Source organism: Rathayibacter sp. AC182, assembly GCF_979253875.1.
Genome location: NZ_CEEDEK010000003.1, coordinates 341121 through 398791 on the forward strand (window position 1 = coordinate 341121; position 57671 = coordinate 398791).

The window sequence follows — 57671 nt, forward strand, 5'->3', positions numbered from 1 at the left end:
ACGCCCGCCTCGCCGCGTGCGACGAAGTCGGGAATGATGTCGCCGCCCATGTCGTGCGCGGAGGTCGGGAGCTCGCCGTCGCGGATGACCGCGTCGATGAGGGCGTCGGCGTCGAAGACGTAGTTGCCCATCGAGGCCAGGACCTCGTGCGGGGAGTCGGCCAGACCGACCGGATCCTTGGGCTTCTCGAGGAACTCGGCGATCTTCGTGGGGACGATCCCGTCGCCCGCCTCGTCTCCCGCGAGCTGGATGACGCCGAACTGGTCGGCGAGCTCGATCGGCTGGCGGATGGCGGCGACCGTGGCCTTCGCCCCCGACGCGATGTGCGCGGCGATCATCTGCGAGAAGTCCATGCGGTACACGTGATCGGCGCCGACCACGACCACGATGTCGGGCTTCTCGTCGCGGATGAGGTTGAGGCTCTGCAGGATCGCATCGGCCGAGCCGCTGAACCACCGCTTGCCCAGCCGCTGCTGCGCCGGCACGGAGGCGACGTAGGAGTTGAGGAGGCCGGACAGGCGCCAGGTCTGCGAGACGTGGCGGTCGAGCGAGTGCGACTTGTACTGCGTCAGCACGACGATCTGCGTGAGCCCCGAGTTGATCAGGTTCGACAGCGCGAAGTCGATCAGACGGTACTGGCCGCCGAACGGGACCGCGGGCTTCGCCCGGTCGGCCGTCAGGGGCATGAGCCGCTTGCCCTCGCCGCCGGCGAGGACGATGCCGAAGATCTTCTTTGACTGCATGGCTCAACAGTAGGGGGTGGGGCAGTGCGCGGGACCACGGCTGTCGCGAGGGAATCCGCTGTACTACGGTTCGGGTGTGCGAGTCGATCTGCTGACCAAGGAATATCCGCCCGAGGTGTACGGGGGAGCGGGCGTCCATGTCGCCGAGCTCACCAAGGCGCTGCGCAGCGACCTCGAGGTCGTGGTCCGCTGCTTCGGTGCCCCGCGGGACGAGCCGGGTGCGTTCGCCTACCCGGTGCCGGCGGAGCTCGCGCAGGCCAACGGAGCTCTGCAGACCCTGGGCGTCGATCTGCAGATCGCGCAGGACGCGGCGGGCGCCGACCTCGTCCACTCCCACACCTGGTACGCGAACGCGGCCGGCCGCCTGGCGCAGCTGCTCCACGGCATCCCGCATGTCGTCTCGGCCCACAGCCTCGAGCCGTTGCGACCCTGGAAGGCCGAGCAGCTCGGCGGCGGGTACCGCGTCTCGAGCTGGATCGAGCGCGACGCGTACGAGAACGCGGACGCCGTGATCGCGGTCTCCGGCGGCATGCGCGCCGACATCCTCCGCTCCTACCCGGCGCTGGACCCGGCGAAGGTGCACGTGGTCTACAACGGCATCGACCTCGACGCCTGGCACCCCGTCGACGACACGACCGTGCTCGAGGGACTCGGGATCGACCCGTCGCGCCCCTCCGTGGTCTTCGTCGGCCGCATCACGCGGCAGAAGGGGCTGCCCTACCTCTTGCGCGCTGCGGCGACCCTGCCTCCCGAGGTGCAGCTCGTGCTGTGCGCGGGAGCCCCCGACACCCCCGAGATCATGGCGGAGGTCACGGCCCTGGTGCGCGGACTCCAGGAGGAGCGGACCGGCGTCGTCTGGATCGACCGCCACCTGCCCCGCCACGAGCTCTCCGCTGTGCTGACCGCGGCGACGACGTTCGTCTGCCCCTCGATCTACGAGCCGCTGGGCATCGTGAATCCTCGAGGCGATGGCGTGCGGAGCGGCCGTCGTGGGCACCGCGACCGGAGGCATCCCGGAGGTCGTCGTCGACGGCGTCACCGGGCGCCTGGTCCCGATCGAGCAGGTCACCGACGGGACCGGCACGCCGGTGGACCCCGACACGTACGTCGCCGACCTCGCGGCGGTCCTCGCCGAGGTCGTGGCGGACCCGGAAGCGGCCAAGCGGATGGGCGCGGCGGGTCGCGAGCGCGCGCAGAGCGACTTCAGCTGGACGCAGATCGCGCGCGACACCCGGGCGATCTACGAGTCGCTCGTCTGATCCCTCGGCCGGCTCCCTTTAGGATTGGACGCATGCCCAGCGTCGTCTCGTTCTCCGATGTCTCCTTCGTCCGGAACGGCAAGCGGATCCTCGATCACATCGAGTGGGCCGTGGCCGAGGAGGACCGCTGGGTCGTCCTCGGACCCAACGGTGCCGGCAAGACGTCGATCCTCCAGATCGCCGCGGCGCAGAACTACCCCTCCAGCGGCACGGCTCAGATCCTCGACGAGACCCTCGGCCGCGTCGACGTCTTCGAGCTGCGCCCCCGGATCGGCTACGCGTCGACCGCGATGGCGCGTCGCCTGCCGGCCGACGAGTCGGTGCTCGACGTCGTGATGACCGCCGCCTACTCGGTCACCGGACGCTGGAACGAGTCGTACGACGCGGTCGATGAGCGGCGTGCGCGTCGAGTGCTGGCCGAGTGGAAGCTCGATCACCTCGCCGAGCGCACCTTCGGCACTCTCTCGGACGGTGAGCAGAAGCGCGTGCAGATCGCGCGCGCCATCATGACCGATCCCGAGCTCCTCCTGCTCGACGAGCCCGCTGCGAGTCTCGACCTCGGCGCCCGCGAGGAGCTCGTGCAGCTGCTCGGAGGCTTCGCGAAGGACCCGGCCTCCCCGGCGATCGTCATGGTCACGCACCACGTCGAGGAGATCCCCGAGGGCTTCACCCACGCGCTGCTGCTGCGCGACGGCGCGGTCATCGCGTCCGGTCCGCTGGCCGAGGCTCTGACCGAGCAGACCCTGTCGGACACCTTCGGCCTCGACATCGCCCTCACCCGGGAGGACGGCCGCTACTCGGCTCGCGCCCGCAGCTGAGCGACTCGCCGAGAACGGGTCGGGCGCTCCTTCTGGGGACTCCTCGGATCTGCTATTCTCGGTAGCTGGTTCGGGCCCGTTCTCGTGCGCCCACCACCTCTTCCACCCGTTCCCGTCGACGACAGGTGCGGTTCAGGACCAACGAGCGACAGGACACGACCATGAAGACCGACATCCACCCCGAGTACTCCGCGATCGTCTTCCGCGACCTCGCCTCCGGTGAGACCTTCCTCACCCGCTCGACCGCGAAGAGCAGCAAGACCATCGAGCTCGACGGCGTCACCTACCCGGTCATCGACGTCGAGATCTCGTCGGCCTCGCACCCGTTCTACACGGGCAAGCAGCGCATCATGGACTCGGCCGGCCGCGTCGAGAAGTTCAACAGCCGCTACAAGAACTTCGGCAAGTAGCACGTCCTCCGAAGGGCCCTCGACCTCGCGGTCGGGGGCCCTTCGTCGTCCCGTCGGGCGGTGGTAGCGTCCGGGCATGGTGTCCTTCGCCGACAAGCCGATCCTGCCGTTCGTCACAGCAGCCCAGTGGGACGAGTACCTCGCGGACGCGCCCGACCCCGGCGGCGTGCGGCTGAAGCTGCGGAAGAAGGCGGCCGTCGACCCCGGTCTGACCTACGCCGAGGCGCTCGACGTCGCGCTCTGCCACGGCTGGATCGACGGGCAGGCGGGAGCCTTCGACGAGCAGTTCAAGCTCCAGGCGTTCACTCCTCGACGGCGGGCGAGCCCCTGGTCGCAGGTGAACCGCGAGCACGTCGCGCGACTGCTCGAGGAGGGGCGCATCCGGCCCGCCGGTCTCGCCGAGATCGAGCGGGCGAAGACCGACGGGCGCTGGGACGCGGCGTACCGGCAGAAGGGCGCGGAGGTGCCTCCCGACCTGCTCGCGGCGCTCGAGTCGGATCCGACGGCCGGCGCCTTCTTCGACACCGTCGGCGGGCAGAAGCGCTTCGCGTTCCTCTTCCGACTGCAGCAGCTCAAGCGCCCGGAGTCGCGTGAGCGCAGGATCAGGGAGTACGTCGAGCTGCTGCACGACGGCCGCACCCTCACCTGAGCGGGACGCGTCAGTGGCGGACGGGCCACGCTCCGTCGGCGACGAACGCCTCGTCGCGCACGCGGCGCATGTACTCCTGGAACGACTCGGCCTGGTCTCGGCACCAGTCGACCTGCAGGGCGTGCAGGGCGTCGGCACCGACTCCGAGCTCGTCGGCGAACGCGCGACCCAGCGCCTGGGCGACCCGACCGGCGGCGACGGCGTCGGCTCCGGCATCGTGCGCCTCGGTGAGGCTCACTCCGTAGTGCTCGGCGGCGAGGGTGAGGGTGCGCTTGCCCCTGCGGTAGCGGTCGACCGCCTTGTCGATGACGAGCGGGTCGATGACGGGGCTCGGATCGATCAGCACCGGCACGCCCCACCGGCGCGCCTCGTGAGCCAGGAGCGAGAGATCGTAGGGAGCGTTGTAGACGACGACCGGGACGCCCCGCGCGAGCAGGGAGCGCAGGGCCTCCGACACCTCGGCGACGACCTCGCCGGCGGGACGGCCGTGGGCGCGGGCGTGCTCGGTGCTGATGCCGTGGACCGCGCTGGCGCCTGCGGGGATCTCGACGCCGGGATCGGCGAGCCAGGTGGTGCCCTCGATCGGCTCGCCGTCGGCTCCGATCACGCCCACGTGCGCGGTGACGATGCGACTCGTGCGCACGTCGATGCCGGTGGTCTCGAGGTCGAAGACGGCCAGCAGATCGAACCAGGGCGCATCCTCCGCGGGAGCGAGCTCCGCGCCGCCGCGGAGGGGCACCCCGTCATGCCCGACGACGCGGTCGGCGAACGGGGCGTCATCGAACGCGTCGTCATCGAACAGGGTCGGCTCGGTCGCTGCGGTGATGCTCACGCGGACAGCCTAGGCGGGGCCTCCGACATCGGCCGGAAGCCCCGCGGGCGTGCGTCAGCGCTCGTGACCCGCCTTGGCGACGTGCAGCCAGAAGAAGCCCTGCGTGCCCAGCGTCATGGTCAGAGTGCCGTCCTCGGAGAAGCCGGGGAAGCGGCCGCCGCCGAAGAGGTCGCTGAGCGTCGATCCCGGGTTCTCGGGGTCCGTGATGGTGACCGAGACCGGGTTGTGGTTGAAGCTGAAGACGCAGAGCACCTCCTCCGGCTGGTCGCCCATTGCGGAGCCGGAGCCGGCGTAGTCGCGGACGAAGGCGAGCACCGACTCGTGGTCGGTCTCGAGCACGCGCATGGAGCCCAGGCCGAAGGCCGGGTGCCCGCGGCGCACGTGCAGCACGTTCCGCATCCAGTGCAGGAGCGAGCGGGACTGCGCGAGCTGCGCCTCCACGTTCACCTGGTTGTAGTGGTACACGAGCGACTGCACGATCGGCTGCACGAGCTTGCCGGGGTCGGCGGCCGAGAAGCCGGCGTTGCGGTCGGGCGTCCACTGCATCGGCGTGCGGGAGGCGTCGCGGTCGTTGAGCCAGATGTTGTCGCCCATCCCGATCTCGTCGCCGTAGTAGAGGAACGGGCTGCCCGCGAGCGAGAACAGGAGCGCGTTGATCAGCTCGAGTTCGGCGCGGGAGTTGTCGAGCAGCGGCGCGAGGCGGCGCCGGATGCCGATGTTGGAGCGCATCCGCGGGTCGTAGGCGTACCAGCCGTACATCGCCTGGCGGTACTCCTCGGAGACCATCTCGAGCGTGAGCTCGTCGTGGTTGCGCAGGAACACGCCCCACGCTGCTCCGGTGGGGATGTCGAAGGTCTCGGACAGGACCTTCTTCAACTCGTTGGCCGTCTGCGCGCGGAGCGAGTAAAAGATGCGGGGCATGACCGGGAAATCGAAGGCCATGTGGCACTCCGGCTCCTCCTCGGTGCCGAAGAACGCGGCGACCTCGCGAGGCCACTGGTTCGCCTCGGCGATCAGGATGCGGCCCGGGTAGTCGCGGTCGACCATCTGGCGGAGGTTCTTGATGAAGTCGTGCGTCGGCGGCTCGCCCTCGCCGTTGCCCTCGTCGGACTCGTAGAGATAGGGGATCGCGTCCAGGCGGATGCCGTCGACACCGAGGTCGAGCCAGAACTTGACCACGTCGTGGATCGCCTCGTGGACCGCCGGGTTCTCGAAGTTGAGGTCCGGCTGGTGCGAGAAGAAGCGGTGGAAGTAGAACTGGCGGCGCTCGGAGTCGAACGCCCAGTTCGAGTCCTCGGTGTCGACGAAAATGATGCGGATGTCGGGGTAGCGGTCGTCGGTGTCGTTCCAGACGTAGAAGTCGCCGTAGGGCCCCTCGGGGTCGGATCGCGACTGCTGGAACCACTCGTGCTGGTCGCTGGTGTGGTTCAGCGGGAAGTCCATGACGATGCGCATGTTGCGCTCGTGCGCCTTGCGCACCAGATCGCGGAAGTCCTCCATCGTGCCGAACTCGGGGAGGATCGCCTTGAAGTCCGAGACGTCGTAGCCGCCGTCGCGCAGCGGCGACATGTAGAAGGGCGGGAGCCAGAGCGCATCGATGCCGAGCCACTGCAGGTAGTCGAGCTTGGACGCCAGTCCGTTGATGTCGCCGGCGCCGTCCCCGTTCGAGTCGTAGTACGACCGGATCATGACCTCGTAGAACACCGCACGGCGGTACCACTGGGGATCGAGGGCGAGTCCGGGGAGTTGGATCGGCGACGTGAAGCTCACGGTGCTCCTTCTGCTGCTGCCTGAGCGGATGACCGTCACGAGGACGGGGCGGTGCGTCGCGATGCGAGCGCGTGTTCATGCTCCCGGCTCGGATCGCGGCCACGCAAGGCGTTGCGGCGAGAAGTTCGGGGAGCTTTGCCTACGATGGGGTACCGAGATGACCGTCGCTTCGCCCTACGCCTCCGACCTCGGACGACTCCCGATCCGGGAGGCCTCCGCGGCCGTCTCCGGGGCGTCCACCGCCTACTGGACCTACGGTTCCGACGACGCTGCGACGGTGATCGTCCTGGTGCACGGCTTCCGCGGCGAGCACCACGGCCTCGAGCCCGTGATCGCGCGGCTGCTGGCCGGCGGAGCGGACGTCCGGGTGATCGCCCCGGACCTGCCCGGCTTCGGCGCCTCGCCGCCGATGACGGCCCACGCGCACGACGTCGACGGCTACGCGGCCTGGCTCGGGGAGTTCCTCGACGCGCTGGGGCTGCGCGGCGAGGCGGTCGTGCTCGGTCACTCCTTCGGCTCGATCGTCGCGGCCGCCGCCGTCGCGGGCGGGCTGCCGACCCCCTGCTCGTGCTGGTGAACCCGATCTCCGCCCCCGCGCTCGCGGGGCCCCGCGGGGTGCTCACGCGGCTCGCCGTCCTCTACTACCGACTCGGCGCCGTGCTCCCGCGGGCGCTGGGCTACCGGCTCCTGCGCGATCCGCTCGTCGTGCGGATCATGAGCCTCTCGATGGTGAAGACGAAGGAGCCGGCTCTGCGGCGCTTCGTGCACGATCAGCACGACCGCTACTTCAGCGCGTTCGCGTCGCGCGACACGGTGCTCGAGGCGTTCCGCGCCTCCGTCTCGCACGATGTGAGCGAGTACGCCGCCCGGATCACGGTGCCGACGCAGCTCATCGCCGCCGCGCAGGACGACATCACGCCGATCGCCGCGCAGCACCGGCTCCTCGAGGCGCTGCCCCATGCGCGGCTGCACGTGATCGACGGCGTCGGCCACCTCATCCACTACGAGACCCCCGACGAGGCCGCCGCCGTCGTCCGCCGTGCCCTCGAGGAGGGGATCGACCGATGAGGATCGTCGTCGACTGCCGGTACACCCGCCTCGAGCGCCACGACGGCATCAGTCGCTACACGGCCGAGCTCGTGCGCGAGCTGTCGGCCCTGCACGACGTGACGATGCTGATCAGCGATCGCCGGCAGCTCGCGATGCTGCCCGATCTGCCGTGGGAGAGGGTGACCTCCCCGACGGGCCCGTTCGAGCCGTTCGTCGCGCTGCTCGTGAACCGGCTGAAGCCCGACGTGGTCTTCTCGCCGATGCAGACGATGGGATCGCTCGGTCGCCGCTACCGGCTCGTGCTCACCGTCCACGACCTCATCTACTACCGCCACCGCACGCCTCCGCGCGATCTGCCGCTGCCCGTGCGGGGACTGTGGCGGCTGTACCACCTCGCCTGGTGGCCGCAGCGCCGGCTCCTGCAGCGCGCGGACGCCGTCGTGACGGTGTCGGAGACGACCCGCACCCTGATCCGGGAGCACCGCCTGACCACGCGACCCGTCGTCGTCGTTCCCAACGCCGCGTCGGCCCCGGACGAGGCCAGCGCGGCCCTCGCCGCCTCGCTGCCCGACCGCTCCGGAGCGCGCTCGCTCGTCTACATGGGCTCGTACATGCCCTACAAGAACGTCGAGACGCTGGCCCGCGCCATGCGGCTCCTGCCCGACTACGAACTGCACCTGATGAGCCGGGCGAGCGAGGAGACCGTCGAGACGCTTCGCTCGCTCGCTCCGACCGCGAAGCTGGTGTTCCACCAGGGGGCGGACGACGTCACCTACCGGTCGGTGCTCGCCCGCGCGAGCGCCCTCGTGAGCGCGAGCCGGGACGAGGGCTTCGGGATCCCTCTGGTCGAGGCCATGGCGCTCGGCACACCGGTCGTGGTGAGCGACATCCCGATCTTCCGCGAGATCGCCGGAGACGCCGCGGTGCTCGTCGATCCCACGAGCGCCGAGGACGTCGCGCGGGGCGTGCGGACGCTCGAGGACCCGGTGCTCTGGCGGGAGCGATCCGCCCGCTCGCGCGAGCGCGCCGCGGCGTACTCGTGGCGGGGGTCCGCCCGCACGCTCTTCGAGCTGCTGAGGGACCTCGGCCGCCGCTGAGAGCCGGGGTCCTCAGCCCGCGGTCGGGCTGAGCACGTCGTCGAGATCGGCGTCCACCACGACCACGTCGCCGGAGTCGTCGAACGCGACGATCCGCAGCGCGCCGTCGACGATCGCGAAGTCGTGCCGCGAGCCGTTGCCGACGGTGATGCCCTGGGGCGGCAGAGCGTCCTCGCTGAGCGAGCGGAGGAGGCTGCCGATCACGGCTCCGTGCGTCGCGACGATCACCCGTTGGTCGGGGAAGCGCTCGGCGACCTCGAGCAGAGCCTCCGTGGCCCGGGCGACCACCTCGGACCGCGTCTCGCAGCCGGGGATCCGCGCTCCCTCGATGCCGCCAGGGAAGAGCGCCCGGAGGTCGTCGCCGGTCATCCCCTCCGCCTCGCCGTAGGCGCGCTCGGCGAGGCCGGGTACCACGACCGGCTCGGGCAGTCCGAGTCCGCGGGCGATGATCGCGCCGGTCTCGTGGGCGCGCTGCAGCGGGCTCGAGACGACCGCGTCCCAGGAGCGCTCGCCCAGGATCCGCGCGGCGGCGCGGGCCTGGGACCGGCCGGTGTCGTTCAAGGGGATGTCGCTGGCGCCCTGGATGCGGCGGGCGGCGTTCCAGTCGGTCTGACCGTGGCGGACGAGGGTGAGCTGGGTCACGGGGAGCCTCTCGAGGAGCGGGGAGGGCGACGCCCTCGTCAGCGGGCGGGCAGGCGGTCGGCGAGGGCGCGGAGGACCTCGCTCGTGCCGCCGTCGATCTTGATCGCGGCGCGGGAATCGCCCTTGGTGGTGCCGCGGTTGACGATGACGATCGGCATCTTGCCGCGACGGGCGATCTCGAGGAAGCGGATGCCGGAGTTGACGACCAGGGACGAGCCGGCCACGAGGAGGGCGTCGGCGCCGGCGACAATGGCGCGCGCCTCCTGGAACCGCTCCGTCGGGATGAACTCGCCGAAGAAGACGATGTCCGGCTTGAGGATCCCGCCGCAGACGGTGCACGCGGGCACGGTCATGGCCGAGACGTCGTGGACCTCGGCGTCGCCGTCGGGGTTGAGGGAGGACACTCCGGGGTCGTCGAGCCAGGGGTTCGCCTCGGCGATGCGGTCGGCCACGGCGTCTCGGGCGAAGTACTGCCCGCAGGTCATGCAGCGCACCCGGTCGGCGGAGCCGTGGAGATCGACCACGCGACGCGACCCGGCGCGCACGTGCAGACCGTCGACGTTCTGCGTGACGACCCCGGTGAGCACGCCGTTCTCCTCCAGGCGCGCGAGCGCGCGGTGCCCGTCGTTGGGCAGGGTGCTCGTGAAGCGCCGCCAGCCGATCTGGCTGCCCGCCCAGTAGCGCTTGCGGTACTCCGGGTCGGCGACGAACTGCGAGTAGGTCATCGGAGTGCGCACGGGCGCTCCCGCCCCGCGGTAGTCCGGGATGCCGGAGTCGGTGCTGACGCCCGCCCCCGTGACGGCGGCGATGCGGCGTCCGCTGAGGAGTTCGACGGCCTGCTCGATCGCCTCGGCACGCGTGCCGTCGGCGTCCGGTGTCGGACTCGACTCCATCCGCGCCTCCCGTCAGCGGGCCCCGCGAGTGCGACGGGCCCGTCTCGAAGTCTAGAGCGCCCCGGTGCCCTAGGGTGCCGGGATGCCGATCGTGCACATCGCGGACCTCGACCACGCCCTCCTCGCCGACTACCACCGGCTGACCGATGTCGCCCTGCGGCGGGTGCTGGAGCCGGAGGGCGGCCTCTACATCGCGGAGTCGTCGAAGGTGATCGGACGCGCGCTCGACGCAGGGCACCGTCCGCGGTCGGTCCTGGTCCAGGAGAAGCGGCTGCCGGACGCTGCGGAGGTGCTCGAGCGCTTCCCCGAGGTCCCCGTCTTCGTCGCACCGGACGCGATGATCGAGGAGCTCACGGGCTTCCACCTGCACCGCGGGGCGCTGGCCTCGATGCACCGGCCGGTGCTCCCCTCCGTGACCGAGCTGCTCGCGGACGCGCGGCTCGTCGTGATCCTGGAGGACCTCGTCGACCACACGAACGTCGGCGCCGTGTTCCGCGCCGCCGCGGGGATGGGGGCCGACGCGGTCCTCGTGACGCCGCGCTGCGCCGATCCGCTCTACCGCCGGAGCGTCCGGGTCAGCATGGGGACCGTGCTGCAGGTGCCGTGGACCAGGACGCCCGAGTGGGGACCGGCGCGCGAGGAGCTGCTGGCGGCGGGGTTCTCGATCGCGGCGCTCGCGCTCGCCCCCGACGCGGTGCCGTTGGACGTGTACGCGGCCGGGCGGCCCGAGCGGGTGGCCGTCGTGCTCGGAGCCGAGGGCGACGGGCTGAGCCGCGCGGCGCTCGACGCGGCGGACACCGTCGTCACGATCCCGATGCTGCACGGGGTCGACTCGCTCAACGTGGCCTCCGCGGGCGCGGTGGCGCTCTGGGCGCTGACGCGACCGGGCGGACGCTGAGTCGCGACCGCCCCGGCGGGGTCCCCGGCAGCGCAGCGCGCCCCGCCTACGATGACGGGGTGAGCTCCCCGACGCGACCCGACAACTCGCCGCTCGACGTCTTCGGAGCAGTGGAGGCGGAGAACCCGGCGCCTCCCGCCCCCGCACCTCGCCGCCGGATGCGCCCGGGCGCGATCGTGGGCGCCGTGCTCGCAGCGGTCCTCGTCGGCGGTGGCGGGGCCTACGCGGCCACGGCGGCGAGCGCCGATCTGCCCGAGGCCACCGCACTGGTGGCACGGACGTCCCCGGCGGTGCTCGATGCTCCCGCCCTCGCCTGGCCGTCGTACGGCTCGGGAGCGATCACCGCGCTCGGCTTCGACGGTGCGGAGGAGGACGGCGTCCTCGCACGCTACGGCTCCACCGAACCCGTGCCGACGGGCAGCATCGCCAAGGTCGTCACGGCGCTCGTGATCCTCGCGGCGAAGCCGATCGCCGAGGGGACCGACGGGGAGACGATCACCTTCACCGACGCGGACGTCGGCTACTACGCCGAGTCCCTGGCCGAGAACGGCTCGGTCGCACCGGTGTCGGCGGGCCTCGAGCTGACGCAGCGCGAGGCTCTGACGGTGCTGATGCTCCCCTCCGCCAACAACTACTCGAAGTCGCTGGCGATCTGGGCGTTCGGATCGGAGGAGGCGTACCTCGCCGCCGCGCGCACCTGGCTCGACGGGCAGGGCCTCACCCGCACCGTTGTCACCGACACGAGCGGGCTCTCCCCGGACACGGTGAGCACGACCGCCGACATGGTGCGGCTGGGCGAGCTGCTGGTCGCCGATCCGGTGCTGGCGCCGATCGTCGCCCTGCCCACCGCGGACATCCCGGGAGTGGGCACGATCGAGAACACGAATACCCTGCTCGGCCGCGGGGAGTGGACGGGATCAAGACCGGGACGACGGACGAGGCGGGGTCCTGCCTGCTGTTCTCGGTCGACACGACGGTCGAGGGTCAGCCGGTCACCCTCGTCGGGGTGGTCGTGGGTGCGCGCACCCATCCTCAGCTCGCCGCCGACGTCCTGACGCTGCTCCCGAGCGTCGAGGCGGGTTTCCGCACGGTGCCGCTGACGACGGAGGGGCAGGACTTCGGCTCGTACACGAGCCTCTGGGGCGACTCGGCCGTCGCCGAGACCGCCGAGGCGCGGTCCGTCCTGACCTGGGGCGCCGCGACGACGAGCACGACCGTCGCCCTCGATCCGCTCGACACCGTCGAGGACGGATCGAGCGTGGGGACCGTCACCGTCGAGGTCGACGGCACGCCGTACGAGCTGCCCCTCGTGGCCGACGGCGCGATCGAGGACCCCGGATTCGGCTGGCGCCTGACGCACCCGGCCGAGCTGCTCGGCCTGGTCGACTCCGTCGACGACGATGCGGACACCGGCGGTCGCGATGTCGGCGGCGACCTGCTCCGGCGTCGCGTTGCCGGGGGCGGCGGTGCCCGGGGCCGAGGGAGCCGGCTGCGCCCGGTCGGCACCGGCGCGGTAGGGCTCGGCCGACGGCCGCTTGGCCGTGATGAAGTCTCCCGAGGACTGGTGCCGCACCCGGCGCAGCACCCACGGGACGAGGTACTCCCTCGCCCACTTGACGTCCTCCGTCCGTGCGGCGCGCCAGGTGGGCGTCGGCAGCGGCTCGGGCGCGAGGGGCCTCAGGGAGTTCTCGACGGCGAGCGCGTTGAGGACCATCCGCGCGACCTCGTGGTGACCGTGCGGATTGAGGTGCAGGCGGTCGGGCGCCCACATCCGCACGTCCTGGATCTCCTGGAGCGACCACTGGTCGGCGACGATGCAGTCGTAGCGCTTCGCGAGAGCGCGCAGGTTCTCGTTGTAGATCGCCACTTTGCCGCGGATCCGCCCGAAGACGGGGGAGAAGCCGACGTCGACGCCCGTGAAGAGCACCACGGTGGCGTCGTCCGAGCGCAGGCGGGCGAGCCCCGCCTCGAAGCGCGACGCGATGTCGTCGGGGTCGGTCCCCGGGCGGATGACGTCGTTGCCGCCTGCGGAGATGGTGATCAGGTCGGGGCGCAGCTCCAGCGCCGGCTCGATCTGCTCGTCGAGGATCTGCTGCAGCAGCTTCCCCCGGACGGCGAGGTTGGCGTAGGCGAAGTCGTCGACCTGGCTGCCGAGGACCTCGGCCACCCGGTCGGCCCAGCCGCGGTGTCCGCCGGGGCTCGCGGGTTCGGGATCGCCGATCCCCTCGGTGAAGGAGTCGCCGAGGGCGACGTAGCGGGACCACGGATGACGCTGCTCGACCATCCCTCCATTCTGCTCCGGCGCCAGTGCGGCGGGATCCGTCGTGCGGACGATCACGACACGCCCGCCGACCGCGCCGTGCGGCGCTCGATCGCGCGGTCGGGGAGCCGGTGTCGGTGCCGTCGGCTAGCGTTGGCGCACGTGAACAGTCCCTCGAGCTTCGGTCATCAGGTCGGCACCTCCGCTGCGGAGCACCTGTCCCCGTCGTTCCCCGGACGCGCTCCGTGGGGCACGGCGAACAAGCTCCGCGCGTGGCAGGCGGAGGCCCTCGAGGCCTACTTCCAGACCGAGCCGCGCGATTTCCTCGCCGCGGCGACGCCGGGCGCCGGCAAGACGACCTTCGCGCTCCGCCTCGCGGCCGAACTCCTGCACAACCGCACGGTCGACCGCATCACGGTCGTCGCGCCGACCGAGCACCTCAAGCGCCAGTGGGCCGAGGCCGCGCACCGGGTCGGCATCCGGCTCGACCCCACCTTCACGAACAGGATGGGGCGCCACGCCCGGCACTACCACGGCGTCGCCGTGACGTACGCCCAGATCGCGGTCCGCCCCGAGCTGCATCGCGAACTCACGCTCTCGGGTCGCTCCCTCGTGATCCTCGACGAGGTCCACCACGGCGGAGACGCGCTCAGCTGGGGCGACGCGATCCGCGAGGCCTTCGAGCCCGCGGTGCGCCGGCTCTCCCTGACGGGCACGCCGTTCCGCTCCGACACCGCGCCGATCCCCTTCGTCAGCTACCTCCCCGACGAGGAGGGCATCCGCACCTCCCTGACGGACTACGCCTACGGCTACGGCCGCGCGCTCGCCGACGGAGTCGTCCGTCCCGTCCTGTTCATGGTCTACGCCGGGCAGATGCGCTGGAAGTCGAAGGCAGGCGACGAGATGGAGGCGCGGCTGGGCGAGGGCAACACGAAGGACATCACCTCGCAGGCCTGGCGGACGGCGCTGGACCCCAAGGGCGACTGGATCCCCTCGGTGCTGCGGGCCGCCAATACGCGGCTGAGCGAGGTGCGCCGGGCGATCCCCGACGCCGGCGGACTGGTCATCGCGACCGATCACTACGCGGCCCGCGCCTACGCCGCGATGCTCCGCGAGATCAGCGGCGAGCCCGTGACCGTCGTCCTGTCGGACGAGAAGGAGGCGAGCGACCGGATCGAGGAGTTCTCGAAGGGCACGAGCCGGTGGATGGTCGCCGTGCGCATGGTGTCGGAGGGCGTCGACGTGCCGCGACTCGCGGTCGGCGTGTACGCGACGTCGGCCTCGACTCCGCTGTTCTTCGCCCAGGCGATCGGCCGGTTCGTGCGAGCCCGCCGCCGCGGCGAGACCGCGTCGATCTTCCTCCCCAACGTGCCGGGCCTGCTGGCGCTGGCGAGCTCGATGGAGCAGCAGCGCGACCACGCGCTGGACCGCAAGAGCTCGGACGACGAGGAGTACCCCGAGGCCGACCTGATGGCCGACGCCGAGCGGCAGGAGAAGGCGTCCTCCGAGCTCCTCGAGGAGGGGCGCTTCGAGTCGCTCGGTTCCGCCGCGACCTTCGACCGCGTCGTCTACGAGGGCGCCGAGTTCGGCATGGAGGTCGAGGTCGAGAGCGAGGAGGAGCTCGACTTCATCGGCCTGCCGGGGCTCCTCGAGCCGGATCAGGTGCGCGAGCTCCTGCAGCACCGCCAGCAGCGCCAGGCGAAGCGCGCAGGAACGCGGCCGGGAGCGGCCGCTGCCGCACCGGAGGCGAAGGAGAGCGAGATCCCGGCCCCGCTCTACCGCACGCTCAAGGAGCAGCGGAGCCTCCTCAACTCGCTGGTGGGGCTGTGGGCCCGCAACACGGGGGAGACCCACGGGCAGGTCCACACCGAGCTGCGACGGCTCTGCGGCGGCCCGGCGGTCGCGCAGGCCAGCGTGACGCAGCTGCAGGCCCGCATCGACCTCCTGCGGCGCAGGATCGGCTCGCACTGATCCGGAGCGCCTCGCTAGCCGATCATCCGGGCGCTGCGCCAGCCCCTCCGGCAGGATCGGTGCCGCCCGTACTGTTCCAAGCGTGACCTCGCCGCTGCTCCCGATCCGACCGTCGAGCCCGCGCTCCGCGGCGCAGATCGCGAGCCGGGACGGCGACCTGTGAGCCCCGCCGACCCGGGCCTCCCGGCTGAGCCGGAGGAGGCCCTCGCTAAGGTGGGCAGTCGGTCCGTCGCGAAGGTGATGGACCATCACCCCCGACGTCGGGCATCCGCGGACCGAACGACGGCCTCATCCGGATCGCCCGAGACCACACCCCAGAGGAGTCTCGTGGAGACCTGGCCCGGAACCGCCTACCCCTTGGGCGCCACTTTCGACGGAAGCGGCACGAACTTCGCTCTCTTCAGCGAGATCGCCGATCGCGTCGAGCTCTGCCTCTTCGACGACGACGGCACCGAGACGCGAGTCGACGTGCTCGAGTCGGACGCCTACGTCTGGCACTGCTACCTGCCGCAGGTGCAGCCCGGCCAGAAGTACGGCTACCGCATCCACGGTCCGTACGACCCGGCTGCCGGCCAGCGCTGCAACCCCAACAAGCTGCTGCTCGACCCCTACGCGAAGGCCGTCGCGGGCGAGATCGACTGGGACCAGTCGCTCTTCTCGTACACCTTCGGCGACCCCGACTCGACGAACGACGAGGACTCGGCGCCGCACATGATGATGGGCGTCGTCATCAACCCGTTCTTCGACTGGGCAGGCGACCGCCGTCCCCGCATCTCGTACGACCGCACGGTCATCTACGAGGCGCACGTGAAGGGGCTCACGAAGAGCCACCCCGACATCCCGGAGGAGCTGCGCGGCACCTATGCGGGCGTCGCGCACCCCGCGGTCATCGCGCACCTCAAGCACCTGGGCATCACGGCGATCGAGCTGATGCCCGTGCACCAGTTCGTCAACGACTCGACGCTGATCGAGAAGGGGCTGTCGAACTACTGGGGCTACAACACCATCGGCTTCTTCGCGCCGCAGAACACCTACTCCTCCACGGGCGACCAGGGCCAGCAGGTCCAGGAGTTCAAGAGCATGGTGCGCGCTCTGCACGCGGCCGGCATCGAGGTCATCCTCGACGTGGTGTACAACCACACCGCCGAGGGCAACCACCTCGGTCCGTCGCTGTCCTTCCGCGGGATCGACAACGAGGCGTACTACCGCCTCGTCGACGACGACAAGCGCTACTACATGGACTACACCGGCACGGGGAACACCCTCAACGTCCGGCACCCGCACTCGCTCCAGCTGATCATGGACTCCCTGCGCTACTGGGTCACCGAGATGCGCGTCGACGGGTTCCGCTTCGACCTCGCGTCGGCGCTCGCCCGCGAGTTCTACGACGTCGACCGCCTCTCCACCTTCTTCGAGCTCGTGCAGCAGGACCCGGTGGTCTCGCAGGTGAAGCTCATCGCCGAGCCCTGGGACGTCGGCCCCGGCGGGTACCAGGTGGGCAACTTCCCCCGCAGTGGACGGAGTGGAACGGAAAGTACCGCGACACCGTGCGCGACTTCTGGCGCGGGGAGCCCTCCACGATGGGCGAGTTCGCCTCGCGCCTCACGGGATCGGCCGACCTCTACGCCCGCTCGGGCCGCTACCCGGTCGCGTCGATCAACTTCGTCACCGCTCACGACGGCTTCACCCTGCGCGACCTGGTCTCGTACAACGAGAAGCACAACGAGGCGAACGGGGAGGACGGCAACGACGGCGAGTCCCACAACCGCTCGTGGAACCACGGCGTCGAGGGCCCCACCGACGACCCGACCGTGCTCGGCCTGCGCGCGCGGCAGCAGCGCAACTTCCTGGCGACCATGCTCATCTCGCAGGGCGTCCCGATGATCCTGCACGGCGACGAGCTCGGGCGCACTCAGAACGGCAACAACAACACCTACGCCCAGGACAGCGAGCTGACCTGGATCGACTGGTCGACCGCCGACCGCCCGCTGCTGGAGTTCACGGCGGCGCTGATCCGCCTCCGCGCCGAGCACCCGACCTTCCGACGCGGCCGCTTCTTCGACGGGCGCCCCGTGCTGCGCGGCTCCGAGGAGCCGCTGCCCGACATCGTCTGGTTCAAGTCGGACGGCACCGAGATGAGCCCGTCGGACTGGGACTCCGGTCTGGACCGCTCGGTGGGCATCTACCTCAACGGCAACGGCATCCGCGAGCGCGACGAGCGCGGCCAGCCCGTGACCGACGACAGCTTCCTCCTCTACTTCAACGCCGATGACGTCGACGTCGAGTTCAGGGTCCCGAGCGACGAGTACGCGCTGGCGTGGGCGGTGCTCGTCGACACGGCGGGCGCCGAGGCCGACTCCGTGCCGCGTCCGGCGGGGGCGATGCTGACCGTCCAGGCGAAGTCGCTCGTGATCCTCCAGGAGCACAGCGCGCCCGAGCCCGAGGTCGACCACTCCGTCGCCGCCTCCCTCGCCTCGCTCGCCGCCACCTCGGCGATCCCGATCGTCGGGACCACCAGCCCCCACGCGGAGTCGACCGACTCCGCGACCGCCTCTTCGACAGGAGCCTGACGTGCGACTGCCCGCTTCGACCTACCGACTCCAGATCCGCTCCGGCTTCGATCTCGACGAGGCGGCGCAGATCGCCGATTACGTGCGCTCGCTCGGCGCCGACTGGCTCTACTTCTCCCCGCTGCTGACGGCCGAGCCCGGCTCCGACCACGGCTACGACGTCGTCGACCACTCGCAGGTCGACCCGGCGCGGGGCGGAGGCGAGGGCTTGGCCCGCGCCGCGGCCGCCGCCAAGGCCGAGGGACTCGGCGTCCTCATCGACATCGTGCCGAACCACATGGGCGTCGCGACGCCGAGCGAGAACTCCTGGTGGTGGGACCTGCTGAAGAACGGGAAGTCGTCCCGCTACGCGACCGCGTTCGACATCGACTGGGAGGCGGGCGAGGGCAGGCTGCGCGTCCCGATCCTGGGTGACGGCGCGAGCGAGGGCGACAGCGACAGCGAGCTCGACGCCCTCGAGGTCGTCGGCGACGAGCTGCACTACTACGAGAACCGCCTGCCGATCGCGCCCGGCACCGCCGAGCCCGGCGACTCCGGTCGCGTGGTGCACGAGCGTCAGAGCTACGAGCTGGTGAACTGGCGCCGAGCGGACGCGGAGCTCAACTACCGCCGCTTCTTCGCGGTGAACACCCTCGCCGCCATCACCGTCGAACGACCCGAGGTGTTCGACGCCTCGCACCGCGAGATCGTCCGCTGGTTCACCGAGGGACTGGCCGACGGCCTGCGGGTCGATCACCCGGACGGCCTCGCCGACCCGGGCGGGTACCTCGACGACCTCGCTCGCGCCATCGGCGGAGCGCCGGTGTGGGTCGAGAAGATCCTCGAGGGCGACGAGACCCTTCCGGCGCACTGGGCGACGGTGGGCACGACCGGTTACGACGCCCTCGCCGACATCGATCGGATCCTCGTCGACGCCGACTCGCGGCACGTGCTGGAGGGTCTGGACGCGGAGCTCGGCGGCGGCGGCTCGCCCGTCGTCTGGGCCGATCTGATCCACGACACCAAGCGCGGCATCGCGGACGGGATCCTCCGCTCCGAGGTCCTGCGGCTCGCCCGACTGATCCCCGAGGTCGACGGGGCGGACGACGCGATCGCCGAGCTGCTCGCGACGTTCCCGGTGTACCGCAGCTACCTGCCGTACGGAGCGGAGCACCTCGAGCACGCCCGAGTCGACGCCGTGCACCGGCGCCCGGAGATCGCCCGCACGATCGATCGAGTCGCGGAGCTGCTCGGCGAGACCGGCACTCCCGTCTCCGTGCGCTTCCAGCAGACCTCCGGCATGGTGATGGCCAAGGGCGTCGAGGACACGGCCTTCTACCGGTACAGCCGGCTCACGTCGCTGAACGAGGTCGGAGCGGACCCCGACGAGTTCTCCATCGAGCTCGAGGAGTTCCACCGCCGTCAGGGCGTGCGCCAGGCCTCGTTCCCGGCGTCGCTCACCACCCTCTCGACGCACGACACGAAGCGGGGCGAGGACACGAGGGCGCGCATCACGGCCCTCGCGGAGGAGCCCGAGGTCTGGGCCGGGACCCTGCGATCGCTGCACTCGCTGGTCGGATTCGGCGACGGACCCGTCGAGCACCTCCTCTGGGAGGCGATCGTCGGGTCGTGGCCCGCGTCGCGCGAGCGGCTGCACGCGTACGCCGAGAAGGCCTCCCGCGAGGCGGGCAGCTCGACGAAGTGGACCGCTCCCGACGAGGCGTTCGAGAAGCGGATGCACGCGGCGGTCGACGCCGCGTTCGACGACGCCGAGGTCCGCCGTCTGATCGAGGAGACCGTCGCCCGCGTGCAGGCGACGGGCTGGTCGAACAGCCTCTCGGCCAAGCTCGTGCAGCTGACGGCGCCCGGGATCCCGGACGTCTACCAGGGCAGCGAGCTCTGGGAGACCTCCCTCGTCGATCCGGACAACCGCCGTCCGGTCGACTTCGCCGAGCGGCGCTCCCTGCTCGAGCGGATCGACGGAGGGTGGGTCCCCGGGATCGACCGGGAGGGCGCGGCGAAGCTGCTCGTCACCTCTCGCGCGCTGCGGCTGCGCCGCGACCGTCCGGAGCTGTTCACGCGCTACGCCCCGGTCTTCGCCATCGGGGAGGCACGGGAGAACGTCATCGCCTTCGATCGCGGAGGCGCCCTGACCGTCGCCACGCGGCTCCCGCACGGCCTCGAGCAGGCCGGCGGCTGGGGCGGGACCGTGCTCGTGCTGCCGGGGCACCCCGTGCAGGACCTGCTCACCGGGCGCACCTTCGCGGGAGGCACCACTCCCGTCGCCGAGATCCTCGGCGGCGGACTCCCGGTCGCGCTGCTCGTCCCGGTCGTCTGACCCTCCGGCCGGGGCTCTCCGCCCCGGCCGGCGCCCCACCTCCCGTCTGCCCGACCCGCTCAGGAGCTCCCCGTGATCAGTACGACCCCCTACCGCTACGCCCTCGCCACCGCCGGGCCGGACCGCTTCGACGTCTGGGCCCCCGAGGCCTCGACCGTCGAGCTCGTGATCGAGGGCGGCGACCCCGTCGCGATGACGAGGAGGGGTCAGGAGGGCTGGTGGCGAGTCTCCGGCTCCGCTCCCGCCGGTGAGGTCGACTACGGCTACCGCATCGACGGTTCCGGCCCGTACCCGGACCCGCGCTCGCGACGCCAGCCCGGCGGGGTGCACGAGCTGTCGCGCACCTACGACCCCGCCGTGCACGCGTGGCAGGACGGCGCCTGGACGGGCCGCCAGCTGGCCGGAGCGGTGATCTACGAGCTGCACATCGGCACGTTCACCCCCGAGGGGACGCTGGACGCCGCGGCGGGCAAGCTCGACCACCTGCGCTCGCTGGGTGTGGACTTCATCGAGATCCTGCCCGTCAACGCGGTGAACGGCACGCACAACTGGGGCTACGACGGTGTGCTCTGGTACGCCGTCCACGAGCCGTACGGGGGACCGGAGGCGTACCAGCGCTTCGTCGACGCGGCCCACCGCGCCGGCATGGGCGTGATCCAGGACGTGGTCTACAACCACCTCGGCCCCAGTGGCAACTACCTCCCCGAGTTCGGCCCCTACCTCAAGAACGAGAAGGCCAACACGTGGGGCAGCTCCGTCAACCTCGACGGTGAGGGCTCGGACGTCGTCCGCGGCTACATCATCGACAACGCGCTGATGTGGCTGCGCGACTACCACGTCGACGCGCTGCGGCTGGACGCGGTCCACGCGCTCGTGGACGAGCGGGCGGTGCACGTGCTCGAGGAGATGGCGTCCGAGGTGGCGGTCCTCTCGGCGCACGTGGGACGCCCGCTCACCCTGATCGCCGAGTCCGACCTCAACGATCCGACGCTGATCACTCCGCGCGAGGCGGGCGGCTACGGTCTCGACGCCCAGTGGAGCGACGACTTCCACCACGCGGTGCACGTCGCCCTGACCGGCGAGACCACCGGCTACTACGAGGACTTCGCCCCGCTCGGATCCCTCGAGAAGGTGCTGACCCGCGGGTTCTTCCACGACGGCACCCTCTCGACCTTCCGAGGCCGTCACCACGGTCGGCCGATCGACACCGAGCGGATGCCCGCGTGGCGCCTCGTGGTCTGCAGCCAGAACCACGACCAGATCGGCAATCGGGCGATCGGCGACCGGCTCACGGCGACCCTCGACGAGGGCCGGCTCGCGATCGCTGCGGCGCTCACCCTGCTGGGCCCGTTCACTCCGATGCTCTTCATGGGCGAGGAGTGGGCCGCATCGACTCCTTGGCAGTTCTTCACCTCGCACCCCGAGAAGGACCTGGGCGAGGCGACGGCGAAGGGCCGCATCGCGGAGTTCGCGAAGATGGGCTGGGACCCCGAGGTCGTTCCCGACCCGCAGGACCCCGAGACCTTCACCCGATCCCGGCTCGACTGGTCCGAGGCCCAGGAGGGGCGCCACGCCCGGATCCTCGGCGTCTACCGCGAGCTCGGCGCTCTGCGCCGTCGGTTCCCCGAGCTGACCGACCCGCGGTTCGGCTCGCTCGTCGTCGACTTCGATGAGGAGCAGCGCTGGCTGACTCTGGGCCGCGGCCGGGTGACGATCGCGATCAACGTCGGCGACGCGGCGACCCGCGTGCCGCTGCCCGAGGTCGCCGAGTCGCTCCTGGGCGTCGGCGAGTACGCGGCGCAGCCGGGCGACACCGAGGTCGATCTGGGCGCCTCGTCGCTGCTGATCACCCTCACGACCGCGGACTGATCCGCGGTTCCTCGAACCGTCGGGCTCCCGGAGGGACGGCTCGCCTCGCGGCGGGCCGTCCCTCCGTCGTCGGGCGGTCAGCGCTGCGATGCCGTGTACTCCGCGGCGGCGACGACGCGCACGCCGTCGTCGTGCACGAGCAGCAGCGCTCGGAGCGGGATGGCGCGGCGGTGGCACGCGGCGGCCAGGTAGCGGGCGAGCACCCGATCGGTCTCGCCGAGGAAGGCCCGGCCCGGCCGTTCGAGCGCGAAGGCGAGCGAGCCGACCTCCTGATGGGCGACCGCCTTGGCGAGCGTCGCCACGATCCTCTCGGTGCGCGCCTCGTCGGGGTGCACGGGGAGCCCGTCGACGGGGTAGAGGATCGGCAGCTGGAAGCCCTCGCGGTCGAGGAGGATCGGCCAGAGGGCTCGGCGGTAGGCCGGGCCGATCAGCGAGGAGACCCGCTCGCGCAGATCCCTGTCGTCGAGCAGCGGCGCGTCCAGGTGCGGGAGCGGGCCGGCGGAGTGGGTGGTCGTCATGGGATCGCTTTCTCGTGGAGCGCGCGATCGCGGGAGCGGTCGTCGCCGGGTGCCGGTGGTCATCGGAAGTTGCGGGAGGTCGTTCGAGCGCCGACCGAGAGGGTTCGAAGCGGTCGGCGATCAGGTTGGTGACGCCTTCCCGGGAGCGCTCGAGGATTCCGCGGACGAGCAGGGCGGGCGCTTCCCGGGCGATGCGCCGGTAGCGGTTCCATACTCCGACGGAGCAGATCACGTTGAGGATCCCGTGCTCGTCCTCGAGGTTCATGAAGGTCACTCCACCGGCTGTGGAGGGACGTTGGCGGTGGATCACCACCCCGGCGACCTCGATCCGCGTCCCGGAGGAGGTGCCGGGCAGGTCGGCCGTCGAGCGGGCTCCACGAGCCTGCAGATCGGGGCGGAGGTGGCGGAGCGGATGGTCGTCGGGCGAGACGCCGGTCGCCCAGAAGTCGAAGACGACACGCTCCTGCGCCGAGAGCATCGGCAGCAGCGGCGGTTGGACCGCGACCACCGATCCCGCGAGGAACTCCTCGCGGTCCGAGGCGGCCGTCCCGGCCTCCCAGAGGGCCTGGCGACGATCGAGCCCGAGGGAGTCGAACGCCCCCGCGGCGCCGAGCGCCTCGAGCTGGGTCGCGTTCGCCCCCACCCTCCGCGAGAGGTCGGACATGCTCGCGTACGCGCCTCCCCGCTCGCGCTCGGCCACGATGCGCTCGGCGAGGGCGTCCCCGATGCCCTTCACACCGGCCAGCCCGAGGCGGATGACGAAGTGCGCGTCGCGGCGGTGGTCGTCGGTGTCGAAGTGCTCCGACCCGTCGAAGAGGCCGGTCGGCGGCTGGTGGGGCGAGAGGCACTCCTCACGGCCGTACGCCGCCCCGCGACGTCGGGGGCGCGGTGCCTCCTCCGCCGCCTCGGGCCCGGGGTGCGGGAGCGACCGGTTCACGTCGGGGGACTCGACGCGCACCCGTGCCGCCGGGCGTCGGCGACGAGGGTGTGCGGAGCGTAGAACCCCATCGGCTGCGCGCGGAGCAGAGCCGCAGTGAACGCCGCCGGGTAGTGGAGCCGCAGCCATGCGCTCGCGTAGACGAGCAGGGCGAAGCTGATCGCGTGGCTCTCGGCGAAGCCGAAGTTCGCGAACGCCTGGATCCGGGTGTAGATGTCGTCGGCCACCTCGCCGGTGATGCCGTTGCGCTCCATGCCCTGGTAGAGCCGCTCGCGCAGGGTCTCGATCTTCTCCGTGCCCCTCTTGCACCCCATGGCCCGCCTCAGGAGGTCGGCGTCCTCGGCGTTGCAGTCGCCCACCGCGACGGCCACCTGCATGAGCTGCTCCTGGAAGAGCGGGACGCCCAGGGTGCGCTTGAGAGGGGTGACGAGGAGGGGGTGCTGGTACGTCACCGGCTCCTCGCCGAGTTTGCGCCGGATGTAGGGGTGCACCGCTCCGCCCTGGATGGGTCCGGGACGGATCAGGGCGACCTCGATCACCAGATCGTAGAAGCGGCGCGGCTGCAGCCGGGGCAGGGTGCCCATCTGGGCGCGGCTCTCGACCTGGAACACCCCGATCGAGTCGGCGCGGCAGAGCTGGTCGTAGACGCCCTTCTCCTCCCGAGGGATGGTGGAGAGGTCCCACTTCTCGCCGACGTGCTCGGCGACGAGGTCGAAGGTGTACTGCAGGGCGGCGAGCATCCCGAGACCGAGCAGGTCGAACTTGACGAGGCCCATCCAGGCGCAGTCGTCCTTGTCCCACTGCAGCACGGTCCGCTTCTCCATCCGCGCAGGCTCGATCGGGCACACCTCGCCCACCGGGCGGTCGGTGAGGACCATGCCTCCTGAGTGGATCCCGAGGTGCCGCGGCGCGCCGAGGACGCGGGTGGCGAGGGCGACGACGTCGTCGGGGATGTCGTGGTCGGTGCTCTCGACGATCGCGCCCCAGGACTCGACCTGCTTCGACCAGCCGTCCTGCTGGCCCGGGCTGTAGCCCAGGGCCTTCGCCATGTCGCGGACGGCGAACTTGGGCCGGTAGGTGATGACGTTGGCCACCTGTGCGGCGTTCAGCCGGCCGTACTTCTCGTAGACGTGCTGGATGACCTCCTCGCGCCGTTCCGAGTCGAAGTCGACGTCGATGTCGGGCTCCTCGTCGCGGATGCTCGAGAGGAAGCGCTCGAACGGGAGGTCGTAGAAGATCGAGTCCACCGCCGTGATGCCCAGGACGTAGCAGACCGCGGAGTTCGCGGCCGAACCGCGGCCCTGGCAGAGGATCCCCTTCCCCTTGGCGAAGTGCACGATGTCGTGGACGATCAGGAAGTAGCCGGGGAAGTCCTTGGCCTCGATGACCGCCAGCTCCTTCTCGAGCCGGTCGAGCACGTCGGAGTCGGCCTGCGGGTACTTGTCGGGCACGGCCCGGCGCACGAGCTCGCGCAGCCAGCTCATCGGCGTGTGCCCGTCCCCGACCTCCTGGCGGGGGAGCCGGGGTCTGACCCGGCCCAGCTCGAAGGCGATCTCGTCGGCCACGAGGACCGTGGTCTCGACGGAGCCCGGATAGCGCGCGAACCGCTCGGCCATCTCGGCTCCGGAGCGCAGGTGCGCTCCTGCGGCGGCGGGCAGCCAGCCGTCCATCTCGTCGAGGCTGCGCCGTGCTCGGACGGCCGCCAGCGCGGTCTGCAGCGGACGGTCCTCGGGGCGGGCGTAGTGGACGTTCCCGGTCGCCACCCGCCGCAGTCCGAGACGCTCCGCGATGCCGGCGAGCTGGTCGTTGTGCAGCGAGGCGAGCGGATCGCCGTGGTCGTACAGCTCGACGATCACGTTGGCGGCTCCGAAGAGGCGCACGAGCTCGCGCACCTCCTCCTCGGCCGCCGATTCCCCGCTCGCGACCAGCGCCTGGCGCACAGCGCCCTTCCGGCATCCCGTGAGGACGATCCAGTGGCCCCCTGCCGCCCGGGCGAGCTCCTCGAGGTCGTAGCTGGGCTTGCCCTTCTCGGCGCCGGCGAGCTGAGCCGTCGTCAGAGCGCGGGCGAGCCGGTGGTAGCCCTCCTCGCGGCGCGCGAGCACCAGCAGGTGGGAGCCTCCGGATCCGCGACGCCGTTCTGGGGAGCGCGCAGTCCGAGCGAGAGCTCGGCGCCGAAGGCGGTCCGGACGGGGTGGCCCTGCGCCGCCTCGGCCATCCGGACGATCCCGTACAGGCCGTCGTGGTCGGTCAGGGCGAGGGTGTCGATGCCGAGACGGACCGCCTCCTCCACCAGCTGCTCGGGTCGGTTCGCTCCGTCGAGGAAGCTGAAGTTGGAGTGGGCGTGCAGCTCGGCGTAGGGCACCTTCCGATCGGGGGAGCGGACGTCGTCGCCCGCCGTGTAGGCAGGCCGCTTGTGCGACCACGCGGGGCTGTCCCTCCCGTCCCCCTGGACGGGGCTGCCATCGGCCCTGCGCCCCGAGGAGAGGCGTCGTTCGAACTCCGACCAGGGGATCGGCGGGTTGTTCCAGCCCATGGGGCTCCTTCTGAGAGGTGGGGTCGAGCGCGGATCGGGGAGAGGAGGGCGGTCAGTCGTACCGAGGCCTCCGCGGCCCACTCCCCGTCGCGGCAGAGCAGGAGCCAGGCGGTGCCGGTCGCGTCGACGACCTGGAACCGGTCGTAGCGCGTGGCCGTCCTCGCGTCCCACCACCGCTCGTCCACGGGCCAGGGGCCGGCCCAGCCGCTGATGGGCCCGAGCCGTGCCTGCGAGGTCCCGAGCGCGAAGTAGACGGGGACGGAGACGAGCGCGCCGCGATCGTCCACCGACACGGGCTCGCCCCGCGGGCCGCGCACCAGGGCCGCGGAGGGCTCGGTGAACACCGTGGGAGGCAGGGGCGGCGGGAGCGAGCCCGGCCAGGGCAGCTCCTTGGGCCGGGCGTCCCCGGGCTCCCGATCGCCCCAGGGCACGAGGTGCTGCCGGTCGCGGAGCGCCCGGCCGCCCCCGATCGACGCGGTCACGACCGCCTCGTGCCCGAGCATGCTCTGCACCCGGCTCAGGCCGTGGTGGACCCGCTCCTCGGGGGCGGTGCCCCAGAGTCCCTGCTCGTGGTTGCCGATCGCATCGACGGCCTCGGGCTCGACTCCGATGCGGGCGATCGGGGAGCGCAGGCCGGTGTCGATCGCTCCGCTGCCCTGCAGCTGCCAGCGCACCCGGTCGAGGACGTCTCCCGGGGTGAACCAGCGCGGGTGCAGCCAGGTGCGGGACGAGAGCTCGCCGCGATCACTGGTGACGTCGATGCGGATCGCCGTGGCCACCAGCTGCGATCGGGTGAGGCCCGCGACGAACTCCTCCGCCGCGATGCGGAAGGCGAAGGCGGCCTGGTCGATGCGGTCGAGCGGCGGCTCGAACTCGAGGAACCTGTCGAGCCTCTCGGGGGCAGCCGCGGGACGACGGCCTCCGTCTCGGCTCCTCGGGCGAGGAGGTGGGAGCGCGCGCCCTCGGGACCGAACCTGGCCGCGACGTCCTCGGCCGGCAGCGCGGCGAAGGCTCCGAGGGTGCGCACCCCGAGCCGGCGCAGGAGCGTCACCAGATCCTCGCCCCGCACCGGCTTCGCACGGACGACGGCTGCTCCGACGGCCTCCGTGCCGAGCGCCTCTAGGCGCAGCGGTGCGAGGAACTCCGCGGTGGCTCCGGCCGCCACGATCGCGACCGGCTCACCCGAGTGCTTGGCGGCGAGCTCCGAGGCGAAGAGCCCGTCGGCGATGCCGATGCGGGCGCGCTCGACCCCGAGCCCGGCCAGGCGGCGGAGGATCGCCTCGGCGGCGGACTGCTCGCTCCCGTAGTAGCGGCGGGGGCCTCGAGCGCGGATCGCGCACAGCCCGGGGCGGATCAGCTGGACACCGGGCGTGATCTCCTCCAGAGCCTGCACGAGCGGTTCGAAGGCGCGGTGATCGAGGACCGGGTCGTAGGGCAGGACGGTCAGGCCCGTGCAGCGCGACTGCGCCTCGCGGATCCGCATGCCCCGTCGCACGCCCTCGGAGCGTGCCGCCGGGGAGCAGGCGAAGACGCGGCTCCTCTCGGTGAGCGCCAGCGGCGCCTCGGGCGGCAGGCCTGCGTCTCCCGCTGCGGCGAGCAGCGGCCAGTCCGGGCACCACACGAGGATCGTGCGGCGCAGCTCGGGTGCGGTCGCCATCTAGACCGCCTGCTCTCGCAGGCGCGAGCGCTCGTCGAGCACTCCGAAGGCCGGATCCGCTCCCGGCATGCTCATCCGGACCGTGCGGACCCGGGTGCCGGCTCGACCGACCACATCGACCAGGGCCTCCCGGGAGCGCAGGTAGCCGTGGCCGGCCCCGAGCCCCTCCCACCGGTTGCTGCGGATGCTGAGCCGGGCCTCGGCCTGGGGCCACTCGCCGAGGACGACGAGAGCGGCACCCCGCTGGCGCAGCCGGGCGCCGAGTCGGGAGACGTCGGCCGAGGAGACCGAGGCGGGCGGGCGGGTCAGGACGACCGTGAGGACGTCGACGAGAGCCGCCGTGACGGTGAGCCAGTGCTCGGCCGGCGACGGCACGAGCACCAGCCGCTCGAGATCGATGCCGATGCCCGCCGCGGCCTCGGCTCCGAACTCGGGCACGCCGACGACCCCGCACCAGGCGCCCTCCGCCGAGGGGCCGGCGAGCAGCCCCATCGCCAGGCTCAGCGACCCGTCGACGGAGTACGCGGCTCCCTGCTTCAGGGTTCCGCCGGGCAGCGCCGCGGCGAAGGCGGGCAGGGTGGCCAGGCTCTTCGTCTCGAGCGTCGTCGCCTGCATGTCGCGGATGCGCGACTGCAGCTCCTTCACCGAGGCGAGCTGTCGCAGCAGCGGCTCCGCAGCCTCGGCCGTCCCCTCGGAGAGGGTGGAGGAGGAGGCTGTCATCTGCCCATGTTCGAACATGTGTTCGAGTATGTCAATCGCCACCGACATCCGCGGCGGGGTCCTCGAAGACTACGTCCGAGCACCGTCATCGGCACCTGTGGAGGACCGGCGGAGGCCTCGGGGACCGGCGGGAAGACCACCCGCTCTACCATGGGGGCCATGCCCGACGCACTGCCCGATCCCGACACCGCCGCCGCCTCCGCTGCCGAGCAGGCCGCCCCGCCGCGCAGGCGCACCCTGGTGGTCAAGATGGGCTCCAGCTCGGTGACCAAGCAGTCCGGACCCGATCCCGTCCTGCTCGCGAACGCGCTCGAGAGCGCCTTCACCGCGCGCGGTCTCGGCTGGGACGTCGTGCTCGTCTCCTCCGGCGCCGTGTCCTCGGGCCGCGCCCTCTTCGCCCGCTCCCAGGACGAGCCGATCAGCTCCCGGCTGGCCGCCGCCGTCGGCCAGACCGTGCTCATGGGCTTCTACCGCTCGGTCGCCGAGCTCTCCGGCGCTCTCGTCGCCCAGATCCTGATCGGCGAGTCCGACCTCGCGTCGCCCCGCCAGATGTCCCACGTCGCGGAGGCGATCCGCCACGCCCTCGACGCCGGCGTCGTCCCCATCGTGAACGGCAACGACACCATCGACTCCGCGGGGTCCGACAACGACGGGGTGGCCGGCGGCCTGGCGATGCTCCTCGGAGCCGATCTCCTGCTCCTGCTCACCGACGTGCCCGGCGTCTTCGCCGGCAGCATCGCGGAGGGCGTCCACCTCGACGAGCTGGGCATCGCGGAGCTGCGCGGAATCGGCGTGCAGAAGGGCGGCACCGGCCGGGGCGGCATCCGCTCCAAGCTCAAGGCCGCCGAGCTCGCCGCCCACAACGGCGTCTCGACGCGCATCGCCGGCGCTCGGACCCCCGACGTGATCCTGGGCGCGATCGACGGGCCGGGCCCCGGCACCCTCGTCCGCGCGGTGCACGGGCACCCCGGTGTGGAGCAGCGCTGGATCTCGGGTGTGGCCACGGCGCGGGGGCGCGTCGAGATCAACCTCGAGGCCGAGCGGAGCATCGACTCGGGCTCCAGCCTCTTCGCCTCGGGCATCAAGCGGGTGTCGGGCGATTTCAGCGGGGAGACGTCATCGAGGTGCGGGCCCTGAGCGGCGAGCTCCTCGCCCGCGGAGTGACCAGGGTCTCCTCCCGCCTGCTCACGCTGGTGAGGGCCCTGCGCGTCGACGAGATCGCCCGCGTCTTCGTCGCGGTCCTCGCCCACGCCGCAGCGGGAGGCGCGCAGGCGGCCGCCGTCGACGGCGAGCGCCCCCAGCTCGCCCGGGCTCTGGAGTACACCCGCGGGCTCTCCTCCGAGCACGCTCGCGCCGTCGCGATGGAGATCGTCGGACTGTTCCCGGCCGAGAGCATCTCGGCGCTCCTGGGGCTCGGAGCGGAGGAGGGCGAGCTGGTCGAGCGCTACACGCGCCTCGTGCGCACCCTCGCCATCGTCGAGAACCAGCACTTGTCGGTGTTCAAGGACTGAGCCTCGAGGCGACGCTTCACGCCAGGGCCGCAGGTCATTCCACGCCACGGCGTCATGATCGCGGCTCTCGCGTGTCTCTCTGGTGACGGCGCCGAATCCGGGTGCCCCGATCGATCGGACCACCATGAGCCCCACCTCCTCGCCCTTCCCCTACCCCTCCGACGAGCGGATCACCGTCGAGGGCTTCGAGACCGGGCGCCTGCTGCGGCGTCTCGACCTGCTCGAGGAGTCGATCGCCGCGAGCGAGCGGGCTCTGCGCGGATCGATCGACCCCGCCTCCGGCGAGTGCCGCCCGGCAGCCCGGGGCGGGCACCGCGAGCAGATCCTGAGCAACCTGGCGGTCGAGCGGGCCCTCGCCGAGACGATCCGGAGTGCGCTCGCGTCGCGCCGCTGAGGCGTCGCTCGCCCGGCGGATCGAGGCGGTGGGGGAGGCGGATGGGGCACCATGGCCCCATGGTCACCCTCACCGTCGCCGGCACCGCGCAGCACTTCCATCCCGCCGAGCGGGGCACCGTCCGCCTCGAGATCCGTCGCGAGTCGCGTTCGCGCTCGGCCGTGCTCGCCGAGGTCGTCTCGCTGCACGCGACCGTGCGCGACCAGGCCCGATCGGAGCAGCAGTCCGGAGCGGCGACGTGGTGGTCGGCCGACCAGGTCTCGGTCTCGACCGTCCGCCGGTTCCTGAAGGACTCCGACGTCGCCGAGGTCTTCCACATCGCGGCCGCCGGCGTGAGGGTGAAGTACCGCGACTTCGACGCCCTCGGCCGCTGGGTCTCGTCCGTGTCCGAGCTGCCCGGCGTGGTAATCTCGGGCGTGGAGTGGGCGCTGACCGCCGACCACCGTGCAGCCCTCGAGCGCGAGGTCCGCGTGGCGGCCGTGAAGGATGCGCAGGAGCGTGCGTCGGCCTATGCGTCGGCCCTCGGTCTCAGTGAGGTGCGCGTGCTCACGCTGTTCGAGCCGGGCCTCCGTCCGAACACCGCGAACTCAGGAGGGGGCCACGGTGCGATGAGCCGGATGGCCGCCTTCAGCTCCCAGGAGGAGCCGCTCGCCCTCAAGCCCGAGGACATCGAGGTCTCCGCCTCGATCTCCGCGGATTTCGAGGCGCTCTGACGGGAGCTCCCGGCGGCCGCAGGGAGTGACGACGGCGCCTCTGCGAGATGTGCAGCGGCTCGTCGGGAGGACCGGGTCATTCCCCAGGCGCCGACTGCTGGAGTTCCGCCCACGTACGGGCGGACAGGCCGAAGAGGTCGATGAAGCCGGTGGCGCTGGTCTGATCGAAGCGCGATCCGGAACCGTAGGTGACGAGCGCCTTCTGATACAGGGGCCGCGGTGCGCTGCGTCCGACGGTCACGGCCTTCCCTGCGAGCAGCTTCATCCGGATCGTCCCGGTGACCGCCTGCTGGGTGTGCTCCACGAAGGCGTCGAGCGCCGCACGGAGCGGCCCGTGCCAGAAGCCGTCGTACACCAGCCGGCCGTACACCGTATCCAGCTTCCGCTTCTCGGTCAGGACCTCGGGAGGCAGCACGAGCGTCTCCAGCTCGGCGTGAGCCGCGAGCAGCACCGTCATCGCCGGCGCCTCGTACAGTTCCCGCGAGAGGACGCCGACGACCCTGTTCTCGAGCATGTCGATGCGGCCGATCCCGTGTGCTCCAGCACGCTCGTTCAACCGCTGCACGAGGTCGAACGGGGACATCTCCCGGCCGTCGAGCGCCGTGGGCCGACCTCGTTCGAACCGGATGTCGACGTATTCGGCGATGTGGGGTGCGTTCTCCACCGCTGTCGTCAGGGCCCAGACATCCTCGGTCGGCTCCCAGTCGAGGTCTTCGAGAGGACCTGCCTCGACATTGCGACCGAGCACGTTGAGATCGATGGCCCACGGGCGCTCCTGAGAGACGTGGGGAGGTATGCCGTACGTCTCCGAGTAGGCGATCGTTTCCGCTCGCGTGAAGGGCCACACTCGTGCAGGCGCCAGGATGACGAGGTCGGGGTTCTTCAGTGCGATCCCCAGGTCCATCCGGACCTGATCGTTGCCTTTGCCGGTCGCGCCGTGCGCGACGGCATCGCAGCCGGTCCTCGCCGCGGTGTCGACGAGCAGCTCCGCAATGAGAGGTCTGCCCAGAGCCGAGGCGAGAGGGTAGTGCAGCTCGTGCACCGCGTTGGCCGCAAGCGCGCGGAAGCCGTACTCCTCGACGAACCTCTCCTTGACGTCGATGATGATCGAATCGTCAGCACCGGCGAGAAGGGCCTTGCGTCGGATCGGCTCGAGTTCGTCCCCTGACCCAGATCCGCGGCCATGGCCACGATGTAGTCGCACCCCATCGCGTGTCGGAGGTAGGGGATGCACGCAGTGGTGTCGACTCCGCCCGAGTATGCGAGCACGACCCGCCGTCCGGCCGTCACGATCCGCTCCTCTCGCTCAGGGTGCTGCGATCGGGCCGGAGTGCGTCGGTCCGTCGTCGCAGATCCTGCACGGCTCGAGCAACGAGGGCGGGAGCGGTTCCCCCTGTCGAGGTGCGCCGCGAGAGAGCGTGCTGGAGGTCGAGGACGCTGGTCGGGATCCCTTCGAGCGCGGGTGAGTACGCGACGATCGATCCCGCGTCGATCTCATGCAGTTCGAGCCCCTCCTGCTCGAGTGCCGACACGAGGGAAGCGACGACTCCGTGCGCTTCCCGGAAGGAGAGGCGCCGTTGCTCCACGAGCCAATCGGCGATCTCGGTCGCAAGTGCTCCACCGCGTGCGGCATCCCGTCTCATCCGCTCTCGATCGAACTCGAGCCCCTCCACGAGTGCCGTCATCGTCCGCACGCAGAGATCGATCGTGTCGGCGGCGTCGAAGACCGGCTCCTTGTCCTCCTGCATGTCTCGGCTGTAGGCGAGCGGCAGGCCCTTCATCACCACGAGAAGCGTCACGAGGTCGCCGACCAATCGTCCGGATTTCGCTCGGATCAACTCGGCGGCGTCCGGATTCCGCTTCTGCGGCATGATCGACGAACCCGCCGAGAGCCCCTCGGGAAGTCGCACGTACGCGAACTGCGTGGAACTCCAGATCACGAGCTCCTCGCTCAGACGGGACAGATGCATTCCGAGCGTCGCAGCCGCCTGGAGGAAGTCGAGCATGAAGTCCCGATCCGAGACCGCGTCGATCGAATTCCGCATCGGGCCGGCGAATCCGAGCGCAGAGGCTGTCGCTGCCGGATCGATCGAGTAGCCGGAGCCCGCGAGCGCTGCAGCTCCCAGCGGTGATTCGTCCGCCCGCTCCTCGGCGGCGGCGAAGCGCTTCCTGTCGCGGTGCAGCATCTCCGCGTACGCGAGCAGATGGTGTCCGATCGTCACGGGTTGGGCGCTCTGCAGGTGAGTGAATCCCGGCATCGGTGAAGCCGCTTCCTTCTCAGCTCGGTCGAGGAGCGCGTGAAGGAGTCCTTTCAGGAGGTCGTCCATCGTGCGAGTGGCCTGGCGCACCCAGAGGCGCGAGTCGAGCGCCACCTGATCGTTCCTCGAGCGAGCGGTGTGGAGCTTTCCCGCCACCGGTCCGACGAGCCGGTGCAGTCGAGCTTCGATGTTCATGTGGATGTCCTCGAGTGCACGGTCCGGTCGGAAGATGCCGGAGGCGACCTCGGCTTCGATGGTCCGAAGACCGCGCCGGAGGATCTCGGACTCCTGAGCAGTGACGATGCCCCTGTCGCCGAGCATGCGAGCGTGCGCGATCGAGCCCTCGAGATCGATCAGGGCGAGCCGCTCATCCACATCGATCGAGGCGTTGATCTCGAGGAGGAGAGGGTGGACGGCGCCGGTGAATCGATGCGCGCGCAGCGGATCAGAAGTGTCGTTCGTCGTGGATGCTGTCATGAAAAGTCCTTCCGTGGTCGTTGGTCGGAGGAGGTCAGGCTGGAGAGGGTGAAGTCGAACGAGCAGCCGTACCGCTCCCGCTTGCGCCGTATCTCGCGGCGCCGGTAAGAATCCGCTTTCCACTGGAGGGGTAGAGAACGGAGAGGAACAGTCGACGCAGGAGTGGACGTCCTGGAAGATCGTGAGGCGTTCGGTGCACGGTGAATCCGTGGCGGAGGACCATGCGACGCATCGTGTCCTCGCAGAAGAAGAGGAGAAGGCGTCGCCCGTGAAGCTGCTCGATGATCTCCGAGAGGAGCCGAGGGCCGATCCCGCGACCGCGGTGGGTCTCACGCACGAAGAGGACCGCCACTTCGCTCCAGCCTCCGAGGAAGGCGTGCACGAGCGCCGCACCGACCACGTCGCCTGATCGGCGATCGAGCGCGACGAAAGTCTCGCGACGGCCGCACCACTCCTCCAGGCTGTAGCCGGTGATCGTGGTCGACGACCGGATCTCCTCGACGACGAGATGAGCTTCCGACCTGGTGAGAGGGCGGTGCTCGACGACCACCGATTCCAGATCTGCGCCGATCCGCGCGCCGCTCATGACGCGACCGCGATCAGGGTCACAGCGCCTGCTGCCAGAACGAAGCCCGCAGCCTGCCCGATGCCGATCCGCTCTCGGATCACCACGACGGCGAGTGCGACGGTGACGGCGGGATAAAGCGCGATCAGCACGCTCACGATCGACAGCATCCCTCCTCGGAAGGCCGAGAGCATCGTCACGTTCGCGACGACGTCGAGGAGGCCGATGCCGACGACGAGGAGCAGCATCCGGCCGCGCAGGACGCCGGTCGGCCGGACGAGCACTGCGCCGGCCAGGACGAGGGCGGATGCGGTCACCCGCGCGGCGACGAGGGGCCACAGACCAGAAGCGCTGTCGATGCGGTCCGTGAAAACGAAGCTGAGGGCGAAGCACGTGCCGGCGCCGAGAGTCAGGAGGGCGACGCGCCGAGTGAATCGGCGGCCGTCCCGCGCCGGGGCGGACTCGCGACTCACGAGGACGATCGCGACGATCGCCAGCAGAACGCCGACGCCCGAGACCATCGACGGCCGTTCGCCGAGAGCGAGTCCGACAGCGACAGGCACGCCGGCCACCAGGACCGCGGTCAGCGGGGAGACGATGCTCATGGGTCCCTCTGCGAGGGCGAGGTAGAACCACCACATCGCGACCGCCATGACGGCTCCGGAGGCGGCTCCCCACAGGAGCGAGGAGCCGCTGGGCGACCCTCCTGCAAGGGGAGCGATCACCGCGATGACGACGGCCGAGACCGGATACGACACCAGGATGACGCGCAGAGCGGCGACGCCGCGAGAGGCGAACCCGCCGAGGAAGTCGCTGACGCCGTAGGCCACGGCGGAGGTGAGGGCGAGGAGAAGGAAGGTCAACCTGTATTCCTGTCGGTCGATGCGACGAGTGATGAGCATGGCTCACATCAAAGGAGACCATACCGGGATGGTGGTCGTCCGAGCGGCTCGTGCCAGCGACTGTAGGAAGCCTCGCGAGCGGTCGGGAAGCGCGGAGTGGAACTGTGGAGAATCCGGGGATGGCCGCGGGTGTGAGGGCGGTAGTGACCGGTCGGCGGAGGTCTGAGGAATACCCCGGCCCTCTCCGACGCTGAAGCACGCATGGTCTCGCGCATCGGCTTCCTCTCCTTCGGTCACTACCAGTCGGTTCCGGGGTCGATGACGCACACCGCGCGCGACGTCCTGCTGCAGACCATCGAGCTCGCCGAGGCGGCCGAGGAGATCGGGCTGGACGGTGCCTATGTCCGGGTGCACCACTTCGCGCCGCAGCTCGCCTCGCCCTTCCCGCTCCTGGCGGCCATCGCCGCGCGGACCCGCCGGATCGAGATCGGCACCGGCGTCATCGACATGCGCTACGAGAACCCGCTCTACATGGCGGAGGAGGCGGCGGCGACCGACCTCATCTCGGGCGGCAGGCTCGAGCTCGGCGTGAGCCGGGGATCGCCCGAGACAGCTCTGCGCGGCTCGGAGGCCTTCGGGTTCGTGCCGCCCGAGGGCATGACCGACGCCGATCTGGCCCGGCACAAGGTCCAGCTCTTCCGCGAGGCGCTCGCCGGCGCGCCCGTCGCCCAGTCCGATCCGGCGATGACGCGTCAGTCGATCCCGCTGTCGATCGAGCCGCGCTCGCCGGGGCTCGAGGGCCGCATCTGGTGGGGAGCGGGCAGCTTCGCCACCGCGCGCTGGGCGGCAGAGCAGGGGATGAACCTGCAGTCCTCGACGCTCCTCCTCGAAGAGGAGGGGATCCCCTTCGACGAGCTGCAGGCCCGGCAGATCCGCGAGTACCGCTCCGCCTGGGCCGACGCCGGCTGGCAGCGCGAGCCGCGCGTCTCCGTCTCGCGCAGCGTCCTGCCGATCACCAGCGAGCTCGACCGCCTCTACTTCGGCGGCCGCGGGGAGAGGACCAGGTCGCGTCGCTCGAGGGGGTCGCGGCCCGCTTCGGCCGCAGCTACACGGGCGAGCCCGATCTGATCGCCGCGGAGCTGGCCGCCGACGTCGCGGTGCAGGAGGCGGACACGCTCCTCCTGACGGTCCCCAATCAGCTCGGCGTCGAGTACAACGCCCGGCTCCTGCAGACGATCGCGGAGTCCGTCGCCCCGGCGCTGGGCTGGACATCCGCTCGGGTGGTCACCGCGTCCTGACGCGGGGACGGAGGAGGCGATGAGACTCGCGGGGACGGCGGCAGCGGTCGCGGCGACGGCGGCAGGGGCGGCCGCGCTCGGCGTCCTGCTCGCCCGCCGGGTGGTCCTCCCGGCCGACCGCGATTCGTGCGCCTCCACTCGGTGACGGCGTCGACCGTGGTGCTCGACGCTGACTCCGCGACCGTGCGCCCGGGGACCTTCGGCCTCTGGTCGCCCGAGCGCGACGGGCACCTGCGCATCGGAACGGTCCTCCGGCACGATGCGGACACGGCTCGCGTCCAGCGGGAGGTCCTCGCGTCCACCGGTGCGCCGCTGCGCCCCGGTCCGGTGCGATGGACGGGTCATGTCTTCTCCGGTCCCGAGGAGCTCGACCTCGCGGTCCGCACCGTGCCCGTCCCCGTCCCGGGCGGGACCGCCCCGGCATGGGTGCTCCCCGGCTCGGACGTCTGGTTCGTGCACGTGCACGGCATCCGGACCAGCCGAGTCACCGCACTGAGGTCCGTGCCGGTCGCGCAGCAGCTCGGCGCCACCTCGATCGTCCCCTCGTTCCGGGGGGACGGCGACGGCCCGGACGTCCCCCGAGGCGCGTCGACCCTCGGCCAGACCGAGTGGCAGGACGTCGACGCGGCACTGGAGTACGCCGTCGCGCACGGGGCGCGCTCGCTGGTGCTCGTCGGGTGGTCGCTGGGTGCTCAGATCGCACTGCTGCTCGCCGAGCGCTCCGCGCACCGGGAGCGCATCGCGGGTCTCGTGCTCGTCTGCCCGGCGACCGACTGGCGCGGAGCGATCCGCCACGGCGCCCGACGCGCCGGCCTGCCCGTGGGCGCCGCTCGTCTGGCGGAGTGGGCTCTCGGCGATCGGATCCTGCACCGTCCCGCCGGGCTCCCGGTGCCGATCGATCTCGAGGCCCTGGACTGGGGTGCAGGGGAGCGGGTCGCAGTGCCGACGCTCGTCCTGCACTCGGTCGGGGATCCGGAGGTGCCGTTCGCACTCACCGAGCGGTTCGCCGCGGCGAACCCCCGCCTCGTCGAGGTGGTCGCCTTCGCGGACGCCGCTCACGGCGGCGAGTACAACCTCGATCCCGAGAGGTTCGACCGAGCGGTGAGCGAGTGGGCGGTGCGCACGATCCCGGCCGACTGATCCCGCCGCAGGGCGGACCGTCTCGGCGGGAAGCGCATCTCACCGAGGGGCGCACGGCCGGGAACGAGAAGCCCGGGAACGAGAAGCCCGGGAACGACGAAATCCCCCGCCTCTCCGAGGAGAGACGGGGATTCCTTCTTCTGTGTCCGAGGGGGGACTTGAACCCCCACGCCCTATACGGGCACTAGCACCTCAAGCTAGCGCGTCTGCCATTTCCGCCACCCGGACGAGTGTTTGTTCCGGCCTGCGTTTCCGCGGCCGAAGAAGACATTAGCACGGTTTCAGGAGGGTGGATGACACCGCGGAGGGAGCCCCCGCCGCTAGCGTGGGGGCATGACCAGCGCCTCCGACTCCTCCGTCCCCGAGCAGGATCTCGACGAGACCGCGCTGATCGCGCGCGACCTCATCCGCTTCGACACGAGCAACTACGGCGAGGGCCGTGCGGAGCCCGAGCGGGAGGCCGCCGAGTACGTCGCGTCGCACCTGCGCGATCTGGGCCTCGAGCCCGTGCTGATCGACTCCGACCCCGGCCGCACCAGCGTCGTCGCCCGGGTCACGGGGGAGGAGCGCGACCGCGGCGCCCTCGTCGTGCACGGCCACCTCGACGTCGTCCCGGCGATCGCCGAGGACTGGAGCGTCGATCCGTTCGGCGGAGTGATCAAGGACGGCATGCTCTGGGGTCGAGGCGCCGTCGACATGAAGAACATGGACGCGATGATCCTCGCCTCCCTGGGCGACGTGCTGCGCTCGGGCCGGCGCCCCTCGCGGGACCTCGTCATCGCGTTCTTCGCCGACGAGGAGGCGGGCGGTGTCCGCGGATCCGGTCACCTCGTGAAGACGCGTCCCGAGCTGTTCGCCGGCGCGACCGAGGCGATCAGCGAGGTCGGCGGCTACTCCATCGACCTCGACGGGACGCGCGCCTACCTCGTGCAGACCGGTGAGAAGGCTCTCCTGTGGCTGAAGCTCCGGGCGCGCGGCACCGCCGGGCACGGCTCGCAGATCAACCGCGAGAACGCGGTGACCCGCCTCGCCGAGGCGATCGCGCGCATCGGCAGCGAGGAGTGGCCGACCCGCCTCACCGACACGACCCGGGAGCTCCTCGGCGAGGTCGCCCGCATCCTCGGTCGCGATCCCCAGCGCAGCACCCCGGAGGAGCTGGCGATCGCCACCGGCACCGCCTCGCGCTTCATCGCGGCGACGCTGCGCACCACTGCGAACCCCTCCATGCTGAGCGCCGGCTACAAGGCGAACGTCATCCCCGAGTTCGCCGAGGCGGTCGTCGACGTCCGCGTGCTGCCGGGCGAGGAGGACGCGGTGCTCGAGCGGATCCGCGAGCTCGCGGGCGAGCACATCGAGATCGAGGTGCAGCACCGCGACATCGGACTCGAGGTCCCCTTCGCCGGCCCTCTCGTCGAGAGCATGGCCGCGTCCCTCCGGCGCTTCGACCCCGACGCGGAGGTGCTGCCCTACCTGCTCTCCGGAGGGACCGACAACAAGGCCCTCTCGACGCTCGGCATCACCGGCTACGGCTTCGCTCCGCTGCAGCTGCCCGGGTCGCTCGACTTCCCGGCGCTGTTCCACGGGGTCGATGAGCGGGTTCCGCTCGACGCACTAGTCTTCGGGAGGAAGGTCCTGACCGATCTGCTCCTGCGATCCTGAGGTCAGCCTCCCGACCGCCACCGACCGCCTGCTGGCCGACGACGCCCCAGCCCTCCTCGAAAGTGACGCATGGGCCTGCTCGAAGCGCTGATCCTGGGACTCGTCCAGGGTCTGACCGAATTCCTCCCCATCTCCTCCAGCGCCCACCTGCGCATCGTCAGCGAACTGCTGCCGGGGCTCGACGGCCGGGACACCGGAGCGGCGTTCACCGCCATCACCCAGCTGGGCACCGAGACCGCGGTCATCATCTACTTCTGGCGCGACATCGTGAAGATCGTCGGCAACTGGTGCCGGTCGCTCGTCGGCCGGGTGCCCCGCTCCGACCCGAACGCCCGGATGGGCTGGCTGATCATCATCGGCAGCCTCCCGATCATCGTGCTCGGCCTGATCTTCCAGGACGCGATCGAGACGACGCTCCGCTCGCTCTGGGTGGTCGCGACGACGCTGATCCTCTTCGGCATCCTGCTCGGCATCGCGGACCACGTCGGAGCGAAGAAGCGCCGTCTGCGCGATCTCAACGGCCGCGACGGCCTCATCTACGGAGGCGCCCAGGCGCTCGCGCTCATCCCCGGCGTCTCCCGCTCGGGCGGCACCATCACGGCCGGCCTCTTCATGGGCTACGAGCGCAAGGCCGCGGCGCGGTACTCGTTCCTCCTGGCGATCCCGGCCGTCTTCGGCAGCGGTCTCTACCAGCTCTACAAGAGCATCAGCGATCCCGAGGTGCTGCCCAACCAGATCCAGGTGGGCGGCATGGAGACGCTGGTCGCGACCATCGTCGCCTTCGTGGTCGGCTTCGTCGTGATCGCGTTCTTCATGGGCTACATCTCCCGCCGCAGCTTCCTCCCGTTCGTGATCTACCGGATCCTGCTCGGCGGCGTCCTCATGGTCGCGCTCAGCACCGGACTCATCGCGGCCTAGATGCGCGCCTGGAACTCCCCGTCCGTCCCCGCTCTCCCCGGCACCGGACCCGTGCCCCGCGTCCGCGACACCGCCACCGGCGGTCTCGTCGAGCTCGCGGCCGAGGAGGGCACGGCCCGCCTCTACGTCTGCGGCATCACGCCCTACGACGCCACCCACCTCGGCCACGCCTCCACGTATCTCGCCTTCGACATCGTCCAGCGGCTGTGGCTCGATGCGGGTATCACCGTGGAGTACGCGCAGAACATCACCGATGTCGACGACCCGCTGCTCGAGCGCGCCACGGCGACCGGCGTCGACTGGCGCGAGCTCGCCGAGGAGCAGGTGGAGCTGTTCCGCGGCGACATGGCGGCGCTGCGCATCCTGCCGCCCGCCCACTACATCGGCGTGACCGAGACGATCGAGCCGATCGCCGAGGCCGTCGCCCGTCTCGAGCGCGACGGCGTCGCGTACCGCGTGCCGGCCCCCGAGGGCGCGGCCGACGGCGCCGACGACCTCTACTACGACATCTCGGCGGCCGAGGGCGAGGTGTGGCACCTGGGCAGCGAGAGCGGGCTCGATCCGGTGACGATGGCCGAGCTCTTCGCGGCCCGCGGCGGCGATCCCGATCGTTCCGGCAAGCGGCACCCGCTCGATCCGCTGCTGTGGCGGGCGGAGCGACCGGGGAAGCCGGCGTGGGACTCCGCCGTCGGGCGCGGACGGCCCGGCTGGCACATCGAGTGCTCGGTGATCGCCCTCGACCGCCTCGGTCCCGACTTCACGCTGCAGGGCGGGGGCAGCGACCTCGTCTTCCCCCACCACGAGTTCAGTGCCGGGCACGCCGCGTCGCTCTCGGGCCGCCCTCTCGCCCGCGCGTACGCGCACGCGGGCATGGTCGCCTACGAGGGCGAGAAGATGAGCAAGTCGCTGGGCAACCTGGTGCTGGTCTCGCGGCTGCGCGCAGAGGGCACGGATCCGCGCGCCGTCCGTCTCGCGCTCCTCGCGCACCACTACCGCTCCGACTGGGAGTGGCTGCCCGAGGACCTGCCCGCCGCGATCGAGCGCCTGGAGCGGTGGGAGGCGTCGCTCGCCGAGTCGGGGACGGCGTCGGCCGTCGAGGTCCTCGCGCGCCTGCGCGCCGTCCTCCGGGAGGACATGGACACCCCCGGGGCACTCGCCCTCCTGGACGCCGTGGCGGCGACCGGGGTGGACGACCCGGCGCTGCTGCGCGACGCGGTCGACGCCCTCCTGGGAGTCCGGCTCGGCTGATCCGCTCGCGGGAGCGGGTCAGCGGGTCACGGGCGCCAGGGCTCCTCGCCGGAGCGCCCGTCGCCTCGGCGGCGCAGGTAGCGCTCGAACTCCTGCGCGATGGCCTCGCCGCTCGCCTCGGGGGAGTCGACGGTGTCGCGCGCCTGCTCGAGCTGCGCGATGTAGGCGGCCATCTCCTCGTCGTCGTTCGCGAGAGCGTCGATCCCGCGCTCCCACTCCTCGGCCTCCTCGACCAGGTCGCCGCGGGGGATCACCAGGCCCACGACCTCCTCGAGCTTCTCCAGCAGCGCCAGCATCGCCTTGGGAGAGGGGGCGTTGTGCACGTAGTGCGGAACGGATGCCCAGATCGAGACGGCGGGGATGCCGACCTTCTGCGCGGCCTCGCCGATCACGCTGAGGATCCCCACCGGACCCTCGTAGCTCGAGCGCTCCAGATCGAGCTCGGAGCGCAGCTCGGCGTTCTCGCTCGACGCGAAGATCGAGATCGGCCGGGTGTGCGGGACGTCGGCGAGCATCGCGCCGAGGAACACGACGGAGGAGATGTCGATCGCGAGCATGGCGTCGACCACCTCCGCGGCGAAGCTCTTCCAGCTCCGCGACGGCTCGGTGCCGACCATCACGTAGAGGGCGCTCTCGGCGTCGACCGAGGTGTCGGCGGGTCCGAAGATCTGCGTGCCGGGCCACGCGAGGCTGCGTCGTCCGTCCTCGCCGATCGAGAGCATCGGACGGGTGTACTGGAAGTCGTAGTACTGCTCCGCGTCGACCGCGAACAGGGGCACGTAGTCGCCGTCGTCCTTGACGAGCCGGACGGCTCCGCTCGCGGCGTCTCCCGCGTCGTTCCAGCCTTCGAAGGCCACGACGAGGACGTTTCCCTTGATCACGTTCATAGGCACGATCTCCGCGTTCGGCTCGAGGTCCGGTTCCCCGCGGTCCGCGGGCACCCGTTGCACAAGGATAGGACCCGGCCCACCCGGGGCTGCGCGGGCCAGACGCTTTCCGCTGTCCGCGTACGGGGCCCGCTCCCGGGCCTGCCGGTACGATGGTCGCTCGTGACTTCCGACACCTCCGCCCCCCGGGCGCACGCCGTCCCCGAGGCGCCGGCCGCCGTCCTCTGGGACATGGACGGCACCCTCGTCGACACCGAGCCCTACTGGATGGCCTCCGAGCACGCGCTCGTCGAGTCGTTCGGCGGCGTCTGGACCCACGAGGACGCGATGAGCCTCGTCGGCTCCGGACTCCCCGCCTCCGCGCGGATCCTGCAGGGCAAGGGCGTCGATCTGAGCGTCGACGCGATCATCGACCGCATGACCGACGAGGTCGTCGCGCAGCTCGCCGTCGAGATCCCGTGGCGTCCCGGCGCCCTGGAGCTGCTCTCGGCCGTCCGGGAGGCCGGTGTCCCGCAGGCGCTGGTCACCATGTCGATCGGGCGCATGGCGAGCGCCGTCGTCGACCGCCTGCCGTTCCCCGCCTTCGCCACGATCGTCAGCGGGGACATGGTCCAGCGCAGCAAGCCCGACCCCGAGGCGTACCTCCTCGCCGCGAGCACTCTGGGAGTCGAGGTGAGCGAGTGCGTCGCCATCGAGGACTCCCACGCCGGACTCGCCGCCGCCGTCGCCTCGGGCGCCGCCGCGATCGGCGTCCCGCACCAGCTCGAGCTCGACGCGCGTGCCCCCTACGCCCTCTGGCCCACCCTCGCGGGCCGCACTCTCGCGGACCTCGCGCTGGTGTCCTCCGAGCACCGCGGCGACCGGCCGCGCACGACCGAGACGGAGGCCCTCCGATGACCGGTGAGGCACTGCAGCATTCCGGACCCTTCCGCGCGGGCGACCGCGTCCAGCTGACCGGCCCCAAGGGGCGGATGAACACCATCACGCTGATCCCGGGCAAGGTCTTCCACACGCACCGGGGCGGCATCGAGCACGACACGATCATCGGCCTCCCCGACGGATCGGTGGTGGTGAACACCGTCGGTGTCGAGCACCTCGCGCTGCGGCCGCTGCTCGCCGACTTCGTGATGTCGATGCCCCGGGGCGCGGCGATCGTCTACCCGAAGGACGCTGCGCAGATCCTCGCTCTGGCGGACGTGTTCCCGGGAGCCCGCGTCGTCGAGGCGGGGGTGGGCTCCGGCGCCCTCTCCCTGTGGCTGCTGCGCGCGGTCGGCCCGACGGGGCGCTTGTCGTCCTTCGAGCGCCGCGACGAGTTCGCCGATGTCGCCCGCGCGAACGTCGAGACGTTCCTCGGGTACACCCCGGACAACTGGAGCGTCACCGTCGGCGATCTCGTCGACGAACTGCCCGAGCGGTCGCGCCGGGAGAGGCCGACCGCGTCGTCCTCGACATGCTCGCCCCCTGGGAGTGCCTCGACGTCGCCGCCGACGCGCTCACCCCGGGCGGCGTCCTGCTCTGCTACGTCGCGACCGTCACGCAGCTCTCCCGTGTCGCGGAGGCGATCCGCGCCTCCGGGCTGTTCACCAACCCGTCGTCGAACGAGACGATGGTCCGCGGCTGGCACGTCGAGGGCCTGGCCGTCCGCCCGGATCACCGGATGATCGGGCACACCGGCTTCCTCATCACCGCGCGCCGGCTCGCCCCGGACACCGTGCTGCCCGAGCTCAAGCGCCGTCCGTCGAAGACGGACTTCAGCGACGAGGACGTCGAGGCGTGGACGCCCGGCGCCCTCGGCGAGCGCGCCGTGAGCCCCAAGAGCCTGCGCAAGCGCGTGCGCGAGTCGGCGACCAGCGCCGAGCTCTCCCGCGCCCGCGGCTTCGGCGCCGAGGAGTCCGACGAGGTCCCCGAGGGCGATGAGGGCATCGTCTAAGATGGATGCGGCCTCCGGGCCGCTGCCCGGTCCTCCCGCCGCCGGGCCCCTCCTGCTCCGCTCCACCCCGTCGAATAGAGGACCCGTGCGCCGCACCACCGCGCTCATCGCCAGCATCGGCATCGTCGTCGCCCTCGCGGGATGCTCCGCGTCCTCGCCGACCGCCGACTGCGACGCCCCCTTCACCGCCGGGGACTCCTCGTCGGCGGTCGAGGCCAGCGGCGACTTCGGTGCGCAGCCCGAGGTCTCGGTGCCCAGCCCGCTGAAGGCGACCACGTCGCAGGTCAGCACTCTGATCGAGGGGACGGGCGCCCCGCTCGAGAAGGGGCAGCTCGTCACGATCGACTACACCCTCGTCAACGGCGCCGACGGCAGCGTCCTCGAGGCCTCGCCCTACGACGGCGAGAGCACCGCGCGCTTCGCCGTGGGCGGCTCCGGGCTCGTCGGACTGAACGACGGGCTCCTCTGCACGCAGGTCGGCTCCCGCGTCGCGATCGCCATCGCTCCGGAGGACGGCTTCGGCGAGTCCTCCGCGCAGCTCGGCATCGCGCCCGACGACACGCTCGTGCTGGTGGCCGACGTGCAGAGCGCGTCCCTCGCTCGTGCGGACGGCGACCAGCAGCCCGCCCCCAACGGCTTCCCGACGGTCACCCTCGACGAGAACGGCACCCCGGGACTCGCCAAGCCCTCGGGCGACGCTCCGACCGAGCTGGAGATCGCGCAGCTCAAGAAGGGCGACGGGCAGGTCGTCGAGGAGGGCGACCAGGTCGTCGTCGCGTACACCGGCTGGCTCTGGAGCACCGGCGAGTCGTTCGACTCGAGCTGGGAGAAGGGCGCGCCCGTCGTCTTCACCGCGGCCGACGGATCGACCGCGCAGGGCGGCGTGATCCCCGGCTTCGCCGACGCGCTCATCGGCCAGCCCGTCGGCTCGCAGGTCATCGCGGTCATCCCGCCCGAGCAGGGCTACGGCGACACCGAGCAGTCGACGATCCCCGCCGGCTCGACGCTGGTCTTCGTCGCCGACGTGCTCGGGATCGCCTGAGTCGGCCGCGCCCTGGACTGGAGGGCGTGCCCGCCGACGCCTCTCCCTCGAGCCGCATCCCGGCCGAGGAGCGTCTGTTCAACCTCGTGCTCGCCCTCGTGGCGGCCGAGAACGGGCTGACGAAGTCGGACGTGCTCTCGACCGTGCAGGGCTACCGCCAGCGCTCCGACCGGGGGGACCGGTCCTCCCTCGAGCGCCAGTTCGAGCGCGACAAGGACGACCTCCGCGAGCTCGGGATCCCGATCGAGACGGTCGACGCCCCGGGCGACCCCGGGAACACCCAGACCGTGCGCTACCGGATCGCCAAGCGCAGCTACGACCTCCCCGCCGACATCGCGTTCGACCCGGAGGAGGTCGCGCTGCTCCGCCTCGCCGGTGCGGTGTGGCGCGAGGGGACCCTGTCGGCCGAGTCCCGTCGCGCGCTGATCAAGCTGCGCTCCATCGGCGTCGAGTCCGTGGACCCGGTCATCGGCATCAGCCCCTCGATCCGGGTGCGCGAGGCATCGTTCGAACCGCTGAGCACAGCGCTCGACCGCAACCAGGTCGTCCGGTTCCCCTACCTCAAGCCGGGCGGCGCCGAACCGCGGCTCCGCACCGTCCGGCCGCGGGCGCTGGTCAACCACCAGGGTCGCTGGCACCTGCACGCCTGGGACGAGAGCGCCGAGGGGACCCGCACGTTCCTGCTCGCGCGCATCGTCGGATCGGTCTCCTCGACCGGACGGACGTTCGAGCCGGAGGAGGGGACCAGGCCGTCCTGGCACTCGCCCAGCTGGACGAGGTGCTGAGCCGCACGAGCGCACTCCTGCGGGTCGCCGCCGACTCCGACGCGGCGCTGCGCCTCGGCCGCCGAGCAGAGACGTCGGGGGAGGGGGAGCACGTGCTCCGCCTGCACTACACCGACGCCGACATCCTCGCCGACGAGTTGGCGGGATACGGACCCGAGGTCGTCGTCCTCGAACCGGTCGAACTCCGCGATGCGGTGGTTCGGCGCCTCCGGCGCTCCCTGTCCGATCACGAGTCCGCGTCCGACTCCGGAGGGAGCCACGATGGCTAGGCCCCGCACGCTCCAGGCCCGCGATCGGCTCGCGGTCCTGCTCTCGATCGTCCCCTACCTCCTCGACCGCGGCCGGGTCGCGGTCGAGGAGGTCGCCGAGCACTTCGACATCTCGCCGGAGGAGGTCCGCCGGGCGGTCCGCCTCATCGCCGTCTCCGGCATCCCCGGCGAGACGTCCCAGTACCAGGCCAACGACCTCTTCGACATCAGCTGGGACGACTTCGAGGAGAACGACCACGTCGAGCTCACCCAGCAGGTGGCCATCGACGACTCCCCGCGCTTCTCGGCGAGGGAGGCGGCCGCGCTGATCGCCGGGATGCAGTACCTCGCCGCGCTGCCCGAGAACCAGGGCAACGACCGCATCGCCACCCTGATGGGCAAGCTGTCGCGCGGAGCGTCATCGGCCCCGAGCGCCGTCGCCGTCGCGCGCGGCACCGGCGCGGACGCCGGGCTCGAGGTGATCCGGGCCGCAGTGGCGGCCGGCACGCAGCTCGCGTTCGACTACCGCAACGCGCGGGGCGAGACGGAGTCGCGCCTCGTCGATCCGTTCCTCCTCGAGTCGGTCGACCGGGACTGGTACCTCCGCGGCTGGTGCCACCTCCGGGAAGGGGTGAGGACCTTCCGCGTCGATCGGATGCGCTCGCTCACCGACACGGGAGCGCCGATCGTGCGCCGTCGGCACGAGGTGACGCTGCCCGAGAGGCTCTTCGAGGCGTCGGACAGCGATCTGCTCGTCGACCTGCGCGTGGCGCCGAGCTCGGTGGCGCTCCTGGGGGACTACGCCGTCGACGCCGAGTTCCCGCCCGTTCCCGCCGATGAGGCAGGGCGAGGGGTGCTCGTGCGGATCCGCGTCGCGCACCTCGAGGGGCTCACGCGCCTCGTCGCGTCCCTGCCCGGCCTCGTCACCGTCGTCGCTCCGCCGGCGGCGCGAGAGCCGTGGCCCAGTGGACGCGCGCCGCGCTCCGGGCGAACGGGGAGGCCGGGTCATGACGTGGTGGTCCTGGATCCTGATCTGGACGCTGCTCGCGATCGGCGCCCTGACGGTGCTCGCGCTGTTCCTCGTCTCGTACTGGCGCAAGGGAAGGGTCCTCCTCCGGCAGCTCGAGGAGCTCACGGCGAAGCTCGACGAGATCCAGCCGGACGACGGTGCTCCGCAGGTGCAGCGGCCGCCGTCCTCCTCTTCGCCGACCGCGATGCGGTGCGCAGGGCCCACGAGTCGCGTCGCGACTCCCGCCGTGACAGGTCCGAGGATCGACGGTCCGCGAGGGTCGAACAGGGTAAGCTCCTCGTACACCGCAACCGACAAGCAAAGTGAGTCTGCAATGTTCGCTGGCCTCCAGGGGTGGCACCTCCTCATCATCCTCGCTGTGATCCTCCTGCTCTTCGGTGCGCCCAAGCTTCCCCAGCTCGCGCGCAGCGTCGGACAGTCGATGCGCATCTTCAAGAGCGAGGTCAAGACCATGAAGGAGGAGGACGGCCCCGAGCGCCGCGACTCCACCGAGGGTCCCGCGTCGACGACCGGCACCACCTCCGGATCGACCACCGGCACCGGCACGACCACGCCGCCCGAGTCACCGCTCAAGTAATGACCTCCGTGGCAGCGAAGAAGCCACGGACGAAGCGAGCGGGGAAGGATCCCGAGGGGCGCATGTCACTCGGGGCTCACCTGATCGAGCTTCGCAACAGGCTCTTCAAGTCGGCAATCGCGATCGTCCTCGGCTGCATCGCCGGATGGTTCGTCTCGGAGTGGGTCTTCGAATCCCTCAAGGCGCCCATCCTCGAGGTGGCGTCCTCCCAGGAGCAAAGAGGCGATCCTCAACTTCCCGACCATCGCCGGTGCCTTCGATCTGCGGCTGCAAATCGCCATGACCGTCGGCATCGTCATCGCGAGCCCGGTGTGGCTCTATCAGATCTGGGCGTTCCTCGTGCCCGGTCTCACCAAGAAGGAGATGCGGTACGGCCTCGGGTTCATCCTGACCGCGATCCCGCTCTTCTTCGCGGGCTGCGCCGCGGGCTGGTTGGTCTTCCCGCACATCGTGGAGCTGCTCACCGGGTTCACCGGTGACAACGCCGCGAGCTTCATCGATGCGAAGTACTACTACGACTTCGTCCTCAAGCTCGTCCTGATGGTCGGCATCGCCTTCGTGCTGCCGGTCTTCCTGGTGCTGCTGAACTTCCTCGGGATCCTGCCCGGGATGCTGATCCTGAAGTCGTGGCGCATCGCCATCATGGTCATCGTGGTCTTCACCGCCATCGCGACCCCGGCCGCCGACCCGATCTCGATGTTCCTCCTGGCCATCCCGATCATCTTCCTGTTCTTCCTCGCCTGCGGGATCGCGATCCTCCACGACCGGCGCGCGGCGAAGCGCATCCCGGTCTACGACGGCACCGCCTCCGACCTGCCCGCGTGAGCGAGCAGTCCCCCGCGGAGCGCTTCGCCGCCTTCCGCACCCGTCAGGGCCACGCGAGGGTCGAGTCGTTCCGCTCGACCCTCGCCTTCGACCTCGATCCGTTCCAGTACGAGGCGTGCAGCGCGCTCGACGACGGGCGCAGCGTGCTCGTCGCGGCGCCCACGGGCGCGGGCAAGACCGCGGTGGCGGAGTTCGCGATCCACCTCGCGATGCAGGACCCGACGGCGAAGGTCTTCTACACGACGCCGATGAAGGCGCTCAGCAACCAGAAGTTCCAGGAGTTCGTCGAGGACTACGGGGCCTCCGAGGTCGGACTCCTCACGGGGGACTCGAACATCAACGCGCGCGCCCGCGTGGTCGTCGCGACGACAGAGGTGCTGCGCAACATGCTCTACGCCGATTCCGATCTGCTGCGCGACCTCGCCTACGTCGTCATGGACGAGGTGCACTACCTCGCCGACCGCTTCCGCGGGGCGGTATGGGAGGAGGTCATCATCCACCTCCCGCAGCGGGTGCGGCTGGTGTCGCTGAGCGCCACCGTCTCGAACGCCGAGGAGTTCGGCGACTGGCTGCAGACCGTGCGCGGCGAGACCGAGGTCATCGTGTCGGAGGAGCGGCCCGTGCCGCTCGACCAGCACGTGCTCGTCGGCGGCAAGCTGGTCCGACCTCTTCGACTCGTCCGGGCGTGCAGCGACCAACCGGGTCAACCCCGAGCTGGCGAGAATGGCCCAGGGCGGCTCCCGCGTCGAGCGGGGCGGGCGCGGGGGCCCGCGCGCCCGCGGCCGCGGGCGGTTCGCCGACACCCGCCCGGCCGAGGAGCTCGTGCCGCGCTCCGAGGTGGTCGAGATCCTCGAGGGCAAGAACCTGCTCCCGGCCATCTTCTTCGTCTTCAGCCGGGCCGGCTGCGACCAGGCGGTCCGGCAGGTCCTCCGCTCCGGTGTCCGTCTCACCGAGCGGCACGAGCGCGACGAGATCCGCGCGATCGTCGAGGAGCGGTGCCGCACCATCCGCGACGAGGACCTCCGTGCTCGGGTACTGGGAGTGGCTCGACGGCCTGCAGCGCGGCGTCGCCGCCCACCACGCGGGCATGCTGCCCGCGTTCAAGGAGGTCGTGGAGGAGCTCTTCCTCCGCAAGCTCGTCCGGGTGGTCTTCGCGACCGAGACGCTCGCCCTCGGCATCAACATGCCGGCGCGCACGGTCGTGCTCGAGAAGCTCGAGAAGTTCAACGGCGAGGCGCGCGTGCCGATCACTCCGGGTGAGTACACGCAGCTGACCGGCCGCGCCGGTCGCCGCGGGATCGACGTCGAGGGGCACTCCGTCATCCAGTGGCGGGCCGGGATGAACCCGCAGGCGGTCGCCTCCCTCGCCTCCCGCCGCACCTACCCGCTCAACTCGAGCTTCCGTCCCAGCTACAACATGGCCTGCAACCTGATCGAGCAGTTCGGCCGCACGCGCACCCGCGAGATCCTCGAGTCGTCGTTCGCGCAGTTCCAGGCCGACCGCTCCGTCGTCGACCTCGCCCGCCGGGTGCGACAGCAGGAGGAGTCGCTCGCGGGGTACGTGACCGCGATGCAGTGCCACCTCGGCGACTTCGAGCAGTACGCGGCGATCCGCCGCGAGATCGGCGAGCTCGAGCGCCGGGGCGCCGTCCGCGGTGAATCGGCCTCGCACGCCGAGCGCGAGAAGCGTCAGGGCCAGCTGAACTCCCTACGCCGCCGGATGAAGGCCCATCCGTGCCACGCCTGCTCCGATCGCGAGCAGCACGCCCGCTGGGCCGAGCGCTGGTGGAAGCTCCGCCGGGAGACGGACGAGATCGAGCGTCAGATCCGCTCGCGGACCGGTGCCGTCGCGAAGGTCTTCGACCGGATCACCGAGGTGCTCCTCGAGCTGGGGTACTTCCGCCGCGACGAGGCCGGCGAGCTCTCGCTGACTCCGAACGGGCGGACGCTGCGCCGGATCTACGGCGAGCGGGACCTCCTGGTCGCCGAGTGCCTCCGCAAGCAGGCCTGGACGGAGCTCGACCCCGCGGGGCTCGCCGCCATGGCCTGCTGCCTCGTCTTCGAGCCGCGACGCGAGGAGGGCACGCTCAACGAGAAGTTCCTGCCGCGCGGCGAGTTCCCCGAGGCGCTCGAGAAGACGCAGCTGCTGTGGGCGCGCCTCGACGACGTCGAGCGCGACCACCAGCTGCCCGGCAGCAACCCGATCTCGACGAGTCTCGCGCTCGCCATGAACATGTGGGCCAGGGGGATGCCGCTGGACGCGGTGCTGCGCGAGGCCGACATGGCCGCCGGGGACTTCGTGCGCTGGGCCAAGCAGACCATCGACCTCCTCGACCAGCTCTCGGTCGTCGCCGACGGCAAGGTCTGGGCCGTGCCGCACGCACGGCGCTCGACCTCCGTCCGCCGGGGCATCGTCGCCTACTCGACGGTCGCATGATCGCAGCGACTCCCGCGCCCCTCGGGCGCACTGGCACCGCTGTGGCCGGCAGTGATCCTCGCCGGACTCGGGGAGCGGTCCTGGATCGGGGCTTCCCGGACACCGACCTCTGGCCGCTCGCGATCCTCGGTGCCGCGGCGATCCTCTTCGCCCTGGCCGGCCAGGGCTTCTGGAGCGGGGCCCTGGTCGGCCTCGTCGGCGGCGGCGTCTTCTGGGGCGTGCACATAGAGTGGCTGACGCTCTACCTCGGCCCGGTCCCGTGGCTCGCTCTCGCCGGTCTTCAGGCGATCTTCTTCGCCCTGTCGGCGGGGCTCATGGCGATGCTCTCGACCCGCGGGCACCGGGTCTGGACCGGTCCGCTCGGGCGGATGGTCGGCATCCCCGCCCTGCTGGCCGCTCTCTGGGCGGGACGCGAGACGATCACGAGCGTCTGGCCGTACGGCGGCTTCGCCTGGGGGCGGCTCGCGCTCTCGCAGTCGACGGGTCCGCTCGCCGATCTCGCGGCGTGGGTGGGCTTCACCGGGCTGAGCTTCGTGGTCGCCTTCCTCGCGGCCGTGCTCGCGCAGGCGGTGCGCGAGATCACCGTGCCCGCGAGTGCGCGGGTCGCGACGGTGGCCGGTTTCGCGATCGCCGCGCTCGTCTTCCCGGCGTGGCCGGCGCCGACCGACGGCACGACGCGGATCGCCGCGATCCAGGGCGACTCCGACGCCGGGCTCTTCTCGGCGAGCTATCGGGGGCAGATCCTGGAGGATCACACCTCGGCCACCCTGCCGGTCCTCGAGGAGGACGTCGACATGGTCGTCTGGCCCGAGAACGGGGTCGACATCGACCCGACCAGGAACGCCCAGTCCGCCGCCGTGCTCGACTACCTCAGCCGCACCATGGACGCGCCCTTCATCGTCGGGACCATCACGAATCCCGAGGAGGACGTCTTCTACAACAGCTCGCTGCTCTGGAAGGCGGGGGAGGGGGCGACCCAGGCCTACGACAAGGTGCACCCCGTGCCCTTCGCCGAGTACATGCCCGATCGGGCGTTCTGGCGGATGTTCGCGCCCGACCTCGTCGACCTGGTGAGCCGCGACTACTCGATCGGCACGAAGCCCAACGTCTTCGACATCGACGGTGTGCTCGCGGGCATCGCGATCTGCTTCGACATCTCGGACGACGCCCTGACCAACGCCATGATCGACGGCGACGCCGAGATCATCCTCGCGCAGACGAACAACCGCCGACTTCGGCCGCACCGACGAGAGCGTGCAGCAACTGGCCATCGCCCGGCTGCGGGCGATCGAGACGGGCCGCAGCGTGGTCAACATCTCGACGGTGGGAACGAGCGCCATCATCGCGCCCGACGGCTCGACGCTCGACTCCCTGACATGGTTCGAGCCGGGTGCCATGGTGGACGAGGTCCCCCTCGCCTCCACCACGACCCCGGCTCTCGTGTGGTCCCGGAACCTGGGCTGGTACTTCCTCGCCGCAGGTCTCGCGGGTCTGGTCTCGTTCGTCCTGCAGACGCGCGATCCCCGACCCCGGGACGCAGGTCGGCGCTAAGCGCCGATCTTGTGCTCGCCTCGACGGGCACGGAGATAGGCGAGCCGCTCCTCGAGCAGCTCCTCCAGCTCCGCACGGGTCCGGCGCTCGAGCAGCATGTCCCAGTGGGTGCGGGGAGCCTTCTGCTCTCCGCGATCCACCACGACGGGCTTCGAGTCCACCAGGAGGGTGGCCTCGTGACCGCAGGAGCGGCACTCCCAGGTCTCCGGCGCTTCGGCGTCGGCCGAGAACACCATGTCGGTGTCGTGGCCGCAGTTGGTGCAGTGATAGGTGTGCGTCGACCGCGGTGAGAAGACGACGCCTTCCTCGCTCTGCAGGCTCTGAGAGCCCAACCTCATTCCGCGCAAGCTTCGATCTGCCATTGTGTGGTCTCCTCTCGCTGTGCTCCGACAAGTGTCGACCGCGTACCTGGAGGTGGTCTTGCAGGTCCGGACCTTTGCCAGAGAACCTTCAGGTCATCGGGGTAGTTCCGGTTCCCGGCCGCGGAGGAGTCGACGGCCGCGCGAGCGAGGTCGGTCCGGTCGGTGACCAGGCCGTCCACGCCGAGGGCGAGGAGGTGCCGCATCCGCTCCGGATCGTTGATCGTCCACAGGTGGATCTCGGCTCCGGAGGCGCGCAGACGGGCGAGGACCGGGGGAGTGGCGACGCGGAGCCCGAGGGCGGACTCCGGGACCTGCAGAGCGTCGATGCCCGCGAGGGCGAGGCGCACGGGGAGCGGCGCCCCCAGGTGCGCACCGAGGAGGGCCGCGACGAACCGGGGCGCCGAGGCCGACGTCGCGACTCCCGGCAGCAGCCGCACCGCGGCGGCGCGACGCCGTTCCGAGAACGAGGTCAGCAGGACGCGATCGGCGGCCGCGGGGACGACCGACGGCGTCCGCCGTCGGGACGACGGCCTCGCGCGCTTTCACGTCGACGTTGAAGCGGGCCTGCGGTAGTCGTCGGAGCGCGTCCTCGAGGCTCACCAGGCGCTCTCCTCCCGGCAGGACCACGCGCGCCAGGTCCTCCCACCGCTCGTCGGCGATCCGGTGGACGATGCCGCTGCCGTCGAGGACCTCCGCGTCGTGCACGAGCACGGCGATGCCGTCGACAGTGGCGCGCACGTCCGTCTCGAGCAGATCCGCCCCGGCGGCGATCGCGCGCTCGAAGGACTCGAGCGTGTTGCCGATCCGGTCGGGGCCGAAGCCGCGGTGGGCGATCACGCGAGGCCGCCGTCCCTCCAGGAACGGCGGCCGTCGGTCGATCACGTTCGACGCTCTAGAAGCCCGGGGCCGGGGGAGCGGCCTCGCTGTCCTGCGCGCGGTCCGCGCGCTGGGCGTTCTGGCCGACACGCGGTGCCGATGCCCTTGAGCGCCTCGGTGAGCTCGCTCGGCACGATCCAGAGCTTGTTCGCGGTTCCCTCGGCGATCTTCGGCAGCGTCTGCAGGTACTGGTAGGCGAGCAGCTCCTTGTCGGGTCGGCCCTGGTGGATCGCCTCGAACACGGTGGTGATGGCCTTCGCCTCGCCCTCGGCGCGGAGGACGGCGGCCTTGGCGTCACCCTCGGCGGCCAGGATCGCGGCCTGACGGTGCCCCTCCGCGTTGAGGATCTGCGACTGCTTCGTGCCCTCCGCGGTGAGGATCACCGCGCGGCGATCGCGCTCGGCGCGCATCTGCTTCTCCATGGAGTCCTGGATGGAGAGCGGCGGGTCGATCGCCTTCAGCTCGACGCGACCGACGCGGATGCCCCACTTGCCGGTGGCCTCGTCGAGGACGATGCGCAGCTGGCCGTTGATGTTGTCGCGGGAGGTCAGCGCCTCCTCGAGGTTCAGCCCGCCGACGACGTTGCGCAGTGTGGTGGTCGTGAGCTGCTCGACCGCGCCGAGGTAGTTCGCGATCTCGTAGGTGGCGGCACGGGCGTCGGTCACCTGGAAGTAGACGACCGTGTCGATGGAGACGACCAGGTTGTCCTCGGTGATCACCGGCTGCGGCGGGAACGACACGACCTGCTCACGCAGATCGACCGACGGGCGCACCCGGTCGATGAACGGGATGACGAGGTTCAGACCGGGAGCAGGGTGCGGTGGTACTTGCCGAGCCGTTCGACCACGCCGGCGGTCGCCTGCGGGACGATCCGGATCGCCTTGAAGAGGACGACGAGTGCGAGGACGACGATGACCGCGACGATCACCAGTGTCACTGCGGCGGAGGGATTCACGAGCGGCTCCTTTCGGCGGGGACGACGACAGCGGTCGCGCCGTCGATGGCGGTGACGACGACGCGTTCGCCGACACCCAGTGGACGCTCCTCGACGAGGGGGGACAGTCGCGCTGTCCACGTCTCGCCGTTCACGAGCTTCACCTGACCGGGCCCGAGCCCGGCGACCACTACGCTGCCGCCGAGGCCCAGCAGGGCGTCGGCGCCGGTCGGCGCGGGGTCGCCGCCGCGGGCGAGGAGGCGGAGCAGCGGAGGCCGGACCGTGAGCAGCAGCAGCACGGCGAGGACGGCCGCGACCGGCACCTGCACCCAGAAGGGTGCTCCGACCAGCGCGGCCACGAGGCCGCCGACGCTTCCGACGGCGAGCATCAGGAAGGTGAACTCGAGGGTGATCGTCTCGACGACCACGAAGATCAGGATCAGTGCGAGCCAGAGGATCCACGCGTACTGCATCACGGCGTCCATGCCGGGTGCTCCTTCCCCTCGACGAGCGGTTCCACGCTAACAAGGACGCCGGAGAACGGGCTGGGAGGGGAGGGGCCGTGTGGAGGGCCCGTTCGGTAGGATCGCCTGTCGGGGCTCCGGCCCGACATCGTGCCCGCTCCGGTCTTCGCGCCGGCGTCCTGGAGGAACTCCTCGTGCCCAACCCCCTCGCTCCCGGCTCGCTCGACGGCAAGCGCGTCCTCGTCACCGGCTCGTCCCGCGGCATCGGCGCCGACACGGTCCGGTACTTCGCCGAGGCCGGTGCCCGCGTCGTCGTGAACTACCGCTCGAAGGCGCCGCGCGCGAACAAGCTCGTCGATCAGATCGTCGCAGCGGGAGGATCCGCGTTCGCCGTCGGCGCCGACCTCACGGACGAGCAGTCGCGTGCCGACCTGTTCGCCCGCATCCGCGAGGAACTCGGCGGTCTCGACGTGCTCGTGCTGAACGCGCCTCCGGCGGGATGGAGAGCAACATGGGGGAGGACTACGCCATGGTCCTCAACCGCGACTCCCAGGTCGCCACGCTGGAGGCGGCGCTGCCGCTGCTGGGCGAGGGGATCCCGCGTCGTCTTCGTGACCAGCCACCAGGCCCACTTCATCCGCTCGACGCCGACCATGCCCGAGTACGAGCCGGTCGCCCTGTCCAAGCGCGCCGGCGAGGACGCCCTGCGCGACCGCATCCCGGAGCTCGCGGAGCGCGGGATCGACTTCGTCGTCGTCTCGGGGGACATGATCGAGGGCACGATCACGGCGACCCTGCTCGAGCGCTCGAACCCGGGAGCCATCCAGCTCGCGCCGCGAGTCGGCGGGCAAGCTCTACAACGTGGGCGAGTTCGCGGCCGAGGTCGCTCTGGCGGCCGTCGACCCGATCCCGACGGAGAACACTCGGCTCGTGGGCGACACCTCGGACTTCGTCCAGGCATGAGCGTCCGGGCTGTCGGCTGACTCCCAGCTTCGCGCGGCGGCGCCGAGTCCTTCCCGCGATCGATGTCTGCAGGTTCTGACGCGCGCCGGTGACCGCGAGGCGCTCCAGGCGCTCCCGTCTTCTGTCAGGGCCGGATCGCTCCGCCGGCGGTCGCACGATCCTGATTCGGGGCGTTCGCGAGACCATGTCGAGGTGCTCGAAGTGCTGTTCGTCGAGGAACAGACGGGTGGGGACGCACCGTCACGACAGCCGCTCTCGAGCGTTTCTTTGACATCCGATAATGCACATTATGTCAGTTCGTTGTGCGCCCGATGCACGAACAGGGTCCCCTGCTACAAGTCAGCGAGTGAGATGCGCTCGACGAAGTGACGCCTACCGGGCCGTTCTTGGCGTGGAGGCGCGCGAACACGATGCCCCCATCGGCGCCGGAGAAGCTTCGCGCTCCTCGATGAGCGAGAGGACATAAGCTCGCACACATGGCAGTCGGCGCAGTGATGTACAACTTCGCGATACAGCTGGCTGATGTGGACCGCGGCGTCTACGAAGACATCACGCTGCGGGCCGCTCGGCACCCTTCCGAGACCGACGCCTACATGATGACGCGCGTGCTCGCGTACTGCCTCGAATACGTGGAGGGGATCACCTTCAGCGAGGGGATCTCGTCGACGGCGACCGAGCCGGCGGTGCTGGTCCGTGATCTCACCGGCCGGCTGACCACGTGGATCGAGGTGGGCGCGCCGGATGCCGAGCGACTGCACTTCGGCAGCAGGCTGGCCGACCGCACGACGGTCTACACGCATCGCAACCCGGAGAAGGTGATCGCGGCGTGGTCGGGCAAGCGAGTCCACCAGCTCGAGCAGATCACCGTGCAGAGCTTCGACCACGGGTTCCTGGATGCCGCGGTCGCGGTACTCGAAGCGCCGCAACACGCTGACCGTGTCGGTCGTCGAGGGGCAGCTGTATCTCGAGTTCAACGGCGTGACGTCGAGCAGCGCCGTCCACGTGCATCAGCCGGGCTGAGGCGACGCGAGAGGGCGCTCAGCGTTGCGGGAGCATGCTCGCTGTTGGCTGTGGCGACGGGAAGCTGTTCGGCATCGTAGAGAGCGAGTGCCGCCTCGACGCCCCGCTCCGAGACTGGGGGTGGCGGCTAGCGAGAAAGCATCTCCCGCCGCCTTCGCTGCATCGCCGACCTTTCTCCCCCGGTGCCTGATCAACCGTAGGCAAGGTCGTGCAGAAGGAGTTCGACGCCGGTCGAACTGCGCACCCGCATCAGAGCAATGTCCAGCAGCACCGGCAGGCACCCGCGGGCAGCGCCCTGAAACCA

General features: G+C 71.1%; 42 protein-coding genes, 1 tRNA gene and 13 pseudogenes (1 of these 56 only partly in view). 35 read left to right on the forward strand and 21 right to left on the reverse strand.

The window, feature by feature from the left end; genetic code table 11:
- On the reverse strand, positions 1–743 hold the 5' portion of the coding sequence (locus tag AC0CII_RS04735; protein WP_465225875.1) for a glucose-1-phosphate adenylyltransferase. The gene continues 517 nt to the left of window position 1, outside the view; the window shows 743 of its 1260 coding nt (coding positions 1–743); it begins with the start codon at positions 741–743; the stop codon falls past the left edge of the window.
- A 76-nt stretch (positions 744–819) separates the two neighbouring features.
- Between AC0CII_RS04735 and glgA the strand changes: the two are divergent.
- The 4 genes and pseudogenes from glgA to AC0CII_RS04755 all read left to right on the forward strand — a co-directional run bounded on the left by glgA (position 820) and on the right by AC0CII_RS04755 (position 3879).
- Positions 820–2002, forward strand: a pseudogene (gene glgA, locus AC0CII_RS04740) (glycogen synthase).
- Between the two features lie 32 nt (positions 2003–2034).
- Entirely contained in the window at positions 2035–2820 is a 786-nt protein-coding gene (locus tag AC0CII_RS04745; protein WP_465225873.1) for an ABC transporter ATP-binding protein, read from the forward strand.
- A gap of 161 nt (positions 2821–2981) precedes the next feature.
- The gene (locus AC0CII_RS04750; RefSeq protein WP_068253003.1) at positions 2982–3230 is read left to right on the forward strand and encodes a type B 50S ribosomal protein L31; all 249 of its coding nucleotides are present in this window, start codon (positions 2982–2984) and stop codon (positions 3228–3230) included.
- Positions 3231–3306: 76 nt separating this feature from the next.
- Positions 3307–3879, forward strand: a complete 573-nt coding sequence (locus tag AC0CII_RS04755; RefSeq protein WP_465225872.1) for a YdeI/OmpD-associated family protein — start codon at positions 3307–3309, stop codon at positions 3877–3879.
- A 10-nt stretch (positions 3880–3889) separates the two neighbouring features.
- On the opposite strand, the gene AC0CII_RS04760 is transcribed toward AC0CII_RS04755, so the two are convergent.
- Positions 3890–4618: a 3'-5' exonuclease gene (locus AC0CII_RS04760; protein ID WP_207402678.1), complete on the reverse strand. Its 729-nt coding sequence runs from the start codon at positions 4616–4618 to the stop codon at positions 3890–3892.
- Positions 4619–4765: 147 nt separating this feature from the next.
- Positions 4766–6481, reverse strand: coding sequence for a maltose alpha-D-glucosyltransferase (treS, locus tag AC0CII_RS04765; RefSeq protein ID WP_207402592.1), 1716 nt, complete (start codon positions 6479–6481; stop codon positions 4766–4768).
- 157 nt (positions 6482–6638) lie between these two features.
- Here treS and AC0CII_RS04770 point away from each other — a divergent pair.
- Together AC0CII_RS04770 and AC0CII_RS04775 are read left to right on the forward strand one after the other, a co-directional pair.
- A pseudogene (locus AC0CII_RS04770) lies at positions 6639–7549 on the forward strand (alpha/beta fold hydrolase).
- Positions 7546–8628 carry a glycosyltransferase family 4 protein gene (locus AC0CII_RS04775; protein WP_465225871.1) on the forward strand — a complete coding sequence of 361 codons (1083 nt, stop codon included), beginning with the start codon at positions 7546–7548 and terminating at the stop codon, positions 8626–8628. Before AC0CII_RS04770 ends, AC0CII_RS04775 begins: the two are co-directional and overlap by 4 nt.
- Before the next feature lie 12 nt (positions 8629–8640).
- Here the strand turns inward: AC0CII_RS04775 and AC0CII_RS04780 are convergent, their stop codons facing one another.
- A complete protein-coding gene (locus AC0CII_RS04780) occupies positions 8641–9270 on the reverse strand; it encodes a histidine phosphatase family protein (protein ID WP_251942482.1) in 630 nt (209 codons plus the stop codon).
- A 38-nt stretch (positions 9271–9308) separates the two neighbouring features.
- Positions 9309–10163 (reverse strand): Sir2 family NAD-dependent protein deacetylase, encoded by an 855-nt coding sequence (locus AC0CII_RS04785; RefSeq protein WP_207402588.1) that lies wholly within the window; start codon positions 10161–10163, stop codon positions 9309–9311.
- A gap of 82 nt (positions 10164–10245) precedes the next feature.
- Between AC0CII_RS04785 and AC0CII_RS04790 the strand changes: the two genes are divergently transcribed.
- Together AC0CII_RS04790 and AC0CII_RS04795 are read left to right on the forward strand one after the other, a co-directional pair.
- The gene (locus AC0CII_RS04790; protein WP_465225870.1) at positions 10246–11061 is read left to right on the forward strand and encodes a TrmH family RNA methyltransferase; all 816 of its coding nucleotides are present in this window, start codon (positions 10246–10248) and stop codon (positions 11059–11061) included.
- 59 nt (positions 11062–11120) lie between these two features.
- Positions 11121–12116 carry a D-alanyl-D-alanine carboxypeptidase family protein gene (locus AC0CII_RS04795; protein WP_465228772.1) on the forward strand — a complete coding sequence of 332 codons (996 nt, stop codon included), beginning with the start codon at positions 11121–11123 and terminating at the stop codon, positions 12114–12116.
- A 458-nt stretch (positions 12117–12574) separates the two neighbouring features.
- Here AC0CII_RS04795 and AC0CII_RS04800 read toward each other — a convergent pair.
- A pseudogene (locus AC0CII_RS04800) lies at positions 12575–13345 on the reverse strand (SGNH/GDSL hydrolase family protein); the annotation flags it as partial.
- A gap of 138 nt (positions 13346–13483) precedes the next feature.
- Between AC0CII_RS04800 and AC0CII_RS04805 the strand changes: the two are divergent.
- The 4 genes and pseudogenes from AC0CII_RS04805 (at position 13484) to treZ (ending at position 22048) form a co-directional block, all read left to right on the forward strand.
- Positions 13484–15292 (forward strand): DEAD/DEAH box helicase, encoded by a 1809-nt coding sequence (locus AC0CII_RS04805; protein WP_307786020.1) that lies wholly within the window; start codon positions 13484–13486, stop codon positions 15290–15292.
- Positions 15293–15619: 327 nt separating this feature from the next.
- Positions 15620–17862: pseudogene (gene glgX, locus AC0CII_RS04810) on the forward strand (glycogen debranching protein GlgX).
- Position 17863: 1 nt separating this feature from the next.
- Entirely contained in the window at positions 17864–20179 is a 2316-nt protein-coding gene (treY, locus tag AC0CII_RS04815) for a malto-oligosyltrehalose synthase (RefSeq protein WP_465225867.1), read from the forward strand.
- Between the two features lie 72 nt (positions 20180–20251).
- Positions 20252–22048, forward strand: a complete 1797-nt coding sequence (gene treZ / locus AC0CII_RS04820) for a malto-oligosyltrehalose trehalohydrolase (protein WP_465225866.1) — start codon at positions 20252–20254, stop codon at positions 22046–22048.
- 77 nt (positions 22049–22125) lie between these two features.
- Here the strand turns inward: treZ and AC0CII_RS04825 are convergent, their stop codons facing one another.
- The 4 genes and pseudogenes from AC0CII_RS04825 to AC0CII_RS04840 all read right to left on the reverse strand — a co-directional run bounded on the left by AC0CII_RS04825 (position 22126) and on the right by AC0CII_RS04840 (position 28413).
- On the reverse strand, positions 22126–22566 hold the full coding sequence (locus AC0CII_RS04825) for a hypothetical protein (protein ID WP_465225865.1): 441 nt from the start codon (positions 22564–22566) through the stop codon (positions 22126–22128).
- A 59-nt stretch (positions 22567–22625) separates the two neighbouring features.
- Positions 22626–26036: pseudogene (locus AC0CII_RS04830) on the reverse strand (error-prone DNA polymerase).
- Between the two features lie 517 nt (positions 26037–26553).
- On the reverse strand, positions 26554–27693 hold the full coding sequence (locus tag AC0CII_RS04835) for a DNA polymerase Y family protein (protein ID WP_465228773.1): 1140 nt from the start codon (positions 27691–27693) through the stop codon (positions 26554–26556).
- Positions 27694–28413, reverse strand: coding sequence for a hypothetical protein (locus AC0CII_RS04840; protein WP_242682756.1), 720 nt, complete (start codon positions 28411–28413; stop codon positions 27694–27696).
- Between the two features lie 159 nt (positions 28414–28572).
- Here AC0CII_RS04840 and AC0CII_RS04845 point away from each other — a divergent pair, with 159 nt between their 5' ends.
- The 4 genes from AC0CII_RS04845 to AC0CII_RS04860 all read left to right on the forward strand — a co-directional run bounded on the left by AC0CII_RS04845 (position 28573) and on the right by AC0CII_RS04860 (position 31031).
- Positions 28573–29550 carry an amino acid kinase family protein gene (locus tag AC0CII_RS04845; RefSeq protein WP_465228774.1) on the forward strand — a complete coding sequence of 326 codons (978 nt, stop codon included), beginning with the start codon at positions 28573–28575 and terminating at the stop codon, positions 29548–29550.
- Positions 29538–29924: a hypothetical protein gene (locus AC0CII_RS04850; protein WP_465228775.1), complete on the forward strand. Its 387-nt coding sequence runs from the start codon at positions 29538–29540 to the stop codon at positions 29922–29924. Before AC0CII_RS04845 ends, AC0CII_RS04850 begins: the two co-directional genes overlap by 13 nt.
- 124 nt (positions 29925–30048) lie before the next feature.
- Positions 30049–30318, forward strand: a complete 270-nt coding sequence (locus AC0CII_RS04855; RefSeq protein WP_207402577.1) for a hypothetical protein — start codon at positions 30049–30051, stop codon at positions 30316–30318.
- Between the two features lie 59 nt (positions 30319–30377).
- On the forward strand, positions 30378–31031 hold the full coding sequence (locus tag AC0CII_RS04860) for an SIMPL domain-containing protein (protein ID WP_465225861.1): 654 nt from the start codon (positions 30378–30380) through the stop codon (positions 31029–31031).
- Between the two features lie 76 nt (positions 31032–31107).
- Here AC0CII_RS04860 and AC0CII_RS04865 read toward each other — a convergent pair whose 3' ends face one another.
- From AC0CII_RS04865 to AC0CII_RS04880, 4 genes are all read right to left on the reverse strand, one after another.
- Complete coding sequence (locus tag AC0CII_RS04865; protein ID WP_465228776.1) at positions 31108–32235, reverse strand: argininosuccinate synthase; 1128 nt, start codon at positions 32233–32235, stop codon at positions 31108–31110.
- A gap of 82 nt (positions 32236–32317) precedes the next feature.
- Positions 32318–33766, reverse strand: a complete 1449-nt coding sequence (gene argH, locus AC0CII_RS04870; RefSeq protein ID WP_465225858.1) for an argininosuccinate lyase — start codon at positions 33764–33766, stop codon at positions 32318–32320.
- Between the two features lie 34 nt (positions 33767–33800).
- Complete coding sequence (locus AC0CII_RS04875) at positions 33801–34352, reverse strand: GNAT family N-acetyltransferase (protein ID WP_465228777.1); 552 nt, start codon at positions 34350–34352, stop codon at positions 33801–33803.
- On the reverse strand, positions 34349–35194 hold the full coding sequence (locus tag AC0CII_RS04880) for an EamA family transporter (RefSeq protein WP_465225856.1): 846 nt from the start codon (positions 35192–35194) through the stop codon (positions 34349–34351). Before AC0CII_RS04880 ends, AC0CII_RS04875 begins: the two co-directional genes overlap by 4 nt.
- A gap of 240 nt (positions 35195–35434) precedes the next feature.
- On the opposite strand from AC0CII_RS04880, the pseudogene AC0CII_RS04885 reads away from it, so the two are divergent.
- From AC0CII_RS04885 to AC0CII_RS04895, 3 genes and pseudogenes are all read left to right on the forward strand, one after another.
- Positions 35435–36471, forward strand: a pseudogene (locus AC0CII_RS04885) (LLM class flavin-dependent oxidoreductase).
- Between the two features lie 19 nt (positions 36472–36490).
- A complete protein-coding gene (locus tag AC0CII_RS04890) occupies positions 36491–36616 on the forward strand; it encodes a hypothetical protein (RefSeq protein ID WP_465228778.1) in 126 nt (41 codons plus the stop codon).
- Positions 36613–37611 carry an alpha/beta hydrolase family protein gene (locus tag AC0CII_RS04895; RefSeq protein WP_465228779.1) on the forward strand — a complete coding sequence of 333 codons (999 nt, stop codon included), beginning with the start codon at positions 36613–36615 and terminating at the stop codon, positions 37609–37611. Before AC0CII_RS04890 ends, AC0CII_RS04895 begins: the two co-directional genes overlap by 4 nt.
- A gap of 143 nt (positions 37612–37754) precedes the next feature.
- On the opposite strand, the gene AC0CII_RS04900 is transcribed toward AC0CII_RS04895, so the two are convergent.
- Positions 37755–37839 (reverse strand) — tRNA-Leu (locus AC0CII_RS04900).
- Between the two features lie 105 nt (positions 37840–37944).
- Here AC0CII_RS04900 and AC0CII_RS04905 point away from each other — a divergent pair.
- The 3 genes from AC0CII_RS04905 to mshC all read left to right on the forward strand — a co-directional run bounded on the left by AC0CII_RS04905 (position 37945) and on the right by mshC (position 41436).
- A complete protein-coding gene (locus AC0CII_RS04905) occupies positions 37945–39270 on the forward strand; it encodes a M20/M25/M40 family metallo-hydrolase (protein ID WP_465225854.1) in 1326 nt (441 codons plus the stop codon).
- A gap of 69 nt (positions 39271–39339) precedes the next feature.
- Positions 39340–40188 carry an undecaprenyl-diphosphate phosphatase gene (locus AC0CII_RS04910; RefSeq protein WP_207402567.1) on the forward strand — a complete coding sequence of 283 codons (849 nt, stop codon included), beginning with the start codon at positions 39340–39342 and terminating at the stop codon, positions 40186–40188.
- Positions 40189–41436, forward strand: a complete 1248-nt coding sequence (gene mshC, locus AC0CII_RS04915) for a cysteine--1-D-myo-inosityl 2-amino-2-deoxy-alpha-D-glucopyranoside ligase (RefSeq protein ID WP_465228780.1) — start codon at positions 40189–40191, stop codon at positions 41434–41436.
- Positions 41437–41462: 26 nt separating this feature from the next.
- Here the strand turns inward: mshC and AC0CII_RS04920 are convergent, their stop codons facing one another.
- The gene (locus AC0CII_RS04920; protein WP_465225852.1) at positions 41463–42323 is read right to left on the reverse strand and encodes a proteasome assembly chaperone family protein; all 861 of its coding nucleotides are present in this window, start codon (positions 42321–42323) and stop codon (positions 41463–41465) included.
- Positions 42324–42485: 162 nt separating this feature from the next.
- Here AC0CII_RS04920 and AC0CII_RS04925 point away from each other — a divergent pair, with 162 nt between their 5' ends.
- The 11 genes and pseudogenes from AC0CII_RS04925 to lnt all read left to right on the forward strand — a co-directional run.
- Positions 42486–43220 carry an HAD family hydrolase gene (locus AC0CII_RS04925; protein ID WP_465228781.1) on the forward strand — a complete coding sequence of 245 codons (735 nt, stop codon included), beginning with the start codon at positions 42486–42488 and terminating at the stop codon, positions 43218–43220.
- Positions 43217–44253: pseudogene (locus AC0CII_RS04930) on the forward strand (tRNA (adenine-N1)-methyltransferase). The gene AC0CII_RS04925 and the pseudogene AC0CII_RS04930 overlap by 4 nt, the downstream one beginning before the upstream one ends.
- A 1-nt stretch (position 44254) precedes the next feature.
- On the forward strand, positions 44255–45295 hold the full coding sequence (locus AC0CII_RS04935) for an FKBP-type peptidyl-prolyl cis-trans isomerase (protein ID WP_242682755.1): 1041 nt from the start codon (positions 44255–44257) through the stop codon (positions 45293–45295).
- A gap of 26 nt (positions 45296–45321) precedes the next feature.
- Positions 45322–46080 carry a helix-turn-helix transcriptional regulator gene (locus tag AC0CII_RS04940; protein WP_465228782.1) on the forward strand — a complete coding sequence of 253 codons (759 nt, stop codon included), beginning with the start codon at positions 45322–45324 and terminating at the stop codon, positions 46078–46080.
- Positions 46074–46349: a WYL domain-containing protein gene (locus AC0CII_RS04945; protein WP_465228783.1), complete on the forward strand. Its 276-nt coding sequence runs from the start codon at positions 46074–46076 to the stop codon at positions 46347–46349. Before AC0CII_RS04940 ends, AC0CII_RS04945 begins: the two co-directional genes overlap by 7 nt.
- The gene (locus AC0CII_RS04950; protein WP_465228784.1) at positions 46342–47664 is read left to right on the forward strand and encodes a helix-turn-helix transcriptional regulator; all 1323 of its coding nucleotides are present in this window, start codon (positions 46342–46344) and stop codon (positions 47662–47664) included. The genes AC0CII_RS04945 and AC0CII_RS04950 overlap by 8 nt, the downstream gene beginning before the upstream one ends.
- 7 nt (positions 47665–47671) lie before the next feature.
- A complete protein-coding gene (tatA, locus tag AC0CII_RS04955; RefSeq protein WP_207402560.1) occupies positions 47672–47935 on the forward strand; it encodes a Sec-independent protein translocase subunit TatA in 264 nt (87 codons plus the stop codon).
- Between the two features lie 62 nt (positions 47936–47997).
- A pseudogene (locus AC0CII_RS04960) lies at positions 47998–48078 on the forward strand (twin-arginine translocase subunit TatC); the annotation flags it as partial.
- A 136-nt stretch (positions 48079–48214) separates the two neighbouring features.
- The gene (gene tatC / locus AC0CII_RS04965) at positions 48215–48760 is read left to right on the forward strand and encodes a twin-arginine translocase subunit TatC (protein ID WP_465228785.1); all 546 of its coding nucleotides are present in this window, start codon (positions 48215–48217) and stop codon (positions 48758–48760) included.
- Positions 48757–51197, forward strand: a pseudogene (locus AC0CII_RS04970) (DEAD/DEAH box helicase). Before tatC ends, AC0CII_RS04970 begins: the two are co-directional and overlap by 4 nt.
- Positions 51194–52390: pseudogene (gene lnt / locus AC0CII_RS04975) on the forward strand (apolipoprotein N-acyltransferase); the annotation flags it as partial. The pseudogenes AC0CII_RS04970 and lnt, both read left to right, overlap by 4 nt.
- Positions 52391–52744: 354 nt before the next feature.
- On the opposite strand, the gene AC0CII_RS04980 reads toward lnt, so the two are convergent.
- The 5 genes and pseudogenes from AC0CII_RS04980 to AC0CII_RS05000 all read right to left on the reverse strand — a co-directional run bounded on the left by AC0CII_RS04980 (position 52745) and on the right by AC0CII_RS05000 (position 55405).
- Entirely contained in the window at positions 52745–53110 is a 366-nt protein-coding gene (locus AC0CII_RS04980) for an RNA polymerase-binding protein RbpA (RefSeq protein ID WP_207402556.1), read from the reverse strand.
- A complete protein-coding gene (locus tag AC0CII_RS04985) occupies positions 53083–53547 on the reverse strand; it encodes a glycerophosphodiester phosphodiesterase family protein (protein WP_465229051.1) in 465 nt (154 codons plus the stop codon). The genes AC0CII_RS04980 and AC0CII_RS04985 overlap by 28 nt, the downstream gene beginning before the upstream one ends.
- A 163-nt stretch (positions 53548–53710) precedes the next feature.
- A pseudogene (locus AC0CII_RS04990) lies at positions 53711–54076 on the reverse strand (glycerophosphodiester phosphodiesterase); the annotation flags it as partial.
- Positions 53989–54917: pseudogene (locus AC0CII_RS04995) on the reverse strand (SPFH domain-containing protein). The pseudogenes AC0CII_RS04995 and AC0CII_RS04990, both read right to left, overlap by 88 nt.
- A 20-nt stretch (positions 54918–54937) precedes the next feature.
- The gene (locus tag AC0CII_RS05000; RefSeq protein WP_465225845.1) at positions 54938–55405 is read right to left on the reverse strand and encodes an NfeD family protein; all 468 of its coding nucleotides are present in this window, start codon (positions 55403–55405) and stop codon (positions 54938–54940) included.
- Between the two features lie 173 nt (positions 55406–55578).
- On the opposite strand from AC0CII_RS05000, the gene AC0CII_RS05005 reads away from it, so the two are divergent.
- Positions 55579–56367, forward strand: coding sequence for an SDR family oxidoreductase (locus tag AC0CII_RS05005; RefSeq protein ID WP_465228786.1), 789 nt, complete (start codon positions 55579–55581; stop codon positions 56365–56367).
- A gap of 456 nt (positions 56368–56823) precedes the next feature.
- Positions 56824–57367 (forward strand): annotated as a pseudogene (locus AC0CII_RS05010) (YaeQ family protein).
- Positions 57368–57671: the final 304 nt, after the last annotated feature.

What these genes read in the sequence shown, in the direction of transcription:
- AC0CII_RS04745 (WP_465225873.1), top strand. Translation starts at nt 2,035, where the DNA reads ATGCCCAGCGTCGTCTCGTTCTCCGATGTCTCCTTCGTCCGGAACGGC.
- AC0CII_RS04750 (WP_068253003.1), top strand. Translation starts at nt 2,982, where the DNA reads ATGAAGACCGACATCCACCCCGAGTACTCCGCGATCGTCTTCCGCGAC.
- AC0CII_RS04755 (WP_465225872.1), top strand. Translation starts at nt 3,307, where the DNA reads ATGGTGTCCTTCGCCGACAAGCCGATCCTGCCGTTCGTCACAGCAGCC.
- AC0CII_RS04775 (WP_465225871.1), top strand. Translation starts at nt 7,546, where the DNA reads ATGAGGATCGTCGTCGACTGCCGGTACACCCGCCTCGAGCGCCACGAC.
- AC0CII_RS04785 (WP_207402588.1), bottom strand. Translation starts at nt 10,163, where the DNA reads ATGGAGTCGAGTCCGACACCGGACGCCGACGGCACGCGTGCCGAGGCG.
- AC0CII_RS04790 (WP_465225870.1), top strand. Translation starts at nt 10,246, where the DNA reads ATGCCGATCGTGCACATCGCGGACCTCGACCACGCCCTCCTCGCCGAC.
- AC0CII_RS04825 (WP_465225865.1), bottom strand. Translation starts at nt 22,566, where the DNA reads ATGACGACCACCCACTCCGCCGGCCCGCTCCCGCACCTGGACGCGCCG.
- AC0CII_RS04835 (WP_465228773.1), bottom strand. Translation starts at nt 27,693, where the DNA reads ATGGCGACCGCACCCGAGCTGCGCCGCACGATCCTCGTGTGGTGCCCG.
- AC0CII_RS04840 (WP_242682756.1), bottom strand. Translation starts at nt 28,413, where the DNA reads ATGACAGCCTCCTCCTCCACCCTCTCCGAGGGGACGGCCGAGGCTGCG.
- AC0CII_RS04845 (WP_465228774.1), top strand. Translation starts at nt 28,573, where the DNA reads ATGCCCGACGCACTGCCCGATCCCGACACCGCCGCCGCCTCCGCTGCC.
- AC0CII_RS04855 (WP_207402577.1), top strand. Translation starts at nt 30,049, where the DNA reads ATGAGCCCCACCTCCTCGCCCTTCCCCTACCCCTCCGACGAGCGGATC.
- AC0CII_RS04860 (WP_465225861.1), top strand. Translation starts at nt 30,378, where the DNA reads ATGGTCACCCTCACCGTCGCCGGCACCGCGCAGCACTTCCATCCCGCC.
- argH (WP_465225858.1), bottom strand. Translation starts at nt 33,766, where the DNA reads ATGACAGCATCCACGACGAACGACACTTCTGATCCGCTGCGCGCGCAT.
- AC0CII_RS04875 (WP_465228777.1), bottom strand. Translation starts at nt 34,352, where the DNA reads ATGAGCGGCGCGCGGATCGGCGCAGATCTGGAATCGGTGGTCGTCGAG.
- AC0CII_RS04890 (WP_465228778.1), top strand. Translation starts at nt 36,491, where the DNA reads ATGAGACTCGCGGGGACGGCGGCAGCGGTCGCGGCGACGGCGGCAGGG.
- AC0CII_RS04905 (WP_465225854.1), top strand. Translation starts at nt 37,945, where the DNA reads ATGACCAGCGCCTCCGACTCCTCCGTCCCCGAGCAGGATCTCGACGAG.
- AC0CII_RS04910 (WP_207402567.1), top strand. Translation starts at nt 39,340, where the DNA reads ATGGGCCTGCTCGAAGCGCTGATCCTGGGACTCGTCCAGGGTCTGACC.
- mshC (WP_465228780.1), top strand. Translation starts at nt 40,189, where the DNA reads ATGCGCGCCTGGAACTCCCCGTCCGTCCCCGCTCTCCCCGGCACCGGA.
- AC0CII_RS04920 (WP_465225852.1), bottom strand. Translation starts at nt 42,323, where the DNA reads ATGAACGTGATCAAGGGAAACGTCCTCGTCGTGGCCTTCGAAGGCTGG.
- AC0CII_RS04935 (WP_242682755.1), top strand. Translation starts at nt 44,255, where the DNA reads ATGGATGCGGCCTCCGGGCCGCTGCCCGGTCCTCCCGCCGCCGGGCCC.
- AC0CII_RS04950 (WP_465228784.1), top strand. Translation starts at nt 46,342, where the DNA reads ATGGCTAGGCCCCGCACGCTCCAGGCCCGCGATCGGCTCGCGGTCCTG.
- tatA (WP_207402560.1), top strand. Translation starts at nt 47,672, where the DNA reads ATGTTCGCTGGCCTCCAGGGGTGGCACCTCCTCATCATCCTCGCTGTG.
- tatC (WP_465228785.1), top strand. Translation starts at nt 48,215, where the DNA reads ATGACCGTCGGCATCGTCATCGCGAGCCCGGTGTGGCTCTATCAGATC.
- AC0CII_RS04980 (WP_207402556.1), bottom strand. Translation starts at nt 53,110, where the DNA reads ATGGCAGATCGAAGCTTGCGCGGAATGAGGTTGGGCTCTCAGAGCCTG.
- AC0CII_RS05000 (WP_465225845.1), bottom strand. Translation starts at nt 55,405, where the DNA reads ATGGACGCCGTGATGCAGTACGCGTGGATCCTCTGGCTCGCACTGATC.